The sequence below is a fragment of the Paenibacillus sp. 1781tsa1 genome (genome assembly GCF_024159265.1).
Classification (GTDB): domain Bacteria; phylum Bacillota; class Bacilli; order Paenibacillales; family Paenibacillaceae; genus Paenibacillus.
This window is the reverse complement of record NZ_JAMYWY010000001.1, coordinates 2,306,855-2,364,525: the sequence shown is the minus strand read 5'-3', so window position 1 is coordinate 2,364,525 and position 57,671 is coordinate 2,306,855. Positions and strand designations below refer to the sequence as shown.

The following is a 57,671-nucleotide window of genomic DNA, read 5'->3' as shown; positions in this document are numbered from 1 at the left end:
TCATTAATCGCAACTTGTAATGAATCACAACTCAGGGGGAATACGTCATCATGAAAGATCAATCTACACAAGTTAGACTATGGACCACCGATTTCATTCTGCTTATGCTGTGCAACTTTTTGTTATTCCTCCAACTGCACATGATCGTCTCTCCACTTCCGTCCTACGTTCAGGAGCGATTTCATGCTAATGCATTTGAGGTTAGCCTCTTCACCTGTCTGTTTGCACTAAGTGCCATAGCAGCCCGTCTCTATTCCGCGAAAGCACTGGAGAAGGGTCTTCGTAACGCCATGATCTATATAGGTCTGTCCGTAGCCCTGCTGGCAACACTCGGCTATTATTTTGCTGCCGGTATAGCTGTGCTCTTGTTACTGAGAATGTTGTTTGGTATCGGGTTTGGTATGAGCAGTACCGCTTTTCCAACGATGGCCTCGGATATTGTGCCCGTCAAACGAATGGGTGAAGGTATGGGTTACTTTGGTCTATCGACTAGTCTGGCTATGTCTATGGGGCCAATCATTGGGGTCACTCTGCTCCAGGGTGCCGGATTTGTAACCCTGATGTTATGTACTGCTGGTGTTCTCGCTGTAATCTATCCACTTAGTTACACGCTGACACGCAAAAAAGCCGCCAGAAGCAATAACAGTGAACGTATCATTCCACAAGCTACAACAAGTGCTTCAGAATCTAATCCGAAACAGAAGACACCTTTCAACCGCAAGCTGATTCTGCCCAGTGTGCTGAACTGCCTGTTATCCATCACCTATGGTGGGCTTGTCGGATTCATCGTTTTGTATGGCAAGGAAGCCAATCTGGCCAATCCTGCGCTGTTCTTTTTGTTCAATGCACTCGCCGTGTTATTGGTTAGACCATTTGCAGGACGAATCTATGACAACAAAGGTCCAAAAGCACTGCTCATTCCAGGGGCAATATTCGTTGCTGTCGGACTCATTCTTCTCTCGTATGCAACCTCCATGTCTGTCCTGTTCATCGCTGCCTTTATCTATGGAATCGGTTATGGTTCCATGCAGTCATCTCTGCAGACCTGGATGATTCAAGTTGTATCTCCTACTCAACGGGGTATGGCTAACGGTATGTTTTTGAACTCGCTGGATCTGGGGATTGCGACTGGTGCCCTTCTTCTCGGCGCCATTGCGGCCATGACCAGTTATACCGATATGTATCGTTATTCCGTGATGTTTATGATTCTGTTCTTGCTTATATATCTGATTCAGGGAAAACGAAGCGGTAGCTTCTCCATAGAAGCTCATGCTCTGCTCGCTCATACTCATATCACTGCAACGGATTCACCTCAAGATCAATCCAAGAATTCAGAATCTGGAACCGGCAACACCGAAACTAGCCAGTCTAATATAAGCAAACACGAATGATCGGTTAAAGTCATTCTGCTCATAGAAACCAGAAACGCGTTTACACCGAGAAAGCAAATTCATCCGCTTTCTTAGGCGTAAACGCGTTTTTTATTGGAATAGATCTGAATGTTAAAGTTAAGACACCATGGAAATGAATGTAGCATTCAGCACCGTCTATCTAAAATGGACTTTTCTTGCGACCTATGGGAGCATAACCCCTACTTGTCTCGATTCGATCGATGTGCCGTTCGTCCTGTTTCTGACCGCTTCCTGAAGTAGGTTGGTCTCCCTTATCCGGTTTAACTGCGAACAATGTAAGTAGTCCTCCTACAGCTGCAGAAGCGGCAAGCACACCAAAAAGCAAAAAATGTTGTTTGCCAATGAGCAAAGAAACAACAGGTGGGCCGAGTGATACACCGATGAATCGCATGCTACTGAACAAAGCCGTAATCGTGCCTCGCTGCTTTTTGTCCACACCCTCAGTAATTAGAGCATCCAGACATGGTAAGGTTGCCCCTATTCCCGCACTTCCCAATGTGAATAGACCTACGACAACGTAAATATTATCGAAAACTCCAATAACGCCCAGCGAAACGGTTACAAGAATAAGTCCTGTGAATCCGATCCACTTCATGCGAGGCTTACTCTTTCCGATCCACTTTCCTGCGAAAAAGGAAAAAAGGCACAGTGCCGCTAACGGGATGGCAAGCACAAGACCTTTTACAATGCCTTTCATGGCGAACTCGCTCTCCAACGTCTCGGATAGATAATAAAGCACACCAAAAAGAATAAACATACATATTCCACCGATCGCAAACAAGGCGTATAACCATCGTCCTTTTTCTTTTAATACGTCCTTAATGGAAGCCACAAATTCTGTAAAGGTGGGCGGTTTTTCTTTTTTCTTGGGTGTTTTCACCAAGAAAATAACCAGGATCAGCGAAAGAACACATAGTACGGGAATAGCCATAAAGGGTAGATACCATAACCACACTGCCAGTGCTGCTCCAAGAATCGGACTTAACACTTTGCCAAATGTATTCGAAGTTTCAATGATTCCCAGGCTTTTAGATACCTGATCTTCATCATTGAACATGTCCCCAACCAAAGGAATCACAATCGGGAATGCCCCCGCTGCCCCAACCCCCTGCAATAACCTGCCACCTAATATGGTCCAGTAGGCTATATTTCCGTTCAGCATCCATGCAGCCACACCAGCTACAGCACCCCCGACGGCTGCAATGATGAGACTGGGAATAATGATTGCTTTTCTGCCAAAACGATCAGACAAATACCCTGCAAGAGGAATAAGCAGGATGGCAACTACAGCGTAGACTGTAATGAGCATACTGACCTTAAATGCAGATACCTTCAACTCACGTTCGATCTGTGGCAGGATCGGTATAAGCATGGAGTTACCCAAGGTCATAATTAAAGGGATGGAAGCAAGTGCGACGAGGTCCCACTTTTTATCGTTCATACCACAACCACCTTTACAGATTCTACACACAACAGCATTATTGTGCTTGTTTCAGAGCTTGATTATTCAGGACATGCTGGTTGTTACCGCTTGTTCACACAAATAAAGCTGCCTGCACGTATTTGTGCAAGACAGCTTATTGGTTTCATGTTCTACAACTACAACAATCTAAAGTGGCGTAACGCTGCTCCACCTTTGAAAATAATATACAGCTCATTCACCTTATGTGGCGCCTCAAGCGAACACTGGACCGTTGTCCACTTGATATCTTTCCCATTCACGCTGCCTCCAGGTCCAGAAACTTCACACACACCGAGCAATTCGCCCTCCAGTCCTCCAGAACGAATCTCCAGTCTGCCCTCTTCCCCATAAGCTGCCACTCTGGCTTCAAATCCTTGTACTTCCTGAACAGCATTATGGTTGAATGCGATCCAGGATGACTGACCATCTCGATATAAGGGTTCTTCCCCAGTGATTGCCCGAACTGCCGAACGTCCTTCCAGACATTCATCCAACAGAACACCTCTACAAGCATCGTAATTCTCGGCAAAGGTAAGCAAGTGCAGCGGACGATCAGGAATCGTCTCACCTTCAATCTTAATATCAGCCGACTGGCGTATATCGGCGGAAGAACGCCCTGCCAGGATGGCCCAGGTCGCTGTCTCCAGGCAGTATCGATCTCGGGTAACATCCCATAGCGCCAGCTTCTGAATAGGAATCTCGAAATGAATCGTAACACGCGTCCCTGCTTTCACATGGATACGACGGAAAGCAAGCAGTTGCTTCTGAGCGCGCTTCACTCGCGAGGTATATGAAGACCCATAGATTTGTACGACTTCATCACTATCACGTTCACCTGTATTGTGTACCTCCACTTCAATCTTCAATTGATCTGTGGTGGTGTCTTCCACCGGAGCACTACGACTTACACGAATTGCCTCGTATTCGAATTCCGAGTAGGTCAGGCCATGACCAAATGCATATTGGACCGGTCCTTGATGATACATATAGGTCATACCATTCTGAATAATGTCATAATCCATGATGTCAGGAAGCTGGGATTCATCTTCATACCATGTCATGTTCAGTCTGCCTGCCGGAGCATATTGACCTAACAGCACATCCGCAAGCGCATTACCCAACTCCTGACCAGCATGTGTCATATATACGATTGCCCGGGCAATACCTTTTAACTCCTGCAAGGCAAATGGATAACTGCCCATAATGACAACCACCGTATTGGGATTAGCTTCACACACGGCTTTGACAAGTTCGACCTGATTCGGCGGAAGCAGCAGACTTGGGCGGTCGATCTCTTCTTTGCCGTTGATGTATGGGCTGTTGCCAACAACAACGACCGAAGCCTGACTGCTACGTGCAGCTTCTTCGGCTTGTTGTATTCCGGATGTCACGATGTTGATCTCGATAGCAGTAGCCTTCTGTATGTTGCTTGGTGAATGATTTGGGCGTCCAGAATCACCAACATCATCCGTAGTACTGGTCGCTGGTTCTGCCTGTGGCGGCACTGGCGATAAAGCAGACCGTCCCTGATGTTCGCTCACTCCAACGGGAATTCCGTTCCACGTTCGCAAGATGTTGCTCCCGTCCGACTGGGGTTCGAATCGAACAACTTCCTTCACAAACCAGCCACCAATCTCTGGTGCATTTGCCTGATAGATGCCTTGCTCGGTTAAACTAACGTATCGATGATTGTTCACACTTCTCAGCGTATGACTTCCCGAGCCCCAATCCTGATGTACAAACTCGGCGGCTGCAGGTGTACTGTCCTGCGATACAGCGACGAGCGTACCTTCCGCTCCCAAGGAAATAACCTGTCCGTCTGCTGTCTTCAACTGAATACGGTCATTCCCATCTGTATACGTTACGTCTGTCTGGGGTAATCGATTACGCAGTCCATCGAGGACGGATACACGATAAGGCAGTGTGCCACTGTACCAATCGGTATAGACCACATCGGCAAGCGGTCCAATGACACTGATCTTCTGTAATGCTTCTGGCTTCAAGGGAAGCAATCCATCATTTTGGAGTAAAACAATGGATTCGGCAGCAGCACGATAACTAAGTTTGGCATGTTCTGGTGCACATAGTACCGACTCGGGTATGGAGGCATACGGGTTACATCCCGACTGATCCAGTTGTCCAAGTCGCATCCGCACACCAAAGATGTTGCGGATCGCTCGGTCCAAATCAGCTATCTCCAACAGATCCTGATCAAGCGCATCTTCCAGAGCAGATACAACAAGATCAACTTCATCCGTAAGACAATCCACTCCTGCCTTCAACGCACCTGCTGCTGATTCGGCATGGCTGGTATGATAACCATGATAGTCCACCGTCTGAGAGAGATCCCCCCCATCGCATACAATAAAACCTGGCATTGCCCACTCACCCTTAACCACATCATTCACATATGGACTTTCAATGGCAGGTGTACCGTTGATGGAATTGTAAGCTGTCATCATGGACAAGGCTCCGCCTTCTACAAATGGCGTCTCAAATGCTTTTAAATAATATTCCCGCAGATTACGCGGATCGATGCTGGATGAACAATTCAGCCGATCTTTCTCGTTATTATTGGCAAAAAAGTGTTTCAATGTAGCGACCATTTTCAGATAAAAAGGATCATTTCCTTGCATACCTTTGACGAGAGCTGCCGACATTTCACCCGTAAGGACCGGGTCCTCGCCATACCCCTCTTCCGTTCTGCCCCAGCGTGGGTCACGTTCCAGGTCAACCGTGGGTGCCCACAAGGTTAACCCGTGAACTTCAGGATTACGGTGATGGTATGCCCTCGCCTCATCGCCAATGACTGAACCGATCTCTCGCATAAGTCTCGTATTCCAGGTACTTGATAGACCGAGAGGTTGCGGAAATACCGTTGCCTCCCCTTTCCATGCAACCCCATGGGCAGCTTCGCCCCCAACGTTGTAGGCTGGGATGCCCAATCTTGGTACAGCTGCTTCGCGTGTAGGAATTAGTCTGATCTTCTCTTCCGTTGTTAATCGTGCAATCAGGTCATCCAACCGTTCCTCAAGTGAACGTGATACATCCCACATCGGGTATTGATGATACTCCTTCATCCTTCATTCCCCCTGCGAATTAGTGATGTGCAAGTTGCTTCCATTGCTCCAGTAAATCCAGCGTACGCTGGCGATACTTCTGACCATCTTCAGGTTGATTGACCTGATGTTCATGAACGTAGGCATTAAAATACGAAGACAGTATTCGGTACGCAAGCCTGCGTGCCTGTCCTTCAGCGGATGAGTCCAGTGGACGATCATATCCTTCATGAAAAGCCAGCGATTCTGTCGACAATATGGCTTCAAACTCCCTGTCGGCGAACATGGAACGATCTCCATCAATGATGGCCGCAATATTTAGCTCGCCTTTTTCCTGATGAACAAGCACATTTGCTTCCCACAGGTCATTATGAACGAGTACCGGACGGGTCACTTGATCGAATAAGTCTTTATTTTTGATGAAAATAGCGGCGATCTCTTCTCCCACACCTGACATGTAACCGACTTGTGCCGCTTTAAGTGCCGTTTCTTCTGCAAAAGAATGCAGCACCTCGGACCATTGATCCGAGCCTTTAATCGTCCCATCACCCTGGGGCCATCCAAACGATGCGCCCTCGATCTGATGCATGATGGCGGTATAGACACCAAGCTGATGGTACAATCGCTGTTTGTCTTCCTTTGAAATTGATACGTGATCCAGCTGCTTACTCGGGATAAACGCCATAAACATGTACGTTCTTGGAATGATGGATCCGCTGTCATCACAGGCGATAATGTTGGGAGCAGGAATACCTGCCTTGCGGTAATATTCATACACGACCGGTTCAGCCGCCATCATGGTGCGTTCGAACGAAAACAGGGGATCACTCGCAGAACCGACCGCCATCTCTCCCCGCTCCGGGGCCAAACGTAAAATCACATCCGTATAGGATGTATGTTCAAGTTGAATTCGATAGGTTGTATTAAAAAGTCCACCTTGCAGGAGACCAAACTCCTTCACTTTGGTATCGCTTCCAAAATTAATCTCTACCAGTTGATGCAGCATCTCAGCTGATATCGTACAGTGCAAACCCGAATTCATCGTACTCATTTCATTCAATCTCCTATCCTTGTAGACAAACAGACGGCACCTTACGGCACCGTCCTTTTCCTTTACTATATCATTTTACAGTTGGATTGTAAGTGAGGTTGCGCCTGTTGCTGCCGTAACGACAACACCAGTTGCACCAGATACTTGGGAACCACCATCAACGTTAGATACACTCTCAATGCCTCGAAGCACCAAGTTCCATGGTTTGCCCGCGCCTTCAGCACGAACTTCCAGCACTGATCCATTACGTGTAACGTTAACTGTTAGCTCCTGTTCAGCAGCTTGGTTCACAACGACAGCTTGAGCCGTTTGGCCATCAGCCAGCTCGAACAAGTGCAGGGATACATCATTTGCAAAGTCGTAATCCGGTTTGCTATCCACAGCACCCACTGCAATCAAACTGTTTGGTTTGACCATCATTGGCAGCGTTTTGAAGTCATGGTTCTCACTGATCCAGCGTCCACCTTGTACCTTCGCTCCTGTCAGATAGTTCGTCCAAGTTCCTTCAGGCAGGTAGTAACGCACATCGCCTTCCTTGTTAAAGATCGGAGCCACAAGAATCGAATCGCCAAACATGTATTGGGTATCCAGGCTATATGTTGTTGGGTCCTCTGGGAAATCCAGCAGCATAGCACGCATCATCGGAATACCTTTTACCGTCGACTCCACCGCAGAATTGTAAAGGTACGGCATCAGGCTGATTTTGAGTTTGGTAAAGTCACGAACAACGTCCACGGATTCCTCGTCAAACAACCAAGGCACACGATACGAAGTGCTGCCATGCAGGCGGCTGTGTGAAGATAAAAGTCCGAATTGTACCCAACGTTTGTATACGTCAGGGCTCGCTGTGCTTTCAAAGCCGCTGATATCATGGCTCCAGAATCCGAAACCGGAAAGCCCAAGTGAAAGGCCACCGCGAAGCGATTCAGCCATGGATTCATACGTGGAAGAGCAGTCACCGCCCCAGTGAACCGGGAACTGTTGACCACCTGCTGTTGCAGAACGTGCAAACAGGGCAGCTTCGTTTTTGCCAATCTTCTCTTCGAGCAATTCAAATACAGCTTTGTTATAGAGCTGTGTATAATAGTTGTGCATTTTAACCGGATCAGAACCATCAAAGTACACGACATCTGTCGGAATTCTTTCACCAAAGTCTGTCTTGAAGGAATCTACACCTTGATCCAGCAGGACTTCCAGCTTGCTCTTATACCAATTCACAGCATCCGGATTCGTGAAATCAACCAGAGCCATACCTGCTTGCCACATATCCCATTGCCATACGCTGCCATCTGCTGTTTTGACCAGATAACCGTTCTCCATACCTTCATCGAACAAGTAGGATTTTTCTGCAATATACGGGTTGATCCAAGCACAGATTTTGAGACCCTTTTCTTTCAGACGTGCAAGCATGCCTTCCGGATCCGGGAACATCGCTTCATCCCATACGAAATCAGACCATTGATATTCCTTCATCCAGAAGCAGTCAAAGTGGAATACAGACAACGGAAGATCACGTTCAGCCATGCCATCTACGAAATGGTTAACCGTTGCTTCATCATAATCCGTTGTGAATGATGTTGTCAGCCACAGACCAAACGTCCATGCTGGTGGAAGCGCAGGTTTACCTGTTAATTTCGTATAATTATCAAGTACATCCTTTGGATTGTCGCCGCCGATAATGAAGTACTCCAACGTCTCGCCCTCTACGCTGAACTGCACTTTAGATACATTCTCAGATGCAATCTCATACGATACGCGTTCCGGATGGTTTACAAATACACCATATCCTTTATTGGACAGATAGAACGGAATGTTCTTATAGGACTGCTCACTGCTTGTACCGCCATCTTCATTCCAGGTATCGACGATTTGACCATTTTTAACAAACGGAGTGAAGCGCTCACCGAGTCCGTAAACGTATTCACCAATGCCAAGATCAAGCTGCTCGCGGAAGTACGCTTCCTTGCTCGGACCTGTAATATAACCAGCCGCTCGTTGACCACTACCAGTAATGCGTTTTCCGCCATACAGGAAGCTGACGTCCCAACCGTTTGTTTTGTCGATTTGAACTTCCAGATTGCCGCTTTTCAGAACAGCCCCTTGTTCATTTTTGGAGATGTCAACGTTTGCATCTTGCGTGTTAAGCTCAAATACAGGCCCTTTTTTCACTCCGCCCTTATGGTGATTCAACGTTACACGAATAACGTTAGGCATAGGTGAGCTGTACGTTGCTTTCAGCAATGTACCGTTCAACGTGTCGCCTTTGGTACGAATATATTTAGTTGCCGCGTATACGGTCAAGGAATTCTCTTTTTGTACAATATCACGAATGTCAGTCGGGTTTTGAATCTGATACCCTTCACGAGTCATCCAGAATCCATCAGTAAATTTCATGTTTTCTTTCCCCCTTTGGTTATATTATAATAATATTGATATTAATAACGAATTTCTTCTCTTATTTTGACTAAATATATCACGATTTTGATAATAACCATCCGATTCTTGAACATCAACACCAATCTATGGAAACGATTACATTAATAATGATACTAAAAGGAGCATCGGATATGGAACGTGAACGATTACGGGAAGACCGGATTCACGGCAATGCCATGTATCCCGTCAGTGTGTACCCGGATATACAACAGCTGAACGGCGATAGCATTCTGGATTGCCACTGGCATGATGAAATGGAGTTCACCATGGTTACTCAGGGCTGCGCCGTCTTTCAGATCGATATGAACACCGTTGAGGTTCAAGCTGGAGAAGCCATTTTTATCAATCGAGGCGAGATTCATGCGGGTTATCTGAAGGGCGATGTTCCCTGTGTATTCTCTTCCATTGTATTTAATCCCGAGCTGCTTGGCAGCCGCACCTTTGATACGATTCAAGAGAAATTCATCGGTCCACTGGTACGCAAAACGGTGATTCCCCCCAGTCATATCAAGGCAGATGAGGATTGGGGACACGAAATTCTGAGTCTCCTGAAACGTATATTTGCAGACCATGCTACCCGGACCGAAACGTGTGAAATGTCAACGAAAGCGTACCTGTATCTCATATTTGCCCGTATGTTCGAACATATGAGACCTGCTCCGCTCAAAGGCACCATCGCTACAGGGAGTCATGACAAGGTAGAGCGCCTGAAATCCGTGCTCGGGTATATCCACAAGCGTTATCCTGAACCATTGAAGCTGAAAGAACTGGCCGATGAAGCCAATATGAGCGAAGGACACTTCTGCCGTTTCTTCAAACAGATGGTGCAGAAAACCCCGGTTGATTACATTAACTATTACCGCGTTCAACAGGCCTGCGTTCAGCTTGAAAATACGGATCACAAAATTGTTGATATCGCCATGGATGTGGGTTTTGAGCATCTAAGCTACTTCATCACTACATTTAAAAAGCATAAAGCCACCACACCATCACAATATCGCAAAATGTTCTATGAGAATGTGGCCATGGAATCTGCCTTGGTTCAGGTATAATAGAAGAAGAAGGTGCTCACAGCTCTTCAGCTGCAAGCACCTTCTTTATTCATTGATGTCTCACTTTTTCAGCGTCTTCCACGAAGTGTACTCATGTACAGAGAAACCGTTAAAGGACGCATGTACTGAAGCCATTTTTTCGACCAACTTCAATTGCGCTTCCATATAAGCAGATCCCTCTTCATAAAAAGTAATGAAGTCGCCTTCCTTGCTTTGCTTTGTTTCCACGGCGATTGAGATCGTCTTGCCGAGCAGAGCTGCTTCTGCAAGTTCATCCTTCGCTACACTATAGATTGCAGCAGCTGTATCGCGGTAAGCCATAATGGTGATGGAATCAAACTTGCGAATCATCCAGCTGCTTACGGCCATTGTTGAACCCGGAATTTTGTAGTTATCGAGCCAGAAAGGCAGATCAGCCGCTACCGGCATCTTCATGCGGGATGCTCGTTCAACGATGTACTCCACATTCCCTTGCCACTGGGTAATCACACTGGCCTGATTGGTTTTCCATTGTGGGTGAACATGTGGCTCAATATCCAGATGAATACCAGCAAATTTCTCATTGGACAACGCCTGCGCCTGATAATCCTCAATCCAGTCCAGGAAAGATGCAATCTGCTCCCGACTTTCCGTCAACCCCCAGGCTGATCTTCCATCCATGACGTCAACCGCAATGTTCTTGGCTCTCGCCTGGCGGATAAAACTTTTATACTCAGGAATTTTAATATCCCGGTTCATCTGCAGATAGATCGTATTGATCTTGTTCGCTGTAGCGTAATTTAACACCTCTTGAGGATTACTTCGGATCTGGGTCGTATCCCACACCCATGTCGCTCTCACCGGTGCATCAAGTTTCCCATAAATCGTTGCATAACTGTCGACTGACCCATCCGCAATGGCTTTGGAAGAACAGGCTGTACTCGCACACAGGATCAAACAACATAGTAATACGATAAAACGGTAACCCCTTTTGCTTTTCATATTTGTACACTCCCTCTGAAGTTATCAGCTCTGACGTGCAAATCTGGATGAAATTGTGTCGTTTCATATTCATTTAATGGATACTTATTAAGTACGACGAATTTGGATTGCTTCTATATGCAATATCATCTTTAAGACTTACGACGAAAGAATCATATAACTATATTTCGGGAATTCGTAGTTCTGTATGTATAGTTCAAAAGTCACAATTATTCACTGTTTTCTAAATTGACCCTTATTTCAGCGCGACTTGAGTCATTATTGCCATATGCATACAAAGATCCAGAAGACCTAGAAAGCGTTTTCTCCCAAAACGCACAAAAAAACCGCCCTAAGGCGGCTTTGCATGTATATCCATTTAATTGAGCTGTAGTCGATAAATCTATCCTTCATTACCCGATGGAACTACTGGTGTACTGTCAACCACTTCATCGAAAAGGGAAACCAGTTCAATACCTTCTGCCGAGATCCGCACAAGCCCCTTGTCGGACAACCGTAATTCTGGAATCACTACCAGCGCGAGCAAGGAAAGGGTCATGAACGCATTATTCAACGTACATCCTGCGGACTGTAAAGCTTCACTGATTGCTGCCGATTGGGCTGCAACGACTTCGAAAGACTCGGTTGACATCAAACCTGCAATCCGCAGTGGGAACTCAGTTACACCTGCTGCTGTTATTACAGCTACCCCACCTTGCATCCGAATGACGCGGTTACCGGCTTCGGCCATCAGGGCATCATCATTACCTATAATTAACAGATTGTGACTATCATGAGCAACCGTCATCGCAATCGCTGCAGGTGATGTGAAGCCGATGCCTCCAACAAGCGCAACCGCCCGATTCCCGGTTTGTTTGTGACGCTCCAATACCGCAATTTTGCACACTTCCCCTGAAGTTGAAACTACAACCTTGCCGTTCTCTACGGTGACAGGCAGGTGTTTCTCTTTCGTATCCACATGGTTCTCTGTCACATGAATGATTTTGGCACCAATCGTACCCTCTGTAATCGGTGCAGCAAGTTCCAGATCTTCTGGCTGAATATTAGCTTCCAACTTCACCGTGTTCAGCGCTTCCTCCGGATACGTGAAGCTGTCCCAGACCGCCGTCATTTTCCCGTTCTCGGCCACAACTTGCCCGGCAGCAATCGTCATGCCCACACGTACATCCGCCAGCCGGCCGTCCAGCAGAATAATATCGGCTATATTGCCCGGAATAACCGCACCAATGTCGCGTGCAACACCAAAGCGCTCAGCTGTGTTAATGGTTGCCATCTGGAAAGCCGTGACCGGCTTCACACCTTGGGAGATTGCGAGACGAACCACAAAGTCCATATGTCCTTCTTTGAGCAGGGATTCAGAACTTCGGTCATCGGTCACCAGCATCATCCGGCGTGTATCCAGTCCAAGCTCCGTACAGGCTTTGATGGTCTCCGCCACATCATGCCATGCCGAACCTTGACGCATCTTCGCATACATCCCGAGTCGCAGACGTTCGACCACATCTTCCTTGGTCACACATTCATGATCCCCCGTAACTCCACTCGCTGCGTACGCCGGCAAACGCCAATCATCTGCTGCCCAGGTGAAGTGACCATCTGCCACTTTGCCAGCCCGGAGGGTCGCCTGAATCTCACCAATCATCGTCTCGTCCCCGTAAACGACACCAGGGAAGTTCATCACTTCCCCAAGGCCAATCATGTCCGGACCCCAGGAAAGAGCCTCAGCTACCTCTTCAGGCCCGATATAAGCACCGGTTGTCTCCAGTCCTGGATGGGTGGAAGGCACACAGGAAGCCACCTGCATATAAGCAGCCATCGGTGTGGTCCGCGCTTCATCCAGCATCAGTCTCAGACCTTTGAGACCAAGCACGTTGGAGATCTCATGCGGGTCAAAGAAACCTCCCGTCGTGCCTGAAGGCAATACCGCTCTCGCAAACTCGGTTACTTTCATCTGTGTGCTTTCAATATGGCAGTGTCCATCCAGCAAACCAGGAGCGATATACTTGCCGTTCGCTTCAATAATCCGGGTATGTTCTCCGATCGTGTGGCTTACATCTTTACCAACATAAGCAATTCGAGCTCCTTGAACAGCTATGGACATCTCAGGCAAAATCTCACCCGATATCACGTTTACCAGCGTGCCTCCCCGAATGACCAAAGTCGCTGGCATATCTCCCCGGGCTGTAGCGACCAGATCCGGTACACAATCGGCCATAAGCGGCCGTTCAAAAGATGATTTGTTCATATTGTTGCCTCCTTTAATAAACGATCCAAAAAAAATATATTGTTACGATTATATGAGTCCAGACCTCATGTGTAAAGAAAAATAACATCCATTGTGCTTGAATACAAATTATGGAGTCACATTTATCCACAGAACCCAATCCTTACGAATTCACGTTAGGTATTTTCATTCCATACGATTACCTATATGGCTGGAACCACATCATGTATACTTCCCTCGCGAAGTTAGCTTCTTCCCGATATATGTATCATATACAGAAAGACTCCCGTTCCACTGAACGGAAGCCTTCTTCATGCACATGAACGTGATATGTCAGTCCACTTGCGCAGCAGACACCTTGCCAAGATCATACCATTCTTCCGACTGCGAGGTAATGAACGGACTCGGTGTGCCGACGCAGTAAACGTGCAGCAGATGCATCGCTCGCGTACAAGCCGTGTAGAACAATTTGCGTTCATGCTCATGGGCGTACTGCTCCGCAGAGCCGTCATAGATCAGGACAGCATCGAATTCCACACCTTTGGCCAGATACGCCGGGATGACATGAACACCCTGTTCAAAAGCCAGCGTCGTTTTCTTGATTAACTTCGGTGCTGTGGGCAGTATCTTGCTCAATGCAGCATGCACCTCTCTGCTCTCTTCGGCGGTCTTGCAGATCACTGCTACTGATTCATACCCTTCCTCAATCAAGTGCTTGAGGTCTGTCGTGATGACGTTCATATGACGCTTGGAATCAGAAGAAACGATAACTTTAGGCTTCTCGCCGCTACGGTTAAATGGAATAATCTCTTCCCCACCAGGCACCATGCCACGGGTAAACTCCACGATCTCCCGGGTAGAACGATAGCTCCTGGTCAGCTCAATTACCTCTGTATAATCTGGACCGTACAGGTTAGTCAAAGGTCCTGTTCCACTAAGGACTGAAGAGTGGGCATAGATTGCCTGATTGAAGTCACCGAGTGCTGTTATTTTCGCCCGAGGGAACAATCTCTTCATAAATGCCAACTGAAACGCAGAATAATCCTGGGCTTCATCAATAATGACATGACGAATATTGGAGTTAATATGGAATCCAAGCATGAGCTCACGCAGGTACAAGTATGGCGTAATATCTTCGTATGCCAACTCCTGGAGCTTCAATCTGCGTAAAGTCATTCTACAGATTTCATCCCATTGGGCAGGCAACGCTTCGTTACCCAGTAGTCGCACCATCTGACCCTGATCGTTGAACAGATGTGCATATAATTGTCTTATATCAACGAATCGTAAGGACTTGATCCATTTTCGCAACGGTTTGAGTCGGTCACTGACCACCATACGTGCCAGAATTTCTCTTTCCTGCTCGAAGTCATTAAACGTATGCGTCTTTCCTTTTTGCTTGCGCTTTAACCGTTGGTATGCACGTTGCAGATCCTCCGGCTCCATCAGATCAAGCTGCTGATCGACCCAAGGCGCATCCAGTTCACCTTTACCAAAGGCAGACAGTTCTTTTAGCATCCAGTCTCGCAACATCTCCAGTCGGCTCACCAGCTTAACGGATGACTCGAAACTGTAGAATTTCTCAGCCATAGCCTCTGACGTGACAATTGCTCGGCCCTGGAAGCGAACCGGCTTGAATTTCATGCCACCTGACAGCATGCTTTCTTTATAACGCGTAATGACTTTCAGGAAAGATTCCGATGACTTGAACCGAATGCTGGACATGCGAACATCATAATCGGGATCTTCCGTTCCCGTAAGTACATATTCGAGCTGAATAAACGGATCTTCCAGTTGATATTCACGACCCAAACGGCGCTCCAGATACTCCTGGAAGGTCGTTTGCAACATGTTTTCCTCCCCAAGCTCAGGCAGTACCGTGGAGACATAACTGTTGAACATTGGATTCGGTGAAAAAAGAACCATCTGATCCGCTTGCAGATGCTCGCGATATTTATAGAGAAGATAGGCCACACGCTGGAGCGCCGCGGATGTTTTGCCACTGCCAGCTGCGCCTTGCACAATGAGCATACGTGTCCGGTCATTGCGAATAATCCGGTTCTGCTCCTTCTGAATGGTCGCTACAATACTCTTCATCTGTGCATCCGAAGTTCGACTAAGCACAGCCTGCAACAACTCATCACCAATCGTAACTCCCGTGTCAAACATGAAGCGAATACGTCCGTCCCGAATGACAAACTGCCGCTTCATTTCTATATCACCGCTGATCTCCCCGCTTGGTGTATGATATGTGATCGGACCGGGTGCTCCATCATAATACAGGTTAGAGATTGGCGCACGCCAGTCGTAGACCAGAAAAGATTCTTCCTTCTCATCCAGCAACGAGGCAATGCCCAGATAAATGCGTTCTGCATTTGGATATCCATCTTCTTTGAAATCAATACGGCCAAAATACGGCGAATGATGCAGTCGTTTCATTTTGTCCAGGGCAGCCGCTGTATTGAGATGGCTACGCTCCCGATCGGACAGTACCTGCGACTGCTGCCGCATGCTGGTTGAAGTTTCCCCCACATCGTCCGCTTCGCTAAAGTTCATTGTGACTTCGTCCCAGAAGTCTTTTCTCATTCCAACCACTTCGTCCCGGAAGGAACCGACTTCAGCTTCTAACGTTGTGATCTTGCGCTCAATCTGGTCGGTCACCGTATTGACCCGTTGTTGTTCCTCATTCCACTGCTGCTCTGTACTCATATGTTAATAGCCCCTCTTTCCCCGGATTGTGTCCTCAAAATCCCATTTGACAAGCCCGAAAAGGCAATGGTATAATTATTAGAAAGTAAACATTTTAATTATATGTTAATTAGTTCTAATTTTCTGAAAACCATTTTTTATTGTACCAGTGACAACGTCCCGATGCAAGCGGAGGCGTTTTTTGTTGTTTTCTTCTTCATTATTACCCAATCACTGGGTCCTCAACTGATAAAACTGCTTATGCCTACTTTCGTAATTCCTCAATCGTCTCTTGCCAACGTGTAATCGCTCCAAGTTCATCTTTTAATTGAAAGGTTATTCCTGAAGTGATCTCCGCATATGGCGCGTGATCCACACGTACTTGGAGCACCTGCGCTTCAAAACGATCTCTCGGATGAAGAGCCCCCTTCATCTCAGGCAGCAATTCTACTTCTATACGGATATGCAGCAATCGATGTCCTTGAACCGCAATCAAGGTAGCCTTGCCTGTTTTGCTCATGTTCATACTGGTCTGTGTACCCTGCCATAGAGCCAGTCTGAGCTGATGCGGATTTAGCGCAATCACTTCCCCCATACTAATCATCGCCTGATGCGGCCACTGATCCTCAGATACAGTCAGCAGCTGCATGGCTTCGTGCTGTTTATGATCTAGATTTGTCCCACTCAACCACTCCATTAGTTCAGCGTCCAATGCCTCTATAATCATGTCTCTATCCCTCAGTTCGTTAAAATTCATTCATGCCATTCAGCTGTATGTATGACAAAACAACCCGGACACGATTGTCCGGGCAATGTTGTAGTTCCATTGTATATGATCGTGAAGCGAGTATGCAATTCGCATCTAAGGCCACTTTAGCCAATTTAAAATTTTGTCCTGTGATTCTTTGTCTTCACTAGAGCTATGCACATGCTCGGCAAGTCGATTCAGACGTTCCAACTGATATCCGTAATCATAGATTGCAGCAGCCACGATCGACAATCGTAACATCCCTTCCTTGTCGATATCAAACTGGGTGATCGCCTGCTCCATGAAACGGTCATTATCCAGTACGAACTGTGCGGCCTCTTCCCCGTTCGGTTTCAGCTTATCCTCGAACTTGAGCAATGCATGCTCATGGAATTTGATAACCAGTTCCAGATGAGAATCAAAAAACTGATCCATTGCTGTTGTCCGTGGTGCCTGGAAATAGTGGCGTTCCACCGAATCCAGCACTTCGTAGCCTTTTTGCAGACTCAGCAGCATTTGTTTGTAGACCACCATCTGCCGGGTCTCGCTGAATTTCGAACGTTTCATTTTCTTTTGTTCCTCTTCGAACAAGTTATACTTGTCGGATAGCGACTTGATGGAGCCGCCCAGATTGTTCTTCTCTTCCCGAAACACGACCTCCTTGATCTCATCCGAGATTGATGTTCGCAGAAGTAACGACATGCCGCTGAATACACTCTGGATTTGCCTCACGAATTGTATCTTCGGTTTCGGTGGAAATACCGTAATGTTAATAAGAAACGCAGATACAATGCCAACCAGTGTCAACAGAAAACGATTGAGTGCAAAATGCCAGTCACCCGATGCTTCCATAATGGATACAACCGTGACCAGTGTCAGCCCAACCGTCTCACCCATATTCAATTTAAGACAAATCATAATGACAAGTACAATAATTAATCCAACAGCGATTGGCTCATTGGACAATACCATGCCGCCTACCAGGGCTACAATCGCTCCGAGTGTGGTCGTTTGCAGCTGATCCAGGAAGTATTTCCAGGAGCGATAGATGGAAGGCTGCATCGCGAATATAGCCGCGATTGCGGCAGGCACAGGAGATTGCGGGTTCAAAAACAGGCTGCTAAGGTACAAGGCAAGCGTGACCGCAATTCCCGTCTTAAGTACACGAGCACCAAATGACATGGCGGTGACCCCTCCTCTTTACCGAACCTGAAATTTTACATTTGATAATCATGTTCATTATTACCCCATATTTCTTTTTTTGCCTGAATACATTCAGGAGAACGATTTATTGTACCATGGAAGACCTTCCGTTGCCATGTCATAAGTCAGAGGTATTACGAAATGGATTCATTTATGTATGTTAATACACATTATTAACCTAAAAAGAAGCAAATCTTCAAAATGGATTTTCACCACTTCGAAGATTCGCCTATGTTTTTTTACCTCTAAGGAATACTCATACGTACTATGCCTGCCTAACGGTCTGTGCCCGCCCACTCCCTTTTGAACTGATCCACGAACTGCACCATATAATCATGACGCTGCTCGGCCATCTCCTTGCCATAAGAGGTATTCATCAGATCCTTGAGCTTGAACAACTTTTCGTAAAAATGATTAATCGTTGTGCTGCGCCCATTCCGATATTCCTCACGGGTCATCTGCTCCCGAGGTGGAAGGGATGGATCGTACATCTCGCGTCCTCTCGCTCCTGAAAAAGCAAAGGTACGCGCGATGCCAATCGCACCCAGCGCATCCAAACGATCTGCATCCTGTACAACCTGTGCTTCAAGCGAACTGACCGCAGGACGCTGGCCTCCCGCATATGAGATGGTGCTAATAATACCCACGACCTTATTACGTATGTCCGGATCAAGAGGCTGGGTATCCAGCCAGTCATTCAGTTTCGCCATTCCAGCTTCCAAGCTCTCATTCAGCTTCTCATCCGGTACATCATGTAATAATGCAGCCAGTTCGCAGACATATGGATCTGCACCCATGCGGTGAGCGAGTTCGACCGCAAGTGCAGTTACCCGTTCGATGTGTGGCCAGTCATGACCATCACTATGCTTGGATGAGTCGCCTTGAACAAAAGAACGGGCGGCTCGCAGAACAGCCTCTCCTGCCGTTATTCCATCTATTTCTGACATCTTACGATTCCCCGCCTTCACGGGACTGTTCACGAGGAATACGTCGCGCCACACCCGTTTTAACAGCAGCTTCAATCACGCGACTGCGCATCGATTTGACCACTTTATCATTGAACACACTCGGAATAATGTAATAACGGGTACGCTCTTCGTCCGTAATGGCTGAAGCAATCGCTTGAGCGGCTGCCAGCTTCATTTCTTCATTAATTTCGGTGGCTCGGCAGTCCAGAACTGCTCTGAAGATACCCGGGAAACATAACACGTTGTTGATCTGATTCGGATAATCGGATCGTCCTGTTGCCATTACCGCTACAATGTCTTCCACCAAGGCAGGCATAATCTCAGGTACCGGGTTCGCCATCGCAAACACGATTGGATCTTCTGCCATGGTCTGCACATCTTCACGAGTTAACAGATTCCCGCGGGACAGGCCAATGAACACATCGGCTCCGCGAATGACATCACGCAGCGAGCCAGTCTCTAGTTCGGGGTTAGTACGAGCTGCATAATCAGTCCAGACTTCATTCTCATAGGTTTGTGTCCGTACAATCGCACCCTCACGATCGACACCTATGAGCCGGCTGGCTCCCGCAGACAATAATATGTTACTGCATGCTACACCTGCTGCACCGATACCACAGACCACAATCTTCACATCTTCAATGGACTTGCCCACCAGTTTGAGCGCATTGATCAGACCTGCATATAATACAACCGCTGTGCCATGCTGGTCATCATGAAATACCGGAATATCCAATTCCTCATTCAGACGACGTTCAATCTCGAAACAGCGCGGTGATGAGATATCCTCCAGATTAATGCCCCCAAAACCAGGTGATATCGCTTTCACAGTACGTATGATTTCCTCGGTATCCTGTGTGTCCAGGCAGATTGGGAAGGCATCCACACCTGCAAACTGTTTGAATAACATCGCTTTGCCTTCCATAACGGGCATCGCTGCACGAGGACCAATGTTACCAAGTCCAAGCACGGCACTGCCATCCGATATGACGGCCACTGTATTCCGTTTAATTGTCAATGAGAAGGCTTTGCCAGGCTCTTCTGAAATGGCTGAACATACACGAGCCACATCCGGAGTGTACACACGTGACAGATCTTCCCGGTTGTGAATCGGGGTCTTGGGTGTTACTTCGATCTTACCGCCCAGATGAAGCAGGAACGTTCGATCCGATACGTTAATAATGGACACACCTTTAAGCTGGCGCACCCCTTCTATAATTTTACTGTTATCTTGCGCATCTGTAACGGCGACCGTCAAGTCGCGCACGCTTACATCCTGATTGGTGGAAATCACGTCGATGGCAATGATGTCTCCCCCAGCTTCCGAGATGGCCGAAGCCACTTCGCCAAACTTGATATCCTTCGTTGTCATTTCCAGTCGAATAATAATGCTGTTACCATCCAGATTTCTTTGATTCATTTCCATTCCTCCCAGACTGAAAGTCTTGAGTTACAAGTTACCTGTTTGTCTTCGCTGCGCGGACACGTTTATCCTTTATCTTGTCCAGAAAAAGTAGTTCAACAGCCACATACATAAAATAAAAAAGATGCCCTAAACACCGATGTCAGGCGTTCAGGGCACTTTTTTAGTATTATAACTCCGTTTATAACGTAAGGATGAACCTATTATTTCCGGGCAGCCGGTCTGCGCAGAACACAAATGTCATATGGCTTCAAACTGAGACTTGATTCCACAGCATCACCACTGAGCAGATTCGTATAGGACTGTCCATCTAATTCAACCAGCTTCTCATCTGGTGTATAGTTCTGTACAAATACATAATCCGCTGTACCATCTGTACGCGTATGTGCCGTTGTTCCGGCAGGTAGCTCTGTTTCAAGTCCACGCTCAATGTTCAGATCAGTGATTAGTTTTGCATAGAAATCATCATAGAATGGTGCTTTTAGACGTGTTGCTACGTAATATGCTTTCCCTGAGCCCAACTGGTTAACCGTCAATGCCGGGCGTCCGGCATAGAAGTCAGAACGGTACGTAGCCAGAGACTTCGCGCCTTCAAGATGAATCAGATCACACAGTTCAATGGCATCATACGCTGTATTGAGCTGAAGCTCATTGCCCTTCTCCGGGATGATTCCGTTCAGATCACGATCATGCAATCCGTCAATCTCCTCGGACCAGATTCCAAGTGTCTTACGCAGTGGGCCTGGGAATCCACCCAGGAAACACAGATCGTTTTCGTTTACAATACCAGACCAGTAAGTTGCTACAAACGTACCACCTTGTTCTACAAACTTCTCAATGCGTTCGCCAACACCTTCACGTACCAGATAGAGCATTGGAGCAATCAGCAACTTGTACTTGGACAGATCTGCATCCATATCGATAACGTCTACAGCGACTCCCTTTTTCCAAAACGCTTCGTAATGCTCTTCCACAGTCTGCTCATACTTCACACCGATATTGCGCGGTCCCTGTGAATCATTAACAGCCCAACGGTTTTCCCAATCGAATATGATTGCAACTTCTGCTGGAACTGCGGTTCCTACAATGGCTTCCATGCCTTCAAGTGCCGTTCCTACGTCGGTGACATCTTGGAATACACGTGTATGTTCCGTTCCTACGTGGTCTACCACCGCACCATGAAGTTTCTCGCTGGACCCCCGGCTCTTTCTCCACTGGAAATACTGAACACTATCGGAACCGTGTGCTACAGCCTGGAGAGAAGAGAGCAGATGCATGCCCGGTTTTTTCAGCTTGCTGACATCTTGCCAATTTGTCGAACTTGGAGTACTCTCCATCAGCAAGAACGGCTGGCCGCCTTTGATGGAACGAACGATGTCATGCATCATGGCGATCCGGGATGCCTGTTTCGCGTCGTCATCTGCATCATGCCAAGTCGGATAACTGTCCCAAGAGAGGAAATCCAGAATATCGGCGAACTTCCAATAGTTCAGACCGCCATAGAATTCCATCAGGTTGGTTGTGACTGGCAGATCGGGATTCTGAGCTTTCAACGGTTTCGTTTCATGCACGATAAAATCAGCTGTCTGATCCGTAACGAAACGGCGCCAATCCAGATTCATCGCGTGTACCTGTGTCTCACCGTGTGGAGCCGGAGATTCCACCTGACTCCAGTCTGTAACCGTATGACTCCAGAATGTCGTCCACCATGAATGATTCAGTTCATCGAGTGTTTGATACTTCTTCTGAACCCAACCACGGAACGCTTCCTGACAATAATCACAATGACAGTCGCCGCCGAACTCGTTCGAGATATGCCAGCCGATTACAGCCGGATGATCCGAATAACGCTCTGCCAGTTTTGTATTGATCGCAGTAACCTTCTCACGGTATACCGGGGAAGTATAACAATGGTTGTGACGGAAACCATGCAGATTGCGGACACGCTTCTCGGATACGCGTAGCACCTCCGGGTATTTGGCGGACATCCAGGCAGGTCTGGCACCACTTGGTGTAGCGAGGAATGCATAGATGCCATTTGCTGCAAAACGATCCAGAACCTGATCCAGCCATTCAAACGTGTATACGCCCTCTTCCGGCTCAAGGGATACCCATGAGAAGATACCAATGGACATTACGTTACACTTGGCAAGCTTCATCAAGCGAATATCTTCTTCCAGAACTTCAGGATAGCGAAGCCATTGCTCCGGGTTATAGTCTGCGCCATGCAACATGTGCGGGGCTTTGGAACTTACAGGTGGAAATTTGTATGTCATAAGGACAACTCCCTTGCTTTTGAATTACAATTTTTTAGTTTATAAACGATAACAACTAATTCATAGACGATATGTTTTACGCTAGATTACACGTATGTCACGGTAGCTGATTCTTCTACAGTAGCTAGCGCTGTAAACGATTCCAACTTGCGACCTTTAAAATCAAACATGGTGAGGTTGCCCCAGTTATTCGGATGTCCGACGGACCATTCTTCTTTACTCGGTATCCAGGCAGGTTCCCAATAATAGAATCCGTGCCCCAAACCACCAGGAACTTCGCGAATAATCTGCAATAGATCCTTCAGATATCGGGTCTGTCCCTCTACACTTGCAGGGTATCCCGGCAACAACAATTCTTCCTGATTCAAAATCCATTCGATACCTTCCGGCTGCTCCAGCGTCCATGGATAAGCGGTTTCAACCACATTGACAGGTTTGCCATAACGTTCAGCCAGATCATGAAGATTGTCGCGTAATGCATCAAGTGTACCGTGCCACCAAGGATAATACGATAGACCAATGATATCGAACTCCACACCCAGTGCTTCAAAGCGATCGTAAAACTTGCGGCTCTCGGCGTTATCTCCACCACGATCAATGTGTATCATAATCTGAATATCCGGGTCAACCGATTTGACCGCAGCAATTCCGTACTTCACAAGGCCTGCAAAACGCTCCCACTGTTCATCCGTATCATGCTCTTCTCCACCAACACGTCCCTCATTCCATAACATGCCTGGCGTAATCTCATTGCCGACCTGCACCATGTCTGGAAGGGCATCGTGTTCCTTCAACGTTCTCAGAACATCAGCCGTATACATGCAAACCGCACGTTGAAGCTCTTCATAGGACAGATTCTCCCAGGCTTTCGGCTTCCATTGATTGGCCGGGTCAGCCCAGCGATCAGAGTAATGGAAATCGAGCAAAAATTTCAAGCCCTGTTCCTTGATCCGTTTGGCTATCTCCACCGTACGCTCCAGATTGCAGAATCCACCAACAGGATCATTCCAGATTCGAAGTCGTATCGCGTTAGTGTCATTGAACTTCAGGATGGACAGCAAGTCTTGTTCCTTGCCGTCCACATCACTGTAGCTCCCGCCATGCTGTTCAATTTCATCCATAAAAGACACATCCATTCCCAGAACGAATGTCTTTTCCGTCAAGTTGCTCACTGTATCAACCTCCATTAATTTGGGGTACAGGCTCAGCCTTTAACTGAGCCCAACGTCATACCTTTAACAAAGAAACGTTGCAGGAAAGGATATACAATCAAGATCGGTGCACTTCCGATGAAGATCTGAGCTGCCCTTACCGTGGTTTGAGAGAGAGCTTCCATTTCTTTTGGATTCATGCTCATGCTACTCATATCACGTCCAATAATGACCGTTTGCATAAATGTAGCAAGTGGGTAATCCTTGGCGTTATTCATGTAGAGCAATCCATCAAACCAGGAATTCCAGTGGAACACCATACTGAACAATGCAATGGTTGCAATGGACGGCATCGAAATGGGAAGGAAGATACTGAACAATGTTCTGAAATGGTTAGCTCCGTCCATTAGTGCCGCTTCCTCCAGCTCTTTTGGAATACCGCGGAAGAAGTTCAGCATCAGAATGACAAGGAATGTGTTAACTGCCCCTGGGAGTACCAGTACCCAGAAGGAATCCATCAACCCGATCTTCTGAATAACCATGTAGAACGGCACCAGTCCCCCGTTGAAAATCATGCTGAATACAAAAATCCAGGAGTAAATCGTTCTGCCTTTGAATTCACTATTCTCTTTGGACAATGGATAAGCCGCCAGGAACGTAATCAGCAACGTAATGGCTGTACCGATCACTGTACGCAGAAATGAGATCCAGAGCGAGTTCAAGAAAATTGGATTGTTCATCGTTTTTTTGTATGCCTCAAGTGAGAAACCTACGGGCCAAAGATTGACCAGATTGGCATCGGCAGCAGCCTTTGTACTAAAGGATACTGCCAGTACATGAATCATTGGTACGATACACATAATGGCGATCAAAATCAGAAAGCAGGTATTGACTATATTAAACACGCGATAAGGCAATGATTTATGATACATCGTGGTCCCTTCTTTCTCTGTTCATTCGTTTAGAATATGCGATATCCAGCGTATTTTTTGGCTAAGCTGTACGATACAAGAATCAAGATCATGCTAATGACCGATTTGAATAATCCGATTGCGGTTGCAAAGCCCATCTCACCATTTTGCATTGCGGAACGATATACGAATGTATCAATGATGTCACCCGTTTGATATACGAGCGGGTTATACAAGTTGAAAATCTGGTCAAATCCGGCATTCAGTACGTTACCAAGTGCCAGTGTTCCGACAACCATCAGCATCGGCACAAGCGAAGGGATTGTAATGTGCAGTGTCTGTTTCCAGCGTCCTGCTCCGTCAATTTCCGCTGCTTCGTACAATGCTGGATTAATTCCGGCAAGGGCAGCCAGAAAGACAATCATGTTATAGCCAAATTCTTTCCACACATCTGTCAGAATGACCGTAGATCGGAACCAACTGTTGTCTCCAAGGAAGAAATATGGCCCGAGTCCAAAGGTTCCCAGAACCCGGTTAACCAAGCCGCCTGTTGACAACAGATCTATCAAAATCCCGCCCAGAATGACCCAGGACAAGAAGTGAGGTAAATAGACAAGTGTTTGAATCGTCCGCTGTATAGCCATCTTGCGAACCTCATTCAAAAGAATGGCAAAAACAAATGGAACAAATAAATTAAAAATCAGTTTAAGTACGGCAATAATCAATGTGTTCCAGATAACCTGTAAGCTGTCTTCACGTTCAAACAAATATCTAAAGTTGTCCAGCCCGACCCATTCAGAACCGCTAATCCCAAGCCATGGCTTGTAGTTCTGGAATGCCATAATGATCCCGCCCATAGGCACATAACTGAAGATAATCAGAAAGATAATGGCTGGCAACAGCATAACGTGGAATGGCCAAGTGCGTTTCAAAGTTCTCATGATTGCTCCCCCTGTATTTCTTCCTACTCAAGTACTCCCTGAGTGGCTTATAATGCGATTATATCAACCTTTTACGGGGTCCAAACAGCACATAAAAGCAATATAAATGGCACAAATTCAACCACTTTGCCTCAGCTTGAATAAACACAAAAAAGCGCCCAGACGTTAGTCGTCTGAGCGCTGCTTGTAACTATTTTTTCACACTGTCATACCATTCGTTAACCTCTTGCGTGATTTGGTCACCGCCACCCGATTTCCACGTTTGTACAAAGGTATCAAACGCATCAGCCGGATTTTTGCCATAGATAATTTCGTTAAATGCCTGATTCTCGATTTTGTTCAGATAGTCCAGCTTGGATTTCATCGTCTGTGTTGTTGGACCTGTGAACATGTTTTTGAAGGAAATTTCTTCTTGGCTCAGTAACACTTTCGCTGCAGCAGGAGTTTCTTTACCGTAATTGACAGCAACATCTTTCTCAAGCTTCGTTTCAGGCTCTTTGCCATCCGCTAAGTTCAGAAGTGCTTTCATCTGGGCATCTGGAATACGAGCACCGTCGCGAACAAGCAAATAACGTACAACGTTCACGTATCCGCCTTCGATCTGGTCAATCGGCATTTGTTTTCCATTTGCATCCAATTGATAGTCATAACCTGCAAACAAACCGTTATCATAAGGGCTGCCTGGTGCCGGATCTGCATAATTGTCGAACAGGTAGTTCTGATACGTAAAGAATGCTTCTGGGTGTGCCATATCTTTTTTGATCAATGTAACACCATTAACGAACTGTGTTCCGTGACGCATCGCTTTGCCTTCAGGACCGGTAGGAATTTCAATCGGTTTCCATACCGCACTCGGTACATTTTTCACGGTATCAAGAAGTGGCCATCCACTCATCCAGTAAGGTCCTGGAATAATGCCGGCAGTTCCTGCAACTGCTGGCTCTGCTGTTTTGTTCTCATCCCATAGAGCTGCTTCCTGCGGGATATATCCTTTTTTGAGCCATTCGCTCAATTTGGTCAGACCTTGCTTCATGCCTGGATTAATGGAGCCATACTCGAGCTTGCCATCCGAAGCCAGATTCCATTGTTGAGGTAAGGTGCCATATGCACCAAAGATCCAGGATACATCTCCCATCCATGTGTTCATGGATGTTTTGAAACCAACGCTGAGCGGAGTGACTTTTTCAGGAGCCAAGCCGTCCGGGTTATTGTTTTTGAATGCTTCCATAACGGTTTCCAGCTCATCGATTGTTTTTGGTGCTTTCAGATTCAGCTTGTCCAGCCAATCCTGGCGAATCCAGAGCAAGTAATCATTGTTGTATGCGTAGTCCAGAACAGGGATACCCATTCTTTTGCCATCACGACTATATTGGTTCCATACGTTTGGATCTTGCTCCATCGCTTTTTTCCATGTGTCTGAAGCATATTTGTCGAACAGTGGACCGACTTCTTCGTACATGCCAGAGTCGATCAAGTCTTGAGCAACGAGATTGTCCGCACTACCAATCGTCACGATATCTGGCATTTCCTGTCCAGAAGACATAGCCAGACGAAGTTTAGTTGCAAACGCACTGTTTGTGTCTGTTACTGACCAGAGCGCGCTGACATTAATCCCGAATTTTTCCTTGGCCCACTTGGTTGCCACGTTATTTTCCATGGATTCGCCATTTTTAAACTTCAGCTCAGGATCGATTCCCCATGCTGTTGTAATGGTTACTTCCGGATCATACTTTTCTTTGTATTCGTTTTGGGTTCCAGATGTACTTGGTGTTGCACTATCTCCGCCCCCACTGCCGCCTGAACATCCTGCAAGAACGACAGTTAGACTCAGCGTTGTAGCGAGAAGCGTCAAGAATCTCTTTTTTGTTGATTGCGCTCTCATGTTGTTCCCCCTTAAATCGTTTTGGTTACCCTTTCATTATAGGCTGACCAGGCCTTTGAGCCTATGATACGAAATCAAGATTTCTGCACCTTTGCCAACCTATATTCTGGAATGTTGTTGTAATTATGCCTGATCCCGAAATTCATTGGGTGTCATACCATAATGTTTTTTGAACATTTTGCTGAAATATTGCGGATTCTGATAGCCAAGTTCACTCGTAATCTCGTATATTTTTTTGTTGCTATTCTTAAGCAGATATAGCGCGCGTTCCATGCGCATCCGAATCATGTAGTCCCCAAGACCTTCCCCTGTCTCTGCCTTGTAGATTTTTGATAGGTATACGGGGTGCAAATATACCTTGTCCGCAATCATCTTCACCGACAGATCCTGTCCCGTATCACTTGTCACCAGCTCCTGAACCTGCTTGATCACATGTCTGCGGCTCTGCACACCCTCCTGATCGGACAACTCTTCCTGAAGCTTCGCCAGCATCTCGGTGGCCCAACGCCGCAGCTTCTCGGGTGATTGAATCAACTGATGGGCAAGGAGCAGATCAAATCCCGCATGATCAATCTCATGCACCAGATGCCCCTGTTTATGGGCGATATACATGAATGCATTGGTTACCGACAGATACATCTCATACACATGTTCTCGGGACAATCGTACCTGTTCTGCCGCGTCAAAGACCGTGTTCAGCTTGCGTGCCGCCGCTTCCCATTGCTTAGTCTCAAGCAATTGCGGAAGTACAGGCGGTTTGTACAACTCTTCGAGCGCCTGGGTCGCATCATTCTCAGATCTTTTGCCGAGTGCCTGATCCATGTCCATATATATAATCTTGTGTTCTTCCGGTCCTGAAAGGACAAGGGAACCCAGACTTTTTCGATAAGCTGCTGTCAACTCATTAAAGGGAAATGACGGTGTAACGACCATGGACAGATCTCCCTGTAAATATCGAATGACATGCTCACGGAAAGTTTCAGCTGAGCTTCTCAACGTCTCCAAGTCCATCTGCGGAGCTTCGATCTGTTCTTGATTTTGCAAAAACATCACCAGACACTCATGGGGTCCGCGACCAAACCACACGTTAAATTGCTCTCCGAGTACTTCCTCTGCAATATTACCTACCGCAAAATCCATCAGATCCAGAGACTGCTGGTCCATTGATGAGAAACGTCCTGTAAGGCGAATCAGCATCATCACAGCCGATTGTTCCGGGTCAATATGAATCTCATATTGTTGCAGTTGTTCCCGAAGTGCCCGCGCCGTGATCTCACGCCCCAGCAGCAGATCATGCATCAGATTTTCACGTAAAATTTTATAATCAGACTTCCGACTGTATAAGAGCCGGTGATATTTATCGAATTCATCCCACTCATCGCGAAGAGATGTGATGGCTGCCGATACGGAACTCATAAATTCATCATCGTTTACAGGTTTCAGAATATAATCCGCTGCCTGCAATTGAATCGCTTTCTTCGCATAAGTAAAATCACTGTGACCGGTCAGCAAGATACAGCGAATATGGGACCAACGTTTGCTTACCTCTGCAATCAGATCCAGTCCGGACATGCCAGGCATGCGAATATCGGTCACCACGATATCCACTGCATTTTCCTCCATAATCTCCAGCGCTTCCTTACCGGAAGCGGCACGAAGCACAGTCGTTACTCCAAGCTCTCCCCAGGGGATCGTAAGTTCCAGACTTTCTGTTACATACGTTTCATCATCTACTAGCAGTATATCTATCAAGCAAGTCACTCCCTATCTCGTTCGTTATGCACTAAGTTCAATTTCCCACCATGCTCTCACATGTTCTCGATGCTATCTTGGCTATCTGGGAGAAGTTCCCTCTCGGCAGGCCACGATAGTGTTACCCGTAATCCACCAAGTTCCGATTCCGTTATATCAAGCCCTGCCTGCTCCCCATATCGAAGCTGGAGTCTCTGATTCACATTCCACAGGCCACAGCCCATCTCCTGATCCATTGTTCCCCTGAGCTTATTCAGAAGCGCCTCACGTGCCTCCTGTGTCATGCCTTGCCCATCATCTTCAACCACAAGAACCATGACACCGCCCTGTTTTTCCCCAGAAACTCTTATTTCTCCGGCTTCCGCATCCGCTTCAATACCGTGAATTACCGCATTCTCCACCAGTGGTTGCACGATTAGGGGCGGTACCTCCTGTCTCAACATCTCATCAGACAGATCAATCTTGTAATGAATCCGGTCCATACGCATCCGTTGGATCTCCAGATAACAGCTGACAAATTCAATCTCTTCTGTCAACGGTACCACGTCCCGCTCCTGTCTTGTCGTATACCGATAATATCGGGAGAGGTTATGCGACATCGCCACAACCGCATCCATACGCTTTAGCTTCGCCATACTCGTAATGAAGGAGAAACAATTATAGAAGAAGTGCGGGTTAATCTGCGATTGCAGCTGCTTCAACCGGGCTTCACGCACATGTATCTGTTCCAGGTAAACGTGTTCAAACAACTGCTGGATCTGCTCCACCATCAAGTTGAACCGTTCAGACAGGAAACTGAATTCATTGCGGCCCTTCGGCTTAATCCTCACTGAATAATCTTCCTGCTTCAACCGCTGGAACCCGCGAATGAGTTGTTTCACTGGTACCTGCACCTGTACATATAACAAGTACGCCACACCAAAACTCATCAACAACAAACAAATCATGGAAGAATAGAACAGCATGTTTGATTGATGAATGGGCTTCAGAATATCTGACAGAGGCATATAGTCCACCAAATACCAGCCTGTTGTACTGGATTTTACGGTGTTAACCATGTAAGGCTCGTCCCCGATCACTACTGTACGATTATCAACGTCCTGAAGTTTATGCACGGACAGTTCTTCCATCAGCTGATTCGTTAATGAACGATCTGAAGTCCGATTATAGATAACCCCCGACTCTTCTCGGAAGTAGAATGGATCATGTCTGCCATCATCCTTGAATTTGTCGAGCATATCCCGAATGTTGTCACTATCAAACTCCAGTTTAATAATCGTTTCCGCATTATTAGCCGGGTCTTTAATGCCGTACGGAGATACAGTAATCCAGCTAAACATGAACCGATCATCTTCCCCATCCTGAATTTTGCGTACATCCCAGCCGGAACTGATATTCTCCCTTAGCGCTTGTTTATCGTAAGAACGTGCATCCCTTTCGGAAACCACCCTACCCAGCGAAGGAGAATACAGATATAATTTCGTGGCCCAATTGGATGAGCTTTCCTGAATACTCAGCTTATTCTGAATACGTTTGACCAGGTTGATTGCATCCAGGTCAAAGTAGTTACTGTCCGCATAGATTCGCCGGAAGCTGGCAATATCAGGATCATGTATGAGCAGATTCGGCCATGAGGATAACAGTTCGATGTTTGTGTTCACTTGATTTTGGAAAAATTCAAGCTGGTTACTATTTGATCGATTCAACTCATCTCTGAGAACAGCTGTTGTTTTGTGATTAGAGTACCAGTACAGAAGCACTACAGGAATCAGCATAATCAGAATAAGAATGACCATTTTGGAAAACAGGTTTGTCCGATATGACATCTTTTCATCTCACCTTGTCTTAATTTGTCGTGACATTAATTGTAATGATGTAAGCGGTAAAGACAAACTATTTTTTTGAGACAAACCAATTCATTATCTAGCGTAAGCGTTACCAATTGAAGGGGAAAGGAGATAAAACCAATATTTCAGCACTAATTGCAACTTCCACGCACAAAAAGAGCCAGCCATTAGCCAGCTCTCAATCTGATTTTAGTATATCTCTTTGAACGTTCTATCTAGATTAGCCTTATTCCACATCTGTTTATGTAATTATTCTTTTTTTCTATAAAAATATCAACTATGGCATATCGTAATCAAACACCGTATTCGCTCCATCCACCCCTACATCCAGCACAATATCCTTAAGTTTCCCACTAACGTACAGCGGGGATTCCGCTTTCCCGTAAAACTCCAATTTCCCTGTAAACGTTCCATGGGGTTCAATCTCAACATGTACTGGCCCTAATTGGACAGACCGCAAGGCTTCCAATAGCGGATCGTCCTTGAACTTATAACTGCGTGCGAGATCAGGCAATAACACAGCGGATACGGGATCTCTGCCGTAATTTTTGAGTGTCAGGTCACAGGTTGCTCGGGTCTCCCCCGTCTTCAACACGTTAAAGGTACAAGAGCTTGCATTCTGTACATAGGATACTGCATCTATGCCTTTAGCTCCCCAATTGGCTATATACATGAATTTATCCGTCATGTACGAGTAACTGAGAACAAGAGCGAGAACAACAATCCACAACCCTTTTGCAAGTCCCGGAAACGACCGACCAATCTCTTTGCGAGTAAGATAAAAGCCACAGGCGAAGATCCCCAATCCGAAGAAAAGTGTGATATGTACACCACTCAAATAAGATGTAGTATACGGTGATATACCTATTGCTGACAGCATTGTATCTCCAACAGAAAAACCAAGATGATGGTTAAATGTAAAGATGATAGCAAATAGCAATAAAGCCCCGGAGAACACAAGTCTGGTCCTCGACACACGAACACCCCCTAATCAACCACCTGATTATATCATATTTTTCCTAATTATGATTAACAATCCAAATCAAAAAAACAACAATAAAAAGAACGTCTTCGGTTGTTTACCGAAAACGTCCTCCATATTTGCCACCGACAAGAGCTTGTAGATCACAAGTCCCATAGCTAATGATTATTTACTTTTGGCAAGGAATGCATCGAGTTGTTCCTGTTTGGCTGCAATAATTTTATCAATTCCCGCTGCTTTCAATTTCTCCAGATATTTCGGAATCATCTCATTCGGATCAACGGCGCCCGATGTCATGCCCGGCTTGAACTGTTTGTTCACGTTGTTGACCGCAGCAATTTCATTTTTGACAGATTGACTGTTGAATGTAAAGCCCAGTGCTGGGGACTTCACACCTTTGGCGTTAAATTCTTTGAACTTTTCCCACTTCTGCGGATCTTCATTATCCCAGAGGAAGTTCAGGAACTGGTTACCAAGCTGCCACTGGGCACCTGGATTGTAGGTACGACTGTTGGCATCTACGCCTTCAGGGAGAGTAATGATATTATCCTGTCCGTCTTTTTTCACATAATGGGTGCCTTCAATTCCGAAGTTCAGCAAGTTGTTAATTTCCTTGTCGGAATGCAGCAGGTTAATGACCTGCATCGCTTTCTCCGGTTGCTCGGAAGAACGGGAGATCGCAAGCATCGCTCCAGATGCATCACCCGTCGTGATTGTCGGCTGTGTCATCTCAATCTGAGTCAGTGGGAAACCCACATACCCTTCTTCTTCTTTATCCTTGCCTGGCTTCATGCCATCTGTCCAGAGAAACGCTTTTCCAGCCTTCGCCTGGTCTTTCGGGAACACATTGGACGTAGCAGCATCACTGTTGATATATCCTGCTTGATACCACTTGCGAGCGAGTTCAGCCGCTTCTTTGAATTCAGGGGTCTCTACTTCATTCAGCACCGTTGTTCCGCCTGCTGTTTTGGAGATGACTCCAGGTACGGAAGCATCACCGAGATAATCCCAATCCAGATTTTCCAACAGCCCGTTACCGTTGGTATTGGACATATAGAATGGTGTGATGGATGGCTCGTTTTCCTTGATTGTTTTGAGCAGGGGCTCCAGATCAGCCCAAGTTTTTACGGCTGTCAGGTCCAGCTTATACTTGTCAGCCAGATCTTTACGTACCAACACACCACGTGTGGCAGCGAGTTCCTTATTCGTAGGAACCCCGTAATTCACGCCGTCCACCTGGGAACCTTCCAGAAAGGCAGGGTCCAGGTTTTTCTTGATATCCTGACCATATTCATCAAGCAGATCATTCAATGGCAAGAATGCGCCTTTAGCTACATTCACCGTGTAGTTCTGCCAAGCTGCTGTGAAGATAATGTCTGATTTTTCACCTGAGGAGATCATGAGATTCAGCTTGTTATCCCACTGTCCCCAGTCAATCGCATTGATCTTAAGCGTGGCCCCGATCTTTGGTTCCATCTTTTTGTTAATCTCGGCTTCCACCAGAGCGACATCCTTCTGTGGTGTCCCTGGGTAGAACAGTGTCACTTCATAGGGTTTGCCCCCGCCTTCACTTGCTCCTCCGCCTTCTGCGCCAGGTGTTGTTGTTCCACCCTTGTCTGATGAGCAAGCAGCCAGCACCAGGCTCAGCGCCATAACCGTTGCCATCATGCGTGACCATACCTTTAATGATCTAACCAATTGAACCCCTCCTGTCATGTGTTGAACCATACAACCGAATTCCCCAATTCACAATTAAACCGATAACTACTTCTGTATATGCCCTTTCAGTCCATCTTCATTTACCTTGCCCACTCCGCTAACCGGTTCAGAGTTATCCCTTCACAGCGCCAACTGTAAGACCTTTGATGAAATAACGCTGGAAGAACGGATATGCCAGTACAATTGGACCAATACCGACCACAGCCATTGCCATTTGCAGAGTTTTGTTAGGCAAATTGAGCAATCCACCCTGCGACGAAATCTGTGAAGAGACGTTGGAGTTGGTTGTTAAATATTGAATATCGAGCAGCGTCCGGTACATAAGGTACTGAAGGCTGATCGTCCGGTTATCTGATATAAAAATCATGCTAAGATACCAGTCATTCCAGTAATTCAGTGTACTGAACAACGCAACGGTTGCCATTACGGGAAGAGAGAGCGGAAGTACGATACGTGCAAACGTTCTCAATTCTCCCGCACCATCAATCCGAGCCGATTCCAGAATAGACACCGGAATGGAGTTCGCGAAGAATGTACGCATGACCAGTACAAAGAATGGGGATAGCAGTAGCGGCATAATGAGTGCCAGTAGGGAGTTTTTCAGATCCAATACGTTGACATAGACCAGGTACCAAGGTACCAGCCCCCCATTGAACAGCATCGTGAAGAAGATGAAAAAGGCGAACCAACCTCGGTAAGGCAGATCTCTCCGTGAGAGCGGATACGCATACAATGCGGTCAGCGCAACACTTGTAATGGTACCTACAACGGTAACGATAAAGGATATACCATACGAGTGAATGATCTGATCCATATCTCTGAACAGAAACTCATAAGCCGTCAGGCTGAATTTCTCTGGAATAAGCTTATATCCATTGGCAATTACGGTTGTCTCGTCCGAAAATGAGATGGAGAAGACAAGCAGGATCGGCACGATACAGGCAATGGCATAGAATAGAAACATCGCATGAATAACGGATGCGGAACGCTTCGATACGGCTAGTGGATCACGTGATTTCACAGCTGACTTGCCTCCTCTCAAAATAATGCATTATCTTTATCTATTCGCCTTACGATGGTATTGGATACAAGAACCAGCACAAATCCAACGATTGCTTGGTATAGACCAGCTGCTGATGACATCCCGATATCTCCACCGATAAGGAACGTACGATATACGTAGGTATCCAGTACATTCGTTACAGGGAACAGCGCCCCCGATTCCAATGGAACCTGGTAGAACAGACTGAAGTCAGCATAGAATATACGGCCAATCTGCAATAACGTCATAATGACGATTAATGGGACGAGAAACGGAATGGTAATGAAGCGTATCTGATGCCATTTGGTTGCGCCATCGAGCACAGCTGCTTCATAATATTCTTCATCGATACCCACGACAGCTGCCAGATAAATGACGGCATAATATCCAATATTCTTCCATGTGTTCACCAGTGGCAAAATATACGGCCAATACTTCGGCTCTGAATACCAGTCGATCGGCTGACCGCCGAACATCTGCAGAATCGTTGAGTTCATGAAGCCTGAATCCTTGCCCAGGAAAGCCAGTACCAGATAACTGACCACAATCATGGACAGGAAATACGGTAATAGCATAAGTGATTGATATAACTTGGACATTGCTTTGTTCTTCACTTCATTGAGCAGAATAGCAAGCCCGACACCTACAAAGAGATTCAGTGCAATAAACACCGTGTTATACGCGAGTGTATTTCGGGTAATTTCCCATGCATCACTGGTTGAGAACAAATATTTAAAATTGTCCCATCCACTCCATGGGCTACCCCAAATACCATCGGCATAGTTTACATTTTTGAATGCGATCAGAACGCCGAACATCGGCATATAGTTGTTCACCAGCAGAAACAGGACACCTGGCAAGAACATGAGATACAGCACCTTGAATTTGCCAAGATTGTGCCACACAGATTTGCGCTTTCGGACTGTTTCTCCCGGTATTTCCGATATCCGTACTCCCTTACCCGCCTGGGGTTGTGTCTTCATAACTTGTTCTCCCTCACTCCTCTTGAATTCTTCCTCAGGATGAAGCTCCGTTGCGGCTCCTGTGGTTCAAGTATACGGCGGGGCGAGTAAGACCTCTATCTGCTGTGGTGACCTGTTGACTTATCAAATTATGACTTTAGTGCCAAAATAAACAAAACAAAGGCGCAGCATGCTGCGCCCTGAACTATACGGTACGTGACTGTTTTCGAAACTCCTGTGGCGTTATACCCGTGCACTTTTTGAACATTTTGGTGAAATGCGAGTAATTATAGTATCCCACCTTGCCAGCGATATCCGTCACTTTGACGGTGGACTGGGACAACAACGTTTTCGCTTTAGCTACTCTGCCCTGCAGGATAAACTCAGATAGGGACATGCCCTTCTCTTTTCGAAACAGACGGGATAGATAAGCGGGATTGAATCCGGCAAAAGCTGCAAGTTCCTCACGCATGAGTTCTTCACCAATATGAGTTTCAATATAAACGCACAACTGATCCACAATGGTCATGGGACTATGATCGTCCGGGTACAATACCGGGATAACACGATCAATCAGATCCGACGTCCACTGTTTCAACTGCGGCAACGACCTTGTCACCATACTCTCTTCCGGCTCCCGTTCACCCGGATAAAGACTGCGTATGGACACGTTTTTCTGATGAAGCAGTGGATAGACCACATGCAGCATGGCATGGTAGTAGAGATGCAACATTTCAGGAGACAGTCCATCCTGGGCAGCAAGCAACTCAAAAATCTCATCCACACGTTCTCGCAAGTCCCCTACTTTCCCCGTCTCAAAAAGAATGGATAATTCCGAAAACCATGGAATAGGCAAAAAGCGATCTTCCTGATCTCTTCCCCGCTCATCATAGACAAAAACTTCTTCAAGCTCCTTAATATTGCGCCGTTCCATATCCATCAGTTCATTTAACATGCCTTGCAGCTCCGTTACAGCCACCGGGACACCAACATAACAGGACAAGCGGCAGTAGAAATACGTACCACAATCCTGGATATACCCCTGACAACGTTGTGCCACTTCGCTCTCACTTGGGATGATGCCGTCTTGCTCATAAGCAAGCACAATATTCAATCCACTTTGATCCTGAAATACCTCGCCCGGCTTGTTGCCAAGCAGAATCTCCCTGGCTGCATTACGGAGCGCATATTCCAGCACCTCTTCGTCGCGCAGGTCGAACTCACGCACCCACTCCTCCACCGAGATCACTATGGGTAACACACGAGCCTGCGGGTCAATCTCGGCTCCATACAATTCTGCGAGCTCTTGCAACCGTTGTTTGGTTAACGTGATGCGTTGAGAGATGGCATCTTTCCAGAAGCGTTCTGTTAGTAGCGGTTTATGGGTTTTCCAGCGTTTGTATACGGTCTCATAAACTTCGTTGGTACGGGTACGCAGCTCTCCATCCTTGATCTTCTCCACCGCCTGGGTGACTACCTTAATCAATTGATCCGCTGGAGCCGGCTTCAACACATAATCAAAGCTATTTAGCTTGATGGCTGTCTGAGCATAATCGAATAAAGCATGCCCTGTCAGGAAAATGGTCAGTATGCCTGGATCATGTTTCAACACCCAGCTTTGCAGGTCAAGCCCTGTTTCACCAGGCATCTCGATATCACAGATTATAATATCAATAGCATTTGCCCTTAAGATCTCTCTTGCCTCTTCGGCATCACAAGCACTGAATACCTGCTCGACGCCTGCTGCTTGCCAGTTAACGCCTTCCACCATCGCTTGTAATGCATACACTTCATCATCCACGATCAACAGGTTCCGCATGGGCTCCCCCTTCTTCCTCTTCGGTCTGAGCGGGTAAATCAATGATGACTTTGGCCCCATGATCCGCCTCATTTCCAAACTGCAAACTGGCTTGATCACCATACTTCACTAAAAGCCGATGAGCCACGTTCCATATACCGATATGCTGTCCACTCGGGTCTTCAGCGTACTGTCCATGTTGCAGACGCTCCAATAATTCCTCATCAAATCCGACACCATTATCCACAATCATCAGTTGAAGCACCGTCCCATCGACCTGGCTGGATGACTTCGCACCGAGGCGTGCCACAATCCGAATGACAAAGGCTTGTGTCCGGCGCTGAAATCCATGAATAATGGCATTCTCCACAAACGGCTGAATGGTTAATGGAGGAATCACATAATGTTCCAGATTCGGTTCGATATCCAGTTCAAAATCGAATCTGTTTGGAAACCTCAGCTTTTGAATTTCTAAGTAATGACGAATGTGCTCCAGCTCTTCATCCAGACGAATAACACGTTTGCCTGCGCGCAGACTGAATCGAAAATAATCGGCCAGATGACCAGCCATCTGCTGCACCAACTCATGCTTCTGCAAGGAAGCCAGGCTATGAATAATATTGAGTGAATTCAGGTAAAAGTGCGGATTGATTTGCATCTGTAATTGTTTGAACTCTGCCTCCCGCGTTCGCAGTTGTTCCTCATACACATCAATCTTCAGATGTCTGATCTCACTGGTCATTTGATTGAAACTTCGTGTCATAAATTCAAGTTCCGAAGAAGATGGCGGTTCCAGCTTCACATCGAGATCTCCCCGGCTCACCCTTCTCATGCCGCGAATCAACGCATTCATCGGGCGGAATAACAGATGCCGCAAAAAGATCAGTGCAGTAACCAGAATTACTGCCGCACCAATGGGAAGCAGACGAATGATCTGCTGGAAAAACGGGAGGTTACGCATCATGTCTTCCTCAGGCAGTAGCACGATATAATTCATCTCGGACATGGCCGAGGCAATACCCAACATCAAATATTGACGTGCTTCTCCCTTGTTCACAACTTCAGAGATCACCTGATACGGATCCTTCAGGCCAGGAAGATGCGCTGCAGCCAGCTGAATCTGTGCAATAGTCAATGTGGAATCAGATAATGCCCCACCGTCTGTTCCAACAATGACTGCGCCACCCCGATCCCCAGATTCAGTGAATTGTTGTGTATGATTCAGTGCATTCATATCCACAAGTGCACCTGCATAGAACTGCTGGTTGATTCGCACCGTTTTCACCAGTGCATTCCACGTTCCGCCACGCACGATGCTCCATTCCGGCTTCTGGATATCCCCTTCCAATTGCAGCATTTGGACTGGCATACTCTCCTGCACAACCGACTTTTTGACATCATAATTGCCTGAAGTGGCGAGCAGCAGATCATCATTCACGGCATCATATAGGAAAAAAGAATCGATTAGATTATAAAAACCGATATCTGTCATGAATTTGTTCATAATCCGTTGCTTTGCAATGATATAATCGCCGCTGCCGTATTTCAGAAAAAACAGAGAGATAATATCCGGGTCCCTCTCGCCCAGACTATATAAATACCGATTCGTCTCCTGTAATACACGTTCATTCTGCTCCACACTCTTGGCGAGATGATTCATATTGGTGAGGGATACTTTGTCACGTACGACTTTCATGGCGTAGACGTTGTTGTAATAAAGCAGCATGAATAGTGGCAGCATGATCAATGTTAAACCCACAATAAATTTAAAACGAAGTGAACGGATCAAGTTCATGGATTCCCGCCCTTTGAGAGGTAGTTCAAGAAGTCTGCTTTTGAACACACACTTTTTTTGATTCAACATCATTTTTCTATTTTCTTCCTTATGATGGCATGTTTATTGTAATCACCCCTGCTTGCCATTGTCTATGGGTTCCCGTGACCTTCATATGTCAATTCTGGTGACTTTCATCCGCTCCAATTTCGATAGTAACAAGCTTCATGTTGTAATAAATTCTCCAGTTGTAAAAAAAATCCTTCATTATAAATCGGAAGCTTCTCCCTAAAAATAAATGCTGCGGCAAGCCCCGAACTCCACGAACGCCCGATCTTGACATGCATACGATATATCACTCCTAGGGATTTGTCACCAGGATGTAGGGAGGCCTGTTTGATGAATATTCAACTCACTGCGTTGCACTATGTCTATCTGGCATATATCGTCTTGATCATCGCCGTAATGATTCGGCGCAGGGACACCACGATCATCTGTGTCGCGGGTATTATGACCATTGGACTTCTGGCAACCGAAACCTTAAGCGGGTCAGTTGCTGGGATCTTCAGCAGTTTTATCTATGCAACAAAAGAATTGTTAAGTACGATCTTCATCATCTCGATTATTGTGGCAATGAGCCGTGTTCTGATCAGAACAGGCATTAATGAGGTCATGGTAACACCTGTCACCCGGTTTATCCGTTCTCCTCAGGTCGCGTATTGGGGTATCGGATTGATCATGATGGTCGTATCGCTATTTTTCTGGCCATCACCGGCCGTAGCACTCGTCGGTGCAGTACTCCTTCCTGTAGCCGTGCGTGTAGGTCTTCCCCCGATTGGAGCTGCCATTGCCATGAACCTGTTCGGACATGGAATTGCACTGTCAGGAGATTACATTATTCAGGGGGCTCCCAAACTTACAGCTGATGCGGCGGGTATACCGGTTACTTCCGTCATGACGGCCAGCATACCTCTGGTCATTGTCATGGGAACGGTATCTACACTAACAGCCTTCTGGATGCTGCGCAAAGAGATGAAATCAGACTCACCTGTTCACTCCCCAGACTCTATATCAGGAACACGGAGCATGGAGCCTTCCTCCTCATCAGAGGCTGTGCCCACCACCCTGCCCGCTAATCAGCCTGTTCAACGTCAAGTTATGTCCCCCCGTCTGCAACAAGCGTTCGCTCTGCTTATCCCTCTGTTATTCGCAGTTGATGTGATTCTGATGTTTGTATTGAAGTTACAAGGTGGCGACGCAACAGCTCTGATTGGCGGAACCGCTGTTGTTATACTGATCGCTGTCACCCTTGCCGCACATCGTCATGCCGGACCAGAGGAAACGACCAATTATTTAATAGAAGGATTTCAGTTTGGTTTCAAGGTGTTTGGACCGGTTATTCCCATAGCCGCATTTTTTTATCTGGGAGATGCTGCGATTACGGAGTTGTTCATCAACCCTCTTCCTGAAGGTTCACACGGGATTGTGAATGATCTCGGAGTTGCACTTGCTGGACTGGTGCCATTGAATGATACGGTGGGGGCCATTACAATGACTGTGACGGGAGCAGTTACGGGAATGGATGGTTCGGGGTTCTCGGGTATTTCCCTGGTTGGCTCGATTGCGTCCATGTTCGCAGGTTCGGCAGATTCTGCACCTGTGCTGACCGCGCTGGGTCAGGTTGCAGCCATATGGGTAGGTGGTGGGACCTTGATTCCATGGGCGTTAATTCCTGCTGCTGCAATCTGCGGAGTCAGTCCTTTTGAACTTGCAAGACGCAACCTGAAGCCTGTATTGCTGGGACTTACGGTAACGACGATTGTAGCTATCTTTCTAATCTGACCAAAGGTTAAATGCTAATCCGTTGAAAAAGACGTGCGTGAACGCGCCCAGCTCCAGAGATCTTCACGTTTCATCTCGGCCAGATGCAGCATGTCCACATATGGATCTCCCTGTAATCCAAGTACAGAAGCAAATGCAGGCTCCGTCTTCCACCCTGCCTGTTTCAGTCTGCGGATCTCACGATGTCCCGCGTCTCCCCACAGTTGTAACAATCTCCACTCCACAATCATATGTAGGTATGCATTCTGCCTGTTAACCGGCACGGATTGGGCAAAAATCTCCACAGGCCAATGTCCCACTTGCAAATTACAAGTCACATAAGGACGTTGGCCGGGAAGATCCCCACCACGAACACATTGAAACTCACCAACAGCTCCGAGCTGATCATACATCTCAGCTTCAAAGGCATCCAGATCCTCCGCATAACACAGCAGATCCAGATCACTGCCCGGAACATCAATATCAATCGGTACTGTCCCCGCCGGATAGGGGGGGTAGGCAGCTAATATATCGAGCAAGCCACTGCTCTGTATTACGCGATATGCGTCCTGCTGACGTGCATTACCCGAAGCCAGATGTGCCATTACTTCTGCGGTCGTGCTCATTTCACCGCCTTGAGCCACAGTTAGTTCGATCCTCCAGTGATGACCTGTTTCACACGTCCCACTTGGCCACTCGTCAGTCGTACTTTGATTCCGTGTGGATGTGTAGGGGACTTGGTTAATAGATCCTTCACAATGCCACGTGTCAGCTTACCTGTAGCTTGGTCCTGCTTCAATACAATGTCCACTTCAAGACCCGGTTTAATATTTACTCGTTGTTGTCCATTCATCGAATTCACTCTCCTCTATGTCATCATTCATATCATGTATTAAGTAACTCTTCAGCACTAAGCTCCATCTATTGTAGACGTTTTGGTTTCAAAACAAAAGGGAGACAGACAACAACCTCTCACTCCTGGCTTCATGTTTCATATGGAGATCAAACATAAAGAAACCGCAGGTCTCTATATCCCGAGGCCTGCGGTTTCTAATTGAATTGCCATATCTAGGGCTTCACATGCTTCAACGAAGAAGAAGGTGCAGCCCCATCCTTCGCAGCTTCACGTGCCTTCACAGCAAGCAGCTCAGACACCGTCACGAATCGATATCCCTGCTGCTGTAACTTCGGCAGGATCGTTTTGAGTGCAGCTACCGTATGGGACTTGCCTTCCACCTTATCGTGGAAGAGTACAATATCCCCATTACGTGCGTTATTCAGTACTTTCTTAACGATAGCCGATACACCTGGGGAAGCCCAGTCCCGTGTATCCTGATGCCAAGACCAGAGTACAATGGTATACCCTTTTTGTTTGGCAGCCTGAATGACCATATCATTGTAATAGCCGCCAGGTGGTCTGAACAACAAGGGCCGCTCCGCACCCGCTTCAATGATGGAACTTTCCGCTGCGTTCATATCCTTCATGTACTTGTCCGCACGTGTTGATCGGACTGCATACGTGTGCGCATACGTATGATTGGCGATTTCATGCCCTTCGAGCTGTTCCTGCTTAATCAGTTCAGGAAATTTCTCTGCCCATTTGCCCAGTACAAAAAAGGTTCCTTTGGCTTGATATTGCTGAAGCAATGCGAGAATCTGCGGAGTCTGAACCGGATCTGGTCCATCATCAAAGGTCAGGGCGATGAGTTTATCCTGTGTGGGAACTTCCCACACGATCTCTCCTCGTTCCTCATAATACTGACGGTTCTTCTGTACAGGCTTCGCATAAGCAGAACTGCTACCCAGCAAAATAATTAGCGTGAACATTCCGATGACTCGGGCTGCCTTCAGGTTCATGTTGTGTCCTCACTTTGTCTTCAAACGTAAACTCCCTGTTAGCATTTCCCGATTCACCCGAACTCATGAACGAAAGATCTGATCCACAACGGCAATTTCTTCAGCAGTTAATTCCACATTTAATGTTTGCAGATTGTTAATGACCTGCTCTGGTCTCTTGGCACCTGGAATCAGTGCATCAATCGAAGGCTGAGTCAGGTACCAGGCCAGAACCAGATGAGCAACCTCAACATCCTTGGATTGTGCTATGCTGCGCAGTTGCTCCACTTTATCCAAATTTTCAATGAAAGCTTCACCGGTGAACAGCGGATTCTTCGCCCGTCCATCCTGAAAGGTTGTATTGCGATTATATTTACCACCGAGCAGTCCCGCTGCCAGTGGGAAGTAAGGCACAAAAGAAATATTATGCTCAGCCGTATACGGCAACAGCTCTTTCTCCGCTTCTCTTTTGAACAGATTATATTCAGATTGTAATACGTCTACATGCCCGTCTTTGTTGGCTTCACGTAACTGATTAATGGAGAAATTAGATACGCCAATCGCACGAATTTTACCAGCGTCTTTTAATTGTTTTAACGTATCTACCGCTTCATCCTTAGGCGTATGTTCATCCGGAAAGTGAATGTAGAACAGATCAATGTAATCCGTTTGCAGACGTTTTAACGCCTCGTCCACGGATGTCTTCAGAAAAGCAGGTGAGTTATCTATGACAATCTTGCCATCCACAAATTTATGAGCTGCCTTGGTCGCAATGATGGTATTCTGTCGCTGACCAGTTTCCTTCAATACTTCGCCGATCAATCGTTCGGAATGCTCAGGTCCATAGATGTATGCCGTGTCCACAAAGTTAATCCCTTGTTTCAAAGCTGTACGAACCACTTCCTTACCTGTTTCATCATTCAGCATGTCTGGATAGATATTATGCCCTCCTACAGCATTTGCACCCAGTCCAATGGGATTTACGACCAGATCGGTCTTGCCCAACCGTATTTGCTGTTTTGCCATGTCTCATCTCTCCCTCACTGATCGATATAAGTATTTGGTAGTGATTTCTTTCTTGTCCCATAGTATATCAAACCGTTTAGCAAATTTAAAATATCGGATTTATCGGATTAAGTGTTTTTCAACGCAGTCGCTTCCACGTCATTGATAAACCGGCGCAGCTTGGCAGCCACATCACGATTAATTTCACCGTTTTCATACAATTGTTGCACTGTATTGCGTTGTTCCTGAATCGCCACCATCTGCAACTCAAGCTTCTCCTGATTAAACGGATCTTCTGTTTTCCCTTGGTTCCAGGTTCGCAACTTGGCAATTACACGCTCATACTTGGCGATAACCGACAAAGCAACGACTCGATTCCCATCATTCATATGGGCACGAATAGCCTTAATTGCGGCTTCAGAGGTACGTAACTTCACCTGACGGAAAAGTTCTGCATTTTCAAGCATGAAGGGTTGACTCGGCTTCTGGGATCGATTGGTGAACAGATGACCCAGCACACGCCCGATCTCGTTGATTGAGGTTATCATCTGAGTGTTTGCACGATTGGCCAACATCATTTCCTTGCGATCCAGCCAACTGTCACATTTGAAGGCGGCATCGGAAGCAATAGCATTTTCATCCAGCATCGCTTCGATTTCTTTCCGCTCCGCACGGGTCGCAATCAGGTTAATAGCCGTTTCTTGTTTCTGGATATCTTTGCGTTTATCGGCGGTAAGCTGACCTGCGGCCTGCCTGATATATTTGGACAGATCGGAGACGACCGCGAGTGCTGCAGCTTTGTTCTCATCATTCATTTCGGATTTGACGGCCCGTATTGCGGCATTCAGCATAATGTCATGTGCTTTTCTTTCGGACTTCTGAGGTGTTTCTTCGGTGGATTTCCCATCGTCCTTGGCCAGAATGGGAAGAAACACACTCGCCGCAATCAGGGAGAAGAGGATTACCCCTGCTGCCAGGAAGATAATCAGATCCCGTTCAGGGAAAGGTGAACCATCCTGAAGCACATAAGGAATGGAGAAGGCACCCGCCAATGTCACAGCCCCTCGTACCCCAGATAGGGAAATAATCGTGATATCCTTGAATCTGGGACTGCCAATAGAGGATTTGGTAGGAAGCCATTCATTCCCTTGCCAGAACAGATAGATCCAGAGAAAGCGCAGAACTAGCAGTAGCACCGAGATCAAGCCCACGTAGCCCAGCACCTGCAGATTATTAAACGAAACATTTTCGAAAATAGTACTCAAAACATCCGGGACCTGTACACCCAGAATTACAAACACCAGACCATTTAGTATAAATAAAATGACTGACCATGTGCTCGCAGATACCACCTGCATTTTCAACTGAACCGATTCAGCGCGGTCACGCTCAATGGCGTGGATAATACCGCCTGCCACTACCGCAAGAATACCTGATACCCCAATTTCTTCACTCACCAGATAGATGATAAATGGCGTCAGTATTTGCAGCAGCATGTGAATTGTTACATCTTCCATGCCTAGCCTGCGAATCCACATCCCGAGCCTGATTAACAGAAAAGATAACAATGCCCCCACGAGAAGTCCGCCAATGGCAATCAGAATAAAACTGAAGGTTGCCTGCGCCAGGGAAAACACACCTGTAACCGTGGCTGCAATCGCGAATTTGAAGGCGACCAAGCCGGATGCATCATTCATTAATGCTTCACCTTCAAGGAGCCTATGTATGCCTTTTGGCAAATGTACCCGCCCTGCCATGGCACCAACGGCCACAGCATCTGTCGGGGACAATATGGCTGCAAGAGCAAAAGCCGCGGGTAACGGAATCGTAGGAATCAGCCAATGAATGGCATATCCCGCCACGACCACCGTCACGAACACAAGCCCCAGCGCAAGCAAAAGTATAGGTGCACGCAGATTCCATAATTCATTCCTTGGTGTTCGCTTCCCATCGTTGTATAACAAAGGTGCGATGAAAAGTACAAAGAACAATTCCGGATTCAACTGCAAGTGTACCCCGGCAGGAAGCAGAGCTATGGCTACACCAAGCACGATTTGAATGAGCGGAACAGGTATAAAGGGTACAAACCGGTTCAGGATGTTCGATAAACCGATCAGTACCAGTAAGACAAGTACAGCTATAAATATTTCCATGATGACAATCCCTTTCCGCTATAGAAGTGGTGAAACCTTTGTTGTATAGGTTTATTTTAACATAATCCAAACTTTGTTATAAAAATGTTGTCATATTCATATACCCAATCAACTGGTTTGAGACCAGTCTGAATGAAAGAATTCTGATGGATTCTGTATATAAGATGTTACAATATGCTCAGGACAATACCCGTTTGGAAAGGAACTTGCATCTATGGCATTTGGAATTAAACGACAAGAGCTGGCTGCGTGGAAGGAGCAAGTGGCTCGTGGTGAGATTGCGTACCTCACTCATTTCTGGATTGACAACCGATTCCCCGGCATCACCAGTGTCACCAAAGTTGGCTGTGCAGATCTGGAACGTCTCGAGCGTTGGTGTAACGATCATGGGCTGGACCCGCGATACATTCATCAGCGGCAGCCATTTCCCCATTTTGACCTAATGGGTAGCAAACAAAAAGAAGTGTTGATCCATGAAGGCTTGACGGATCATGTGGTTCGCTTTCATTTGTAAACAAACTCAAAAACGCCAGTCTTCAAGGCTCATCCCCCCGCAATTAGGGACGAACTCATGAGGACTGACGTCTTCAAGGACTCAAGTCATATATGCATTATCGGTGGATCTGCTCAAACGACTTCATGTTCTCCAGCAGTTTCAGTTCAATTTTCTTCAACATGCCGAACATCTGCTGTTGCTCCTCTTCGGAAAGTGCTTGCAACAATTCCCACGTCATTCGGCCACGATTCGCATTAAGCGTCTTGGCAAGCTGCGCTCCTTCATCCGTTAAGGACAGCCACACAATTCTCCGATCTTCTTCACTGCGCACACGCTGGATCAACCCTTCTGTCTCCAGTTGATTCAGTACAATGGTGGTTGCGCCGGAAGACAAGCTGAGTTGTCTGGCCACATCAACCGCCATACAGCGTTTTTCACGTAAAATCATGCCCAATATATGACTTTTTGTCGGATTCAGTTTACAGTTGGTTTCGGTCTTCTGCTGCTGATCCAATACTTTATTTTTATATCTGAAGAAGGCCTCCAACAATTGATCTACATTTGCCAATTGAGAGTTTCGCTCCGTATCCGGGCTCATAAACGTTCCTCCTGCCTTTCATCATAACCTACCTTATATTGTAACATATTTACACTATGATGTTTGTGAAAAATACGCTTGCACTGGCCACCCTTTACTCGACCGGAAGACTTGTGTTTTATTTTGGGTTTCACCTATTGCATTATGGCAACGGGTTTGTTTATAATAACCTATATCTTTAAAGTTACTTTTAGTTACTTAATGATTTTAATAAATCTGTTGTTATAAAGTAAACAAGAGTCACCATTATATTGCAAGGGACTTATGCACATGAATCAGAATTCACAATCACAATTAAAAACGGGTGTTTGTATCGTCGGCGCTGGGCCAGGTGGTGCCTTACTTTCGTATTTACTGAATCAAAAAGGGATATCCACGATGCTCATAGAGCGGCAACCTCACCTGCACAAGTCGTTTCGCGGGGAGTTGCTCAATGTGGACGGCGAAGCAATTTTAAATAAACACGGCCTCTATCCCCTCGTCAAGGAACGTGGAGCGCTGCTCTTGGAGCAGATTCAATATTGGGAAAATGGTCAGATTATTCATACGGTATCCCCGGGCAATGGGGAATCTCATGTGGGTATTCATGTACCTCAAGATCATCTCCTGGAAGCCATCGTGTCGCACGCTCAGCAGCATAGTTCAAACGAACAAGTATTATTCAATACAATTATGACGGGTATGCTACGAGACAAGAACGGCCATATCGTTGGTATCAATATTCGGCAGAACGGCGTGCCCGCCTCCATCGAAGCATCTGTTATTGTCGGTGCTGATGGCAGATACTCTGCTGTACGCAAACATTCCGGTTTGACCCCCGAAATTCGCAAGCATGGGTATGACCTACTGTGGGCGCGTATTCCGGCACCGATAGGTTGGGAACCGGCTGTTCGAATGGCCAGCATGGATGGTCAACAGCTCGCACTGTTCTCACAGTTTGGCGGTTATGTTCAGATTGGATGGAACATCCCCGAAGGAGCATACTCCAAGCTGAGAGAACAGCCGATTGCTCCTTTTGTAGACAAACTTGTCTCCGCATTTCCTTGCCTGTCTGATTCTGTAGCTGCCAACATTCAGAGCTGGAGTGATTTTGTTCTGTTATCTGTCGAAAGCAGCTATTGCCAGTCGTGGGCACAAGACAATGTTGTACTCATCGGTGATGCCGCTCATACCATGACCCCAACCGGTGCGTTCGGACTTAATGCCGCGCTCGAAGATGCGGATGTGCTCTCCGAATTACTTGTTCAGATGGCTACAAATCAATTCAGTTCCACTTCACAACTTCAGGAACTTCAGACAATTCGCGGAGCGAAGGTTCAACAGCAACTTGCACGACAAGTGGAGATGGAATCTTCTTTTCAACAGCGGTATGAATCCTTTCTCTAAACCCAGTTAATACGGATAAAATGCCTATATGCCCAAACAGCCGATCACTTCCTCATAGAGAAGAATCGGCTGTTTGGTTTGTTGGTTTATCTTTCTTATGTAATCCCGTATCCTTCTTCATTTTCGTTTACGTGGAGCAAACGTGTCTTCTCTTGGTGCTTCTTGTACAGTATCAACGTTCTTCGGATAGGATGAGATGTTATCTTTTTCATATACTGCTTTCTCCAGATTACTGACGCGGCGCAGTACTTGTTTGCTTTTACGAACAATATATACAATACCAATAATCAGCAAGATCAGCATCAAAATGAATATAACCATCTCTGGATAAAAGACAAATGACATGAATTCACCTCCTTTTGAGAACGATTTCTTTCTATCATACTAACCTTAATGATCCAAGATGTGAACCCGATTGAAAGTATCGCTTGTGGAACAAGGACAAGATCACCTGACACGACGACATGAACTCACCTGCTGCAAAAGCAAAAAAGGTGGCATCCTGATCAGGATAACCACCTTGAAACTCAAACCTTGAACCTCGAATCAGAATCATAGTTTATTATTATTTTATCCTTCTCTGCCGTTCATGGCACTGACCCGAAATTCCGTCAGTGGCAAAGACGATTGCTCTGGATGACGAAGTCTTACCGTCCGGCTCTCGCCCGGGAGCAGATCAAAATAATTGTCACTGAATCGCACACGCCCAAGAGGGAGCTCCAACTTCACCAATCGTGCAATTGCTCCACTGGCAGTAACCGTTACAGATTGCTCCTCTTCATTCACATGTACACTCAATTGAGATTCCGGCAAGGACACATCCTTCGGATCGCGCAAGAAGTACCGATTGATCGGCGCCGCAAATCCATCGGATACCAACTCAACCATTACTTCCTCCGCACGTCTGCCCTGTAACACCTCTACTTCAGTTAATTCGGCAATACACAATGTGGATTGAGATGTTACTTCAACAGCATGTGAGCTGGAGTAGATCTTCTCTCCATTCAATGCATAGACATTGAGCCGCAGCTGGCCTTTCAAGACGTCCTGCGTATCATTCACAACCCACAACGCAAGCGGCTCCCCCGGCTCATGCTCCAGTGACAACAGGACAGGATGAAAGAATATTTTCCCGTAATAAAAGGATGCCTTCGGCAGCAGTTCATAATCAATCATGGACCAGCTTGTTCCTGGCCAACTGTCATTCAATTGCCACACAAGCGCACCGCTGTTACGGTGATTAATACGTCGGAAATGTTCTATTCCATAGCGCAATCCTTCTGCTTGAGTCAGCATGGAATAGTTCATGTATTCTTCTATATTTTGCGGAATGCCTGTGTAACCTTCCATCAGCAGAATGCCTTTTTGGTGGTTGGTATCCTTGTTACGGTAGGCCATCTCCGGACTGCCCCAGTAAAACTGCCCTGCGGGCATATTTTTCTCCAGCGTGTAACGATTGGCCGAGGCATGCATACCAAATTCACTGCTGAAAAGCGCATGATCCTTTTTGTAATTTTTGAACGTCACACCTTCAATACTATAGTCCAGCAGCGGGGGCTCTCCATGCTTCCTTGGATAGACCGAGCCATGCCATACCTGCCAGTTGTGACGATCCCCGACATCGGGATCATTCGCGTCCTGATCGTTGCTATCCCCGAACGGCGAAGAAGGCCAGTACGGACGGGACAGATCCAAGCGATCCAGCACTTCAGGGATCAGCTCATGATAGATAAGTTCGCCGTAGAACGGACTGGTAATATCCCCGCTTGCAGACTTCATGTCATAAAGCCAGTCAATCTCGTTATTGCCACACCAGATGGCAAGCGAGGCGCGGTTACGCAGGCGAATGACATTGTTTTCTACCTCTTGCCGTACATTGTCCATGAAATCACGATTGAAATCCGGGAACAATGCGTTCGCAAATGCAAAATCCTGCCACACCAACACCCCTTGCCGATCACACTCATCGTAGAAGACATCCTTCTCATATATACCACCGGCCCAGACGCGCAGCATGTTCATATGTCCTTCTACCGACAGCTCGACAAGCTCACGATACCTGGAGTCGGGGATGGCACCAATCAGATGATCAGCCGGAATCCAGTTGGCACCCTTGGCATATACTTTGACTCCGTTCAGAATAAACGTAAATGCATCTTCACCCCGTTCATTATGAAGAGCCAGCTCAATCGTTCGTAACCCATAAGGCTCGCTGTAACGATCCACCTCAATGCCATCTGCGTATAAAGTAACCTCTAGCGTATACAGATACGGCTCACCCAGATCATGAGTCCACCATAACTGAGGTGACGTGACGTTCAACGTGGTATCTGCCTTACCACCTTCTACAGGCAGTTCAGTGGCTCCTGCCACCTCGTGTCCGTTGCGATCCAGCAGACGAATAGTACAGGACGTAACCAAAGCCTGCTCACGTTTCTGTCTGCTGCGAAAAGACAAGACGGACTTCACATCTGCCGTGACGCGTAATACAGCAAGCTCTGAACTGACTGATTCCGTTCGAGCATACACACTTTCCAGCTTGGCTATTGTTCGTTTTTCCAGCCGTACAGCCCCCCAGATTCCCACCGTCACCATGCGTGGCCCCCAGTCCCAGCCAAAGTTCATTGCTGCTTTGCGCAACCATGGCCGTTCCTTCGTATACGAGGACCAGTCAAAGGTTTCTTTGTCCCGGTGATGCAGGTGAAGCGGATCAAACTTGACAGCAATCGCATTCCAGCCGCTGCGAACCAGAGATGTTACATTAAATGTATGTGACATAAGCATATTTGCCGTTTTTCCAACTTCATGGCCATTCACATACACCGTTGCAAACGTGTCCAATCCTTCAAACACCAATTCAAAGTGCTCTTCCGTCTCCGCATCTCTCACCAGATTGAAGGTTGTACGGTACCACCATTCCTTTTGCTCAATCCAGCGACTTTTAGCATCATTATGTCCGTAATAGGGCGGATCAATGATACTGCGCTCAATCAGTGCAGCATGTACATCCCCAGGCACTTCAGCCCCGATCCAGAAACGGTCATCCAGCGCAGCAGCTGCCACATCCATTGCCCGCTTCTCTCCAACTTCAAAATGTTGTATCTTCCATTGTCCCGATAAATCCTGACTTGAACTATGGGTCTTCATCAGTATGCCCTCACTCTCCAATAACCCTGAGTAATACCCTATCGAAAACGTTTGCAGAAAGGCAAGGCATGCTTCCTAATCTGCTCATTTCTAACTTCCCGAAGACTTGAACGACAACGCCTCTTCACGATATTCACTCGGGGTCTTGCCGGTATGTTTTTTGAACAGCCTGCTAAAATATTTCACGTCTTCGTAGCCGCTGATGGCAGCAACTTCACTGACCTTCGCTGGAGACACCGCGAGCATATCCATCGCTCTTCGGATACGCATATCGGTGACAAAATCTCCAAAGGTCACACCCATTTCTTTTTTAAACAGTTCACTGAGGTGACCCGGATGCAAATGAACATGTCCAGCTACCTGCTGTAGATTAATATCCTGTGCCAGTGATGATTCAATATAACCAATAGCCTTTTGCACATGGGCAGCCTGTCCCTGACCCATTCGGCTATGATAGACATGCATCAGACCATACAGATGATGGAACAGCATATCCCCGAGCTCCGCAGCTTCGGCATCCGGTTCCGGCAACCATGGCTCGAGCCTTGCGGGTTCTTCACGCCCTGTGGCTCGCATTGTGCGAGTCAGCCAGCGATGACCTGCAATGACCGCAGAGTGCAGACAAGCACTGAACGATTCTGGCGTGACCTCCGGTTCTGTAATAAAACTAGCCACCAGTTCTCGCGTCCATGTCGTTAACCTCACTGAATCATTATCCAGCAATATTGAACCAAGTGTGGTCTCCTCTTCGTGCGTAAGTACAGTTTTACCACCTTGGCGATCCTGAACGTGCTCATAGTGCCATACTTTATCATCCATCAACCCTCGATATCGGAAAGCAGCTGAAGCAGTTCGGTAGCTTTCGTGCAGATCTGCATATCCACGCACAGGCAGACCTACTGCTGCACGCAGAGTGCACTTCAGTAATTGCTCCACCCGACGTAATGCACTCTCCAGCCTGAACGGATATTCCAGATCCACAGGCGGCCATGAAACTACACATATAATTTGCTGTTTCTCTACATGTGCAATGGCACCCGGTAGCATATCCTCGAGGGTATTCTGCACCGCAAATCGTAATAGCGCATCCGAGGATCGATCCCAACCCTCTGCTCGAAGAACAATGACTTGTCTGCGAATCTGTTCATCATCAAGGCCATTAACCCCTGTCTCTATTCCAGCATCAGATCGCAGAAATGAAGGAAATTGGCCCGAAGCGGTGTCACCGTCAATGATCCAACCGGCAAATAACCGCTCCCGATTCTCCCGCATAAGCTGTCCCTCTCTGGACTTCTCTGCCCAACGTTCCGTGATCCGTTGTTTGGCCTGTAATACGGTCTTGATGATCTCTTCCGGCTTGCTTGTTTTGAGCAGATAATCTGTAACACCTTGGCGTATCGCCTGCTGCGCATAAGAAAAGTCATCGTATCCGGACAAAATAATGACTTCCAGCTCAGGTAACAATCGCAGACCCTCTTCTGCCAGTTCCAACCCTGATCTGCCTGTCATCCGAATATCCGTCATCAGGATATGCGGACGTTCCTCTGCCATGCGTGTTAACGCCTCCTCTGCCGAGGCAGCCGGTTGAAGAAGTTCAATTCCGAGTTCATGCCAAGCGATAACGCTGGCAAGCCCTGTACGGATAATCACTTCATCATCCACAATTAATAGTCTCATGGCGAACCCTCCAAGATTGGAATGGAAAACGAAATCCGGGTACCTCCCCCAACCCTGCTGTCCACTTCAAGCTGTGCATCCGCTCCATAATGGAGCAGCAGCCTCTCATTCACATTACAGAGTCCGTAACCGCCTTGGTTTAACTGTTTTTCCGGCTGTTTTCCCTTCCATTCCCTAATGCTTATCCTTAATTGCTCCAATCTGTCTGGCTCCATGCCGACACCATCATCCAGTACCAGCACATTCATTAGTTCATTATCCGGGTCCTTGCGAATCATTATGGTGATGGTGCCCACGCCTGCTTTGGGTTGAATGCCATGAATCATGGCATTCTCAACGAGCGGTTGCAGCAACAGCTTCAGCATCATTCGCTTCTCAAGCGCTGGATCAACGATATAATGCAATACGAATTGATCAGGGAAACGAATGGACTGCACACGCACATAATGGCGGATATGAGCAATCTCCTGTTCCACAGGATAATAATCCTGACCATTGTTTAGGCTGATACGCAGAAAATCACTCAGGCCCTCGACCATGTCCGCGATCCGCTTCTCTTCAGACATCAAGGCAATCCAGTGAATTGAAGAAAGCGTGTTATACAGGAAGTGTGGATTAATCTGCGCCTGAAGCACCCGAAGATCCGCTTCTTTTTTGCGAGCTTCACCGCGAATAACCTCTTCCTTCAATAACTGAATATGTGAACCGAGCAGATTGTAACTCTCCCCAAGCCTGCCAATCTCGTCATCACTCTCAGATCGAAACAGCGGAAGAGGACGTTTCGGATCAATTCGGGACAGATGTCTGGTAAGCACGCGAAGCGGCCGCGTCACACGCCGCACCGTAAACCATACCAAGCCTGCACTGATCGCAGCAGACATGGCAACGGCGCACCCGGTCAGAATAAGGATATACCGATTCTCGGACTTGTACTGGTCATATGGGACTGTTCCGACCAACGTCCACCCCGTCAATTCTTCCGGATAATAGAGCACCGTCCGTTTATCCTCACCACTGCCATACGTAGTCGTTCCGCTACCACCAGCCTGAATTAACGTTGTGACCCCTGGCTCGACACCCTCCAGCTTAAGTCCAAGCCGGGATTTGTCCATCGAAGACAGAATCTCTCCAGAACTGCCGATGAGTTCCAATCTGCCTTGCCCTCTGCCTAATCCCAGAGCGGCCCATCCCTTGGATATGGCCTTCTCATCCAGACTAATGGCTAACCAGCCGATAGGCCGATAATCATGGATACTGCGAATCGGCCGAACCAATGTGATCACATTTTGTATACCCGCATAATTCTGGACCGGGTATACCCCCGTCCATTGTTTAACTGCTTCACCACTAGGAACAGAAGGATAGGACAGGTTGAATTCACTGGATTCATACCAGGTAGCGGTCGACAATGTGGCATCAAAACGTCCTGGATATATGGCGATGTTGGCGATATATTTCTTGGAAGCAGCCAGATTGGTCATCCTGCCCAAGATATCCACTCTGTCCATCTCGTAATCCTCATTTTGGCTAAGATAGTGCTGAATATCCCGTTCTCCAATCAGGAAAATGGACAGGTTCTCGGCATCCTGCAGCATATAACGAAGATTGGCTTCCACCTGTTTCAGCGTATCCATGCCCGACAGTTTTGTTTTTTGCTCCGTGATGCGGGAAGAGATTAGAAAGGCGAACAGACCCAAAGCCAGCAATGGCACAATCATTGAAGCCGTCACAACGACGGATAGCTTCCTTTGTAACGAAGATGTGAGCCAGCGTGCCAAACGTTTCTCCTCCTCTAGATGCGCTTTCGCTTATCCTTTAACAGCTCCGGCTGTCATGCCTTTCATAACCTGTTCCTGGAATACGAGATACAAGATAATGGTTGGAATGACCGACAGGGTCATGGCAGCAAGCGTTAAACCATAATCCGTCTGATATCCGTCCGCAAAGTTCGCAATTGCCAGCGGTAACGTTTTCAATCCGGTCTTGTTGATGAATACAAGCGCAAATGAAAAGTCATTCCACGCATGCAGGAAACTCAGAATCGTAACCGTAGATAACGCAGGTACGGACATAGGCAGCATGATTCGGGTAAACAGCCCCCAAAGTCCTGTTCCATCAATGAAAGCTGCCTCTTCAATATCACGTGGAACACTTGTCAGATAGGCAGTAAGCACAAAAATAGCTGTAGGTAATGCAAAAGCCGTATAAGGTAATATTAATGCCCAATACGTATTTAGCAGGGACATCTGTTTCATCAAAATAAATAAAGGGACAAGTGTACTATGGATCGGAATGAGCATACCTACAACAAAGAAGGTCATGATTAACCCCTTCCAGCGAAACTGGAAACGGGCCAGAATGAATGAAGACAGCGCTGCAATAAACAGCGTCAGAATAAGTGATCCAACTGATACAATGAGTGAATTGCCAAAAGCAGTCCCCAGCCTGGAGCTTTCCCATGCATTGCTGAAATTGGCTACATTCCAGTTTTCCGGCAGACCAAAGGGTCTGCTATAGAAATCTTCATTCGTTTTGAACGCACTAATCACGAGCCAGTAGAACGGATACAATGTTAAAATACCATAGACCGTTAGCAGCGTCCAAACAATTCCGCTGCGGAGGCGGCGAATCGGATGGCCCGAGCCGCTTCGTGGTGATGGCATGGATATAGGTGTCGCGCGCATGATAGCTCCTCCTCTCTATTGATTCTCTTTTCGTTTGCGACTGGTCACCCACTGGCTTGTTCCGATCAGCAGCAGGGAGATCAGTACGATGGTTGTTGAGATCGCACTACCGAAACCATAACGGTATGTTGTAAAGGTCGAATTGTACATATACGTTGCGAGCAGTTCTGTTGCATGTGCCGGACCACCCTTGGTCATGATGTAGACCAGATCGAAGGATTTCAGACTCCCCGAGATACATAGGATGATCGCAACCTGAACCGTCCCCCAGATCATGGGCAAAGAGACGGATACCAGCTTTCGAATGCCTGAAGCACCGTCTATTTTGGCAGCATCATGAATCTCGCCTGGAATATTCTGCAGTGCGGAGATGAAGATAATCAGATACAACCCCACAAAGCTCCAGAGCAGCGGCGGTACCAATGAGAAAATGGCAATCTTGTCATCGGAAAGCCATTGCAGCTTCCAACTCTCCAGCCCCAGTGCGTCTAGCAAAAAGTTCAATATCCCGATCTGCGGATGATAGATATACTGCCAGATCATACCGATCACTACAGTGGATAGTACCATCGGCAGAAATACGGCTGAGCGCAGAAATCGCTGTAGTGGATTACTTTTGTGTAATATGACCGCGAGCATCAGTGCTAACGGAATTTGTCCAAATACGGATGCCAACACAAAAATAACGTTATTTTTCAGTGCCCGCCAAAATACAGGATCGTGCCAGATCTCCACGTAATTATCCATACCAATATATTTGGATGCGCCGATGCCGGACCAGTTGAAGAAACCGTAGTACGCCGACCATACGACCGGTACAAATACAAACAACGCATAAATGATGACTGCCGGGGCCAGACCCAGCATAATAAAACGCCGACTGCGCAGTGCGTTCATCTGTTCACTTCCCTTCCATAAATGTCTGTACTGAACTGCAACTGACTAGTTTTCCATACTTAAAGACCCCTCCCCTGCCGGGAAGGGGTTTTAACGAATAACCAGCTAACATGCGATGTGATGAGTTCATTGAATCTTCTTCGTCTAGCTGTACCATCGCAATCGCTATCTAGTTTGACGCATGATTACTGACTAACTGCATTGGCTTGAGCCGCCTGGATTTTGGC

Annotated in this window: 43 protein-coding genes (2 of these 43 running past the window's edge); 6 read left to right on the top strand and 37 right to left on the bottom strand. The window is 46.8% G+C overall.

Features of this window, described 5'->3' with window-relative positions; translation table 11 throughout:
* Positions 1–20, top strand: partial view of a MarR family winged helix-turn-helix transcriptional regulator gene (locus tag NKT06_RS10625; protein WP_062833722.1) — the final stretch only. It extends 403 nt beyond the left edge of the window; only the last 20 of its 423 coding nucleotides appear in the window; its start codon lies off the left edge, out of view; its stop codon occupies positions 18–20.
* Positions 21–50: 30 nt separating this feature from the next.
* Positions 51–1,391, top strand: a complete 1,341-nt coding sequence (locus tag NKT06_RS10620) for an MFS transporter (RefSeq protein ID WP_253433539.1) — start codon at positions 51–53, stop codon at positions 1,389–1,391.
* 160 nt (positions 1,392–1,551) lie between these two features.
* On the opposite strand, the gene bcbE is transcribed toward NKT06_RS10620, so the two are convergent.
* The 4 genes from bcbE to yicI form a co-directional block, all read right to left on the bottom strand.
* Positions 1,552–2,853 carry a bacillibactin exporter BcbE gene (gene bcbE, locus NKT06_RS10615; protein ID WP_253433536.1) on the bottom strand — a complete coding sequence of 434 codons (1,302 nt, stop codon included), beginning with the start codon at positions 2,851–2,853 and terminating at the stop codon, positions 1,552–1,554.
* A 158-nt stretch (positions 2,854–3,011) separates the two neighbouring features.
* Positions 3,012–5,954 carry a glycoside hydrolase family 3 C-terminal domain-containing protein gene (locus NKT06_RS10610; protein WP_253433533.1) on the bottom strand — a complete coding sequence of 981 codons (2,943 nt, stop codon included), beginning with the start codon at positions 5,952–5,954 and terminating at the stop codon, positions 3,012–3,014.
* 19 nt (positions 5,955–5,973) lie between these two features.
* A complete protein-coding gene (locus NKT06_RS10605; RefSeq protein WP_253433530.1) occupies positions 5,974–6,984 on the bottom strand; it encodes a phosphotransferase family protein in 1,011 nt (336 codons plus the stop codon).
* A gap of 75 nt (positions 6,985–7,059) precedes the next feature.
* The gene (yicI, locus tag NKT06_RS10600; RefSeq protein ID WP_253433527.1) at positions 7,060–9,378 is read right to left on the bottom strand and encodes an alpha-xylosidase; all 2,319 of its coding nucleotides are present in this window, start codon (positions 9,376–9,378) and stop codon (positions 7,060–7,062) included.
* A 173-nt stretch (positions 9,379–9,551) separates the two neighbouring features.
* Between yicI and NKT06_RS10595 the strand changes: the two genes are divergently transcribed.
* Positions 9,552–10,472 (top strand): helix-turn-helix domain-containing protein, encoded by a 921-nt coding sequence (locus NKT06_RS10595; RefSeq protein WP_253433525.1) that lies wholly within the window; start codon positions 9,552–9,554, stop codon positions 10,470–10,472.
* Between the two features lie 60 nt (positions 10,473–10,532).
* Here the strand turns inward: NKT06_RS10595 and NKT06_RS10590 are convergent, their stop codons facing one another.
* From NKT06_RS10590 to NKT06_RS10495, 20 genes are all read right to left on the bottom strand, one after another.
* Positions 10,533–11,453: a hypothetical protein gene (locus NKT06_RS10590; RefSeq protein ID WP_253433522.1), complete on the bottom strand. Its 921-nt coding sequence runs from the start codon at positions 11,451–11,453 to the stop codon at positions 10,533–10,535.
* A gap of 382 nt (positions 11,454–11,835) precedes the next feature.
* The gene (locus NKT06_RS10585; RefSeq protein ID WP_253433519.1) at positions 11,836–13,698 is read right to left on the bottom strand and encodes an adenine deaminase; all 1,863 of its coding nucleotides are present in this window, start codon (positions 13,696–13,698) and stop codon (positions 11,836–11,838) included.
* Positions 13,699–14,010: 312 nt separating this feature from the next.
* On the bottom strand, positions 14,011–16,386 hold the full coding sequence (gene helD / locus NKT06_RS10580; RefSeq protein WP_253433516.1) for an RNA polymerase recycling motor HelD: 2,376 nt from the start codon (positions 16,384–16,386) through the stop codon (positions 14,011–14,013).
* 244 nt (positions 16,387–16,630) lie between these two features.
* A complete protein-coding gene (locus NKT06_RS10575) occupies positions 16,631–17,092 on the bottom strand; it encodes a pyridoxamine 5'-phosphate oxidase family protein (protein WP_253433513.1) in 462 nt (153 codons plus the stop codon).
* A gap of 135 nt (positions 17,093–17,227) precedes the next feature.
* Positions 17,228–18,295: an FUSC family protein gene (locus NKT06_RS10570; RefSeq protein ID WP_253433510.1), complete on the bottom strand. Its 1,068-nt coding sequence runs from the start codon at positions 18,293–18,295 to the stop codon at positions 17,228–17,230.
* Positions 18,296–18,591: 296 nt separating this feature from the next.
* On the bottom strand, positions 18,592–19,263 hold the full coding sequence (locus NKT06_RS10565; RefSeq protein ID WP_253433507.1) for an HD domain-containing protein: 672 nt from the start codon (positions 19,261–19,263) through the stop codon (positions 18,592–18,594).
* A 1-nt stretch (position 19,264) separates the two neighbouring features.
* Positions 19,265–20,704 carry an NAD-dependent malic enzyme gene (locus tag NKT06_RS10560; RefSeq protein WP_253433504.1) on the bottom strand — a complete coding sequence of 480 codons (1,440 nt, stop codon included), beginning with the start codon at positions 20,702–20,704 and terminating at the stop codon, positions 19,265–19,267.
* 206 nt (positions 20,705–20,910) lie between these two features.
* Entirely contained in the window at positions 20,911–22,983 is a 2,073-nt protein-coding gene (locus tag NKT06_RS10555; protein ID WP_301289887.1) for a beta-galactosidase, read from the bottom strand.
* An 86-nt stretch (positions 22,984–23,069) separates the two neighbouring features.
* Entirely contained in the window at positions 23,070–24,155 is a 1,086-nt protein-coding gene (locus NKT06_RS10550) for a glycoside hydrolase family 53 protein (RefSeq protein ID WP_253433501.1), read from the bottom strand.
* A gap of 32 nt (positions 24,156–24,187) precedes the next feature.
* A complete protein-coding gene (locus tag NKT06_RS10545) occupies positions 24,188–25,066 on the bottom strand; it encodes a carbohydrate ABC transporter permease (RefSeq protein ID WP_253433497.1) in 879 nt (292 codons plus the stop codon).
* A gap of 29 nt (positions 25,067–25,095) precedes the next feature.
* The gene (locus NKT06_RS10540; protein WP_074094500.1) at positions 25,096–25,986 is read right to left on the bottom strand and encodes an ABC transporter permease; all 891 of its coding nucleotides are present in this window, start codon (positions 25,984–25,986) and stop codon (positions 25,096–25,098) included.
* Between the two features lie 190 nt (positions 25,987–26,176).
* Positions 26,177–27,868 carry a type 2 periplasmic-binding domain-containing protein gene (locus tag NKT06_RS10535; protein ID WP_253433495.1) on the bottom strand — a complete coding sequence of 564 codons (1,692 nt, stop codon included), beginning with the start codon at positions 27,866–27,868 and terminating at the stop codon, positions 26,177–26,179.
* Between the two features lie 123 nt (positions 27,869–27,991).
* Complete coding sequence (locus tag NKT06_RS10530) at positions 27,992–29,620, bottom strand: response regulator (RefSeq protein ID WP_253433492.1); 1,629 nt, start codon at positions 29,618–29,620, stop codon at positions 27,992–27,994.
* A 56-nt stretch (positions 29,621–29,676) separates the two neighbouring features.
* A complete protein-coding gene (locus NKT06_RS10525; RefSeq protein ID WP_253433489.1) occupies positions 29,677–31,446 on the bottom strand; it encodes a sensor histidine kinase in 1,770 nt (589 codons plus the stop codon).
* A 298-nt stretch (positions 31,447–31,744) separates the two neighbouring features.
* Positions 31,745–32,443: a hypothetical protein gene (locus tag NKT06_RS10520; RefSeq protein WP_253433485.1), complete on the bottom strand. Its 699-nt coding sequence runs from the start codon at positions 32,441–32,443 to the stop codon at positions 31,745–31,747.
* A 171-nt stretch (positions 32,444–32,614) separates the two neighbouring features.
* A complete protein-coding gene (locus NKT06_RS10515; RefSeq protein ID WP_253433481.1) occupies positions 32,615–34,147 on the bottom strand; it encodes an ABC transporter substrate-binding protein in 1,533 nt (510 codons plus the stop codon).
* Between the two features lie 133 nt (positions 34,148–34,280).
* A complete protein-coding gene (locus NKT06_RS10510) occupies positions 34,281–35,189 on the bottom strand; it encodes a carbohydrate ABC transporter permease (RefSeq protein WP_253433478.1) in 909 nt (302 codons plus the stop codon).
* Between the two features lie 17 nt (positions 35,190–35,206).
* Positions 35,207–36,193: an ABC transporter permease gene (locus tag NKT06_RS10505; RefSeq protein WP_076208980.1), complete on the bottom strand. Its 987-nt coding sequence runs from the start codon at positions 36,191–36,193 to the stop codon at positions 35,207–35,209.
* Between the two features lie 184 nt (positions 36,194–36,377).
* Entirely contained in the window at positions 36,378–37,991 is a 1,614-nt protein-coding gene (locus NKT06_RS10500) for a response regulator transcription factor (protein ID WP_253433475.1), read from the bottom strand.
* Positions 37,966–39,837: a sensor histidine kinase gene (locus NKT06_RS10495; protein WP_253433471.1), complete on the bottom strand. Its 1,872-nt coding sequence runs from the start codon at positions 39,835–39,837 to the stop codon at positions 37,966–37,968. The genes NKT06_RS10500 and NKT06_RS10495 overlap by 26 nt, the downstream gene beginning before the upstream one ends.
* Before the next feature lie 306 nt (positions 39,838–40,143).
* On the opposite strand from NKT06_RS10495, the gene NKT06_RS10490 reads away from it, so the two are divergent.
* Positions 40,144–41,586, top strand: coding sequence for a hypothetical protein (locus NKT06_RS10490; protein WP_253433468.1), 1,443 nt, complete (start codon positions 40,144–40,146; stop codon positions 41,584–41,586).
* A gap of 14 nt (positions 41,587–41,600) precedes the next feature.
* Here NKT06_RS10490 and NKT06_RS10485 read toward each other — a convergent pair whose 3' ends face one another.
* The 5 genes from NKT06_RS10485 to NKT06_RS10465 all read right to left on the bottom strand — a co-directional run bounded on the left by NKT06_RS10485 (position 41,601) and on the right by NKT06_RS10465 (position 46,559).
* Entirely contained in the window at positions 41,601–42,191 is a 591-nt protein-coding gene (locus tag NKT06_RS10485) for a DUF4269 domain-containing protein (protein ID WP_253433465.1), read from the bottom strand.
* Between the two features lie 20 nt (positions 42,192–42,211).
* Complete coding sequence (locus NKT06_RS10480) at positions 42,212–42,418, bottom strand: YwbE family protein (RefSeq protein ID WP_026081155.1); 207 nt, start codon at positions 42,416–42,418, stop codon at positions 42,212–42,214.
* 215 nt (positions 42,419–42,633) lie between these two features.
* Positions 42,634–43,422 carry a polysaccharide deacetylase family protein gene (locus NKT06_RS10475; RefSeq protein ID WP_253433462.1) on the bottom strand — a complete coding sequence of 263 codons (789 nt, stop codon included), beginning with the start codon at positions 43,420–43,422 and terminating at the stop codon, positions 42,634–42,636.
* Positions 43,423–43,485: 63 nt separating this feature from the next.
* Entirely contained in the window at positions 43,486–44,427 is a 942-nt protein-coding gene (locus NKT06_RS10470; protein WP_253433459.1) for an aldo/keto reductase, read from the bottom strand.
* A 107-nt stretch (positions 44,428–44,534) separates the two neighbouring features.
* A complete protein-coding gene (locus NKT06_RS10465) occupies positions 44,535–46,559 on the bottom strand; it encodes a Na+/H+ antiporter (protein WP_253433456.1) in 2,025 nt (674 codons plus the stop codon).
* Positions 46,560–46,773: 214 nt separating this feature from the next.
* Between NKT06_RS10465 and NKT06_RS10460 the strand changes: the two genes are divergently transcribed.
* Positions 46,774–47,073, top strand: coding sequence for a hypothetical protein (locus tag NKT06_RS10460; RefSeq protein ID WP_253433453.1), 300 nt, complete (start codon positions 46,774–46,776; stop codon positions 47,071–47,073).
* 97 nt (positions 47,074–47,170) lie between these two features.
* On the opposite strand, the gene NKT06_RS10455 is transcribed toward NKT06_RS10460, so the two are convergent.
* Complete coding sequence (locus NKT06_RS10455) at positions 47,171–47,653, bottom strand: MarR family winged helix-turn-helix transcriptional regulator (protein ID WP_036609579.1); 483 nt, start codon at positions 47,651–47,653, stop codon at positions 47,171–47,173.
* 270 nt (positions 47,654–47,923) lie between these two features.
* On the opposite strand from NKT06_RS10455, the gene NKT06_RS10450 reads away from it, so the two are divergent.
* Positions 47,924–49,039: an FAD-dependent monooxygenase gene (locus tag NKT06_RS10450; RefSeq protein WP_253433449.1), complete on the top strand. Its 1,116-nt coding sequence runs from the start codon at positions 47,924–47,926 to the stop codon at positions 49,037–49,039.
* Positions 49,040–49,156: 117 nt separating this feature from the next.
* Here the strand turns inward: NKT06_RS10450 and NKT06_RS10445 are convergent, their stop codons facing one another.
* The 7 genes from NKT06_RS10445 to NKT06_RS10415 all read right to left on the bottom strand — a co-directional run.
* A complete protein-coding gene (locus tag NKT06_RS10445) occupies positions 49,157–49,384 on the bottom strand; it encodes a hypothetical protein (protein WP_253433446.1) in 228 nt (75 codons plus the stop codon).
* A 225-nt stretch (positions 49,385–49,609) separates the two neighbouring features.
* On the bottom strand, positions 49,610–52,186 hold the full coding sequence (locus NKT06_RS10440; protein ID WP_253433442.1) for a beta-mannosidase: 2,577 nt from the start codon (positions 52,184–52,186) through the stop codon (positions 49,610–49,612).
* Between the two features lie 90 nt (positions 52,187–52,276).
* The gene (locus NKT06_RS10435; RefSeq protein WP_253433439.1) at positions 52,277–53,863 is read right to left on the bottom strand and encodes a helix-turn-helix domain-containing protein; all 1,587 of its coding nucleotides are present in this window, start codon (positions 53,861–53,863) and stop codon (positions 52,277–52,279) included.
* Positions 53,860–55,641: a cache domain-containing sensor histidine kinase gene (locus NKT06_RS10430; protein ID WP_253433436.1), complete on the bottom strand. Its 1,782-nt coding sequence runs from the start codon at positions 55,639–55,641 to the stop codon at positions 53,860–53,862. The genes NKT06_RS10435 and NKT06_RS10430 overlap by 4 nt, the downstream gene beginning before the upstream one ends.
* 30 nt (positions 55,642–55,671) lie before the next feature.
* Entirely contained in the window at positions 55,672–56,526 is an 855-nt protein-coding gene (locus tag NKT06_RS10425; protein ID WP_253442477.1) for a carbohydrate ABC transporter permease, read from the bottom strand.
* Between the two features lie 36 nt (positions 56,527–56,562).
* The gene (locus tag NKT06_RS10420) at positions 56,563–57,444 is read right to left on the bottom strand and encodes a carbohydrate ABC transporter permease (RefSeq protein ID WP_253433433.1); all 882 of its coding nucleotides are present in this window, start codon (positions 57,442–57,444) and stop codon (positions 56,563–56,565) included.
* A gap of 185 nt (positions 57,445–57,629) precedes the next feature.
* Positions 57,630–57,671, bottom strand: partial view of an extracellular solute-binding protein gene (locus NKT06_RS10415; protein WP_253433430.1) — the end only. Its footprint extends 1,272 nt past the window's final position; 42 of the gene's 1,314 nt are visible here — the last part of the coding sequence; the start codon falls outside the window, past its right edge — the gene reads right to left on this strand; its stop codon occupies positions 57,630–57,632.

Bases quoted from the DNA above. Each gene is read 5' to 3' on its own strand.
- NKT06_RS10620 (WP_253433539.1), top strand. From the start codon at position 51: ATGAAAGATCAATCTACACAAGTTAGACTATGGACCACCGATTTCATT.
- bcbE (WP_253433536.1), bottom strand. From the start codon at position 2,853: ATGAACGATAAAAAGTGGGACCTCGTCGCACTTGCTTCCATCCCTTTA.
- NKT06_RS10610 (WP_253433533.1), bottom strand. From the start codon at position 5,954: ATGAAGGAGTATCATCAATACCCGATGTGGGATGTATCACGTTCACTT.
- NKT06_RS10605 (WP_253433530.1), bottom strand. From the start codon at position 6,984: ATGAGTACGATGAATTCGGGTTTGCACTGTACGATATCAGCTGAGATG.
- yicI (WP_253433527.1), bottom strand. From the start codon at position 9,378: ATGAAATTTACTGATGGATTCTGGATGACTCGTGAAGGGTATCAGATT.
- NKT06_RS10595 (WP_253433525.1), top strand. From the start codon at position 9,552: ATGGAACGTGAACGATTACGGGAAGACCGGATTCACGGCAATGCCATG.
- NKT06_RS10590 (WP_253433522.1), bottom strand. From the start codon at position 11,453: ATGAAAAGCAAAAGGGGTTACCGTTTTATCGTATTACTATGTTGTTTG.
- NKT06_RS10585 (WP_253433519.1), bottom strand. From the start codon at position 13,698: ATGAACAAATCATCTTTTGAACGGCCGCTTATGGCCGATTGTGTACCG.
- helD (WP_253433516.1), bottom strand. From the start codon at position 16,386: ATGAGTACAGAGCAGCAGTGGAATGAGGAACAACAACGGGTCAATACG.
- NKT06_RS10575 (WP_253433513.1), bottom strand. From the start codon at position 17,092: ATGATTATAGAGGCATTGGACGCTGAACTAATGGAGTGGTTGAGTGGG.
- NKT06_RS10570 (WP_253433510.1), bottom strand. From the start codon at position 18,295: ATGTCATTTGGTGCTCGTGTACTTAAGACGGGAATTGCGGTCACGCTT.
- NKT06_RS10565 (WP_253433507.1), bottom strand. From the start codon at position 19,263: ATGTCAGAAATAGATGGAATAACGGCAGGAGAGGCTGTTCTGCGAGCC.
- NKT06_RS10560 (WP_253433504.1), bottom strand. From the start codon at position 20,704: ATGAATCAAAGAAATCTGGATGGTAACAGCATTATTATTCGACTGGAA.
- NKT06_RS10555 (WP_301289887.1), bottom strand. From the start codon at position 22,983: ATGACATACAAATTTCCACCTGTAAGTTCCAAAGCCCCGCACATGTTG.
- NKT06_RS10545 (WP_253433497.1), bottom strand. From the start codon at position 25,066: ATGTATCATAAATCATTGCCTTATCGCGTGTTTAATATAGTCAATACC.
- NKT06_RS10540 (WP_074094500.1), bottom strand. From the start codon at position 25,986: ATGAGAACTTTGAAACGCACTTGGCCATTCCACGTTATGCTGTTGCCA.
- NKT06_RS10535 (WP_253433495.1), bottom strand. From the start codon at position 27,868: ATGAGAGCGCAATCAACAAAAAAGAGATTCTTGACGCTTCTCGCTACA.
- NKT06_RS10525 (WP_253433489.1), bottom strand. From the start codon at position 31,446: ATGTCATATCGGACAAACCTGTTTTCCAAAATGGTCATTCTTATTCTG.
- NKT06_RS10505 (WP_076208980.1), bottom strand. From the start codon at position 36,193: ATGAAGACACAACCCCAGGCGGGTAAGGGAGTACGGATATCGGAAATA.
- NKT06_RS10500 (WP_253433475.1), bottom strand. From the start codon at position 37,991: ATGCGGAACCTGTTGATCGTGGATGATGAAGTGTATGCATTACAAGCG.
- NKT06_RS10495 (WP_253433471.1), bottom strand. From the start codon at position 39,837: ATGATGTTGAATCAAAAAAAGTGTGTGTTCAAAAGCAGACTTCTTGAA.
- NKT06_RS10490 (WP_253433468.1), top strand. From the start codon at position 40,144: ATGAATATTCAACTCACTGCGTTGCACTATGTCTATCTGGCATATATC.
- NKT06_RS10485 (WP_253433465.1), bottom strand. From the start codon at position 42,191: ATGAGCACGACCGCAGAAGTAATGGCACATCTGGCTTCGGGTAATGCA.
- NKT06_RS10480 (WP_026081155.1), bottom strand. From the start codon at position 42,418: ATGAATGGACAACAACGAGTAAATATTAAACCGGGTCTTGAAGTGGAC.
- NKT06_RS10475 (WP_253433462.1), bottom strand. From the start codon at position 43,422: ATGAACCTGAAGGCAGCCCGAGTCATCGGAATGTTCACGCTAATTATT.
- NKT06_RS10470 (WP_253433459.1), bottom strand. From the start codon at position 44,427: ATGGCAAAACAGCAAATACGGTTGGGCAAGACCGATCTGGTCGTAAAT.
- NKT06_RS10465 (WP_253433456.1), bottom strand. From the start codon at position 46,559: ATGGAAATATTTATAGCTGTACTTGTCTTACTGGTACTGATCGGTTTA.
- NKT06_RS10460 (WP_253433453.1), top strand. From the start codon at position 46,774: ATGGCATTTGGAATTAAACGACAAGAGCTGGCTGCGTGGAAGGAGCAA.
- NKT06_RS10455 (WP_036609579.1), bottom strand. From the start codon at position 47,653: ATGAGCCCGGATACGGAGCGAAACTCTCAATTGGCAAATGTAGATCAA.
- NKT06_RS10450 (WP_253433449.1), top strand. From the start codon at position 47,924: ATGAATCAGAATTCACAATCACAATTAAAAACGGGTGTTTGTATCGTC.
- NKT06_RS10445 (WP_253433446.1), bottom strand. From the start codon at position 49,384: ATGTCATTTGTCTTTTATCCAGAGATGGTTATATTCATTTTGATGCTG.
- NKT06_RS10440 (WP_253433442.1), bottom strand. From the start codon at position 52,186: ATGAAGACCCATAGTTCAAGTCAGGATTTATCGGGACAATGGAAGATA.
- NKT06_RS10435 (WP_253433439.1), bottom strand. From the start codon at position 53,863: ATGAGACTATTAATTGTGGATGATGAAGTGATTATCCGTACAGGGCTT.
- NKT06_RS10425 (WP_253442477.1), bottom strand. From the start codon at position 56,526: ATGCCATCACCACGAAGCGGCTCGGGCCATCCGATTCGCCGCCTCCGC.
- NKT06_RS10420 (WP_253433433.1), bottom strand. From the start codon at position 57,444: ATGAACGCACTGCGCAGTCGGCGTTTTATTATGCTGGGTCTGGCCCCG.